The organism is Novosphingobium clariflavum (assembly GCF_026420865.1).
GTDB lineage: Bacteria > Pseudomonadota > Alphaproteobacteria > Sphingomonadales > Sphingomonadaceae > Novosphingobium > Novosphingobium clariflavum.
The window spans coordinates 169,110-226,780 of record NZ_JAPCWC010000007.1; the positions used below are offsets into that span (position 1 = coordinate 169,110).

A 57,671-nucleotide genomic window follows, 5' to 3' on the forward strand; every position below is an offset into this window, starting at 1 on the left:
CCGCGTTTTTCATAATTTCTGGAAGGATTTAAAACATGGCAGCCAAGGACGTAAAGTTCGGCCGCGACGCGCGTGAACGCATTCTCGCCGGCGTCGACACCCTCGCCAATGCCGTCAAGGTGACCCTGGGCCCCAAGGGCCGCAACGTCGTGATCGAGAAGAGCTTCGGCGCTCCCCGCATCACCAAGGACGGTGTTTCGGTCGCCAAGGAAATCGAACTCAAGGACAAGTTCGAGAACATGGGCGCCCAGATGCTGCGCGAAGTGGCCTCGAAGGCCAACGACGCAGCCGGTGACGGCACCACCACCGCGACCGTTCTCGCCCAGGCGATCGTGCGCGAAGGCATGAAGTCGGTTGCCGCCGGCATGAACCCGATGGACCTCAAGCGCGGCATCGACCTCGCTGTCAGCAAGGTCATCGAGAACATCAAGGGCCGCTCGAAGGCCGTTGCCGGTTCCTCGGAAATCGCTCAGGTCGGCGTGATCTCGGCCAACGGTGACACCGAAGTCGGCGAAAAGATCGCCGAGGCCATGGAAAAGGTCGGCAAGGAAGGCGTCATCACCGTCGAGGAGGCCAAGGGTCTCGAATTCGAACTCGATGTCGTCGAAGGCATGCAGTTCGACCGCGGCTACCTCTCGCCCTACTTCGTCACCAACCCCGAGAAGATGACGGTCGAGCTCGAGAACCCGTACATCCTCATCCACGAGAAGAAGCTGTCGTCGCTCCAGGCGCTGCTGCCGATCCTCGAAGCCGTGGTGCAGTCGGGCCGTCCGCTCCTCATCATCGCCGAGGACATCGAGGGTGAAGCCCTTGCCACGCTCGTCGTCAACAAGCTGCGTGGCGGCCTGAAGATCGCAGCCGTCAAGGCTCCGGGCTTCGGCGATCGCCGCAAGGCCATGCTGGGCGACATCGCCACGCTGACCGCCGGCGAGATGATCTCGGAAGACCTCGGCATCAAGCTCGAGAGCGTCACGCTCGGCATGCTTGGCCAGGCCAAGAAGGTCACCATCGACAAGGACAACACCGTCATTGTCGACGGTTCGGGTGCCGCTGACGACATCAAGGGCCGCGTCGAACAGATCCGTGCCCAGATCGAAGTCACCACCAGCGACTACGACCGCGAGAAGCTCCAGGAGCGTCTCGCCAAGCTGGCCGGCGGCGTCGCCGTCATCAAGGTCGGCGGTGCGACCGAAGTCGAAGTGAAGGAACGCAAGGACCGCGTCGACGACGCTCTCCACGCGACCCGCGCTGCCGTCGAAGAAGGCATCGTCCCCGGTGGCGGCACCGCGCTGCTCTACGCAACGCGCGCCCTCGACGGCCTGATCGGCGCCAACGACGACCAGACCCGCGGCGTCGACATCGTCCGCAAGGCGATCACCGCCCCGCTGAAGCAGATCGCCGAGAACGCGGGCCACGACGGCGCCGTCGTCGCCGGCAAGCTGCTCGACGGTTCGGACGAATCGCTCGGCTTCAACGCCGCGACCGACGTTTATGAAAACCTCGTCGCCGCCGGCGTCATCGACCCGACCAAGGTCGTGCGCACCGCGCTGCAGGATGCGGCTTCGGTCGCCGGTCTGCTGATCACCACCGAAGCGGCGATCAGCGAAAAGGCCGACGACAAGCCCGCCATGCCGGCGATGCCCGACATGGGCGGCATGGGCGGCATGGGCGGCTTCTAAGCCGACCACGTCACCGACGCGAATTGGGGCCGGAGAGAGCGATCTCTCCGGCCCTTTTCGTTTGCCGCCCGCTTGACGATGCCTGGCAATGCCCGAGGAAGACTTGCAATCCTGCCCAAGCGAATCCGAATCCATCGCAAAACCGACAGGATCATGCCAGTTCCCGCAATTGCCCGCATGGACCATGCAGTTCGTCGCGTGGCTCTGGCGTTTTGCCGAATCCGTATTAACTCTTGGGGAACGGATAAAAAGCTAGGGTAGTTCTGCATGATCGGGGCAGACAAACTCGTTGCGCGGTGCCTTGCCGGCACGCAGCGCTTCTTGAAGGTCGCAACACTTGTCGCTGCCGGCGCGGTTTCGCTCGCGCCTGCCCATGCGGGCAACATCGACGAATTCCAGGAATCCTTTGATTCGGTGTTCGGCACCGAGCAACGCGCGCCGCGCACGTTCTCGAACGATTTCGAGCGGCGTCTGGCCGGCGTTGCCGAAGCCTCGCAGGGCCGCATCGGCGTGGCCGCGGTGGACCTCTCCACCGGCCGCACCGTCGATGTGCTGGGCAGCCAGCGCTTCCCGATGGCCAGCACCAGCAAGGTGGCCATCGCCGCCACTTTCCTGGACGGCGTGGACAAGGGCAAGTGGAGCCTGTCGAGCGAATATCCGCTGATGATCCCGGTCGCCTCGGCGCCGTTTTCCAGCGCGGTCGCCCCGGTCCGTCCCGGCGCCTACATGTCGGCCCGGCAACTCCTCGAACTGATGATCACCCGGTCGAACAACTATGCGACCGACGCCCTGCTCAAGGTCGTCGGCGGCCCCGCCGCCGTCAATGCCTGGGTCCGCCGCGCCGGGATCGAGGACTGGCACATCGACCATGACATCGCCACGCTGGTGCGCGACGACGGCGCCATCAATCCCGCCAAGGTCGTCGACAAGCGTGACAGCGCCACCCCGCTGGCCATGGTCGAACTCCTGACCGGCATCTACCAGGGCAAGTGGCTGACCCCAAGCAGCCGCAGTGTGCTGATGGGCGCGATGGGCCGCTGCGTCACCGGACGCAACCGCATCCGCGCCGGCCTGCCCAGCGGTGTCACCGTCTCCCACAAGACCGGCTCGCTCAACAACACCTCGAGCGACATCGGCTTCATCGAGACCGCGGACGGCCGCGCCTATGCTGTGGCCATCTACGTCACGGGCCAGGGCAGCCGCCCGGCCCGCGAAGCCCGCATCGCCAGCATCGCACGCACGCTTTACGAAGGTTACCTGGCCGACGCCGGCAGCTACCGCCGCACCGCCTCGGCGCGCTGAGCGCGCGAGCTTCCCAAACGAAAAGGCCCGCCGGAGCGATCCGGCGGGCCTTTTCGTTTGGGGCTGCCCGGACCGAAGCCCGGGCTTGTCAACTCAGTGCCTGAACCCTCAGTGCTGGGCCGAGGAATCATGCGGTTCGTTCTCCGCATTGGTGACATCGGCCGCAGCGGCGGCAGCATCGGCAGCGGTGTCGTCAAGGGTCTTCTCGGCAGACTTGGCGGCTTCGCTGGCGGCATCCTTGGTGTCGTCGGCAGCCTGCGCGGCCTTGTCACCCGCGGCGTCAACCGCATCGCCCATGTCATCAGCGGCCTGCGAGACGTCCTCGGCAGCCGAAGTCGCGGTGTCACTGGCGGCATCCTCGGTCTTCTGCGAGCAGGCGGCGAGCGAAAGCGCCGCGGCAGCGACAGTCACGGCGATCATGGTCTTGCGCATGTGTTCAGTCTTCCCTCTTTGCTGAAGTCGTCACCGGTGGCCGCACGCAGCGGCCTGGGGGGCCGGTTCCGCTTCCTGACAGGTCGCGCAAGGATTAGGCCTCGTGCGCGTGCGTTTCAAGCATGCGCTCCCAAACGGCGGACAGGCGATCCGGTTCCCGGTGGATAGCGAATTATGCCCGTTCCCTTTTTCGAGAGCGGTGCTGACGCGCCGCCCGGGCGCTGCTACGGATCGTGCCATGGATTCCAAGCAGCATCTCTATCTCGTCGACGGTTCGGCCTACATCTTCCGCGCCTATCACCGCCTGCCGCCGCTGACCAACCCGGAAGGAACGCCGGTGGGCGCGGTCTACGGCTATACGACGATGCTGTGGAAGCTGGCCGAAGACCTCAACAAGGCCGACGGCCCTACGCACCTTGCCGTGATCCTCGACGCCGGCAGCCACTCGTTCCGCAACGACATCTACGAGGACTACAAGGCGAACCGCCCGCCCCCGCCCGAAGACCTCGTCCCCCAGTTCCCGCTGATCCGCGACGCCACCCGCGCCTTCTCGCTACCCTGCATCGAGGAAGTGGGCTTCGAGGCGGACGACCTGATCGCCTCCTACGCCCGCGCCGCCAGCGCGCAGGGCTGGGACGTGACCATCGTCTCGTCCGACAAGGACCTCATGCAGCTGGTCGGCAAGTGCGGAATCGGCGGCGGCTGCGTCGACATGCTGGACACCATGAAGAACCAGCGCATCGACATTCCCGAAGTGATCGAGAAGTTCGGCGTCCCCCCCGAGAAGGTCGGCGACGTACTGGCGCTGATGGGCGACTCGGTCGATAACGTGCCGGGCGTCTTCGGCGTCGGCCCCAAGACCGCGACCAAGCTGATCCAGGACTACGGCGACCTCGAATCCGCGCTCGCCGCCGCGCCCGCGATGAAGAAGTCGAAGCTGCAGGAACGCCTGATCGAACAGGCCGAGCAGGCGCGCCTGTCGAAAGTGCTGGTCACGCTCAAGGAAGACTGCACGCTGCCGATGGCGCTGGAGGACTTCAAGCTCGACGCCATTCCGCCCGCCCCGCTGGCTGAATTCCTCGGCAGGCACGGTTTCACCAGCCTGCTGAAGCGCCTCGACGGCGGCCACGGCAGCCCGGAACGCGCAGTCCAGCTCAATCCCGCCAAGCCGGTGACCGCCGCCGGCGGCCCGACCGAAGGCGCCGCCCGCCAGCCGCTGCCCGAATGGCCAGCCATCGACCATGCCGCCTACGAATGCGTGCAGACCCCGCAAGCGCTGGAACGCTGGATCGCCAAGGCCACCGCCGCCCACGTCGTGGCCGTCGATACCGAGACCTCGATGCTCGATTCGATGCAGGCTGACCTTACCGGCGTCAGCCTCGCCATCGGCCCCAACCAGGCCTGCTACATCCCGCTCGGCCATGGCGGCTCGGACATGTTCGCCGAAAAGCCCGAACAGGTTCCGCTCGATACCGCGATCGCGCTGCTGAAGCCGCTGCTGGAAAGCGACGCCGTTCTGAAGATCGGCCAGAACATCAAGTACGACCTCAACGTGCTGGCGCGCTATGGTATCGCCGTCGCACCGATCGACGACACCATGATCGTCAGCTTCTGCCTCGATGCAGGCCGCTCGGTCGACAGCATCGGCGGCGGCCACGGCATGGACGAACTGTCCCAGCGCCACCTGCTGCACACGCCGATCGCGTTCAAGGACGTCTGCGGCACCGGCAAGAAGGCAATCCCCTTCGGCGAAGTGCCGCTTTCGCGCGCCACCGAATATGCCGCCGAGGATGCCGACGTCACCTGGCGCCTCCATGCCATGCTCAAGCCGCGCCTGTCCGATGAAGGCGGCACCCGCATCTACGAGCGGGTCGACCGCCCGCTGATCCCGGTCGTCGCGCAGATGGAGCGCCACGGCGTCAAGGTCGACCGCGAGAAGCTGGCTGGCCTCTCCAGCCAGTTCGCCGAGGCCATCGGCGCCCTGGAAGCCGAGATCCATGCCGCGGTCGGGCAGGAATTCACCATCGGCAGCCCCAAGCAGCTGGGCGAGATCCTGTTCGACAAGCTCGGCTACAAGGGCGGCAAGAAGGGCAAGAGCGGCCAGTATTCGACCGACCAGTCAGTGCTCGAAAAGCTGGCCGGCGAAGGCGCCGAGGTCGCCACCAAGGTGCTCGAATGGCGCCAGCTCTCCAAGCTGCGCTCGACCTATACCGAGGCGCTGCAGGCCGCGATCAATCCGAAGACCCAGCGCGTCCACACCAGCTACAGCCTCGTCGGCGCCCAGACCGGGCGCCTGTCCTCGACCGATCCGAACCTGCAGAACATCCCGATCCGCACCGAGATCGGCCGCCAGATCCGCGACTGCTTCGTGGCCGAGCCCGGCCATGTCCTGCTCGCCGCCGACTATTCGCAGATCGAACTGCGCCTTGCCGCGCACATGGCCGACGTGCCCAGCCTCAAGGACGCCTTCGCCAATGGCGAGGACATCCACGCCCGCACGGCGATGGAGATGTTCGGCCATGTCGACCGCGACACTCGCGGGCGGGCCAAGACCATCAACTTCGCGATCCTCTACGGCATCTCGCGCTGGGGCCTTGCCGGCCGTCTCGGCACCGAGGCGGACGAGGCGCAGGCGATGATCGACCGCTATTTCGAACGCTTCCCGGGCATCCAGCGCTATATCCACGAAACGCTCGAAACCGTGCGGGCCAAGGGCTATTCGGAAACCCTGTTCGGCCGCAAGACCTGGTTCCCCCGCATCAATTCCAAGAACGGCGCCGAGCGTCAGGGCAGCGAGCGCGCGGCGATCAACGCGCCGATCCAGGGCACCAGCGCCGACATCATCAAGCGCGCGATGGCCCGCATGAACCCGGCACTGGCCGAGGCCGGGCTCAGCCATGTCCGCATGCTGCTGCAGGTGCACGACGAACTCGTGTTCGAATTGCCCGAAGCCGACGTGGCGGCGGCCTCCGAAGTGATCCGCCGCGTCATGGCGACGGCGGCGGAACCGGCAGTGAAGCTCGACGTGCCGCTCGGCGTCGAGATCGGCCACGGGCTGAGCTGGGGCGCGGCGCACTAAGGCGGCCTGAACTGGTGCCCTGGAGCAGATGATCCGATGCCGCCGGATCATCTGCCCCGGCGCGCCCGTCACGCCATCAGTCGGGCCAAAACCTCGGCGAAGTGCATATGGTCAGGGAACTTGCTGCATCGCAGCATCGTTGCTTTGCCATGACCGATCTGATCGAACGCTACGTCGGCGTGTTGCCGGACTGGGCCGCGCAAGTCCTCGTCGCAGTGATTGCAGGCGCCCTTGGCGCCGCCATCGCCCTTGCCGCGCATCTGGTGCTGTTCCGCGTGCTGCGCCGCATCGTCACATCCAGTACCAGCCAGTCCGACGATATTCTCGTCACGCGCCTGACCCGCCCGACGCGCTGGGCCTTCATTGCCATGGGCATCGTGCTGGCCGCCCGGCAGACGCCCGCGCTCAGCGATTTCTGGGAACGCGTTGCCGGGTTCGTGATGCCGCTGCTGACCGGGTGGATCGCCATCGCCATCCTCCACGCACTGGTCGATGCCATGACCCTGCGCGCCGACATCTCGGTGGAGGACAACCGCAGCGCCCGCCGCCGCCGCACCCGCCTGGCCATCCTCAGCCGCATCGCGACTTTCATGATCGTGTTCCTGATGGTCTCGCTCATGCTGTTCTCGATTCCCGGCGTGATGAAGGTTGGCGCCACGCTGATGGCCTCGGCCGGTCTTGCCGCCCTTGCCGTCGGCGCGGCAGCCCAGCCTGCCCTGAAGGCGCTGATCGGCGGCTTCCAGATGGCATTGACCGAACCGATCTCGATCGACGACGTTGTCATCATCGACGGCGAATGGGGCCGGATCGAGGAAATCCGCACGACTTACGTCGTCGTCAATCTCTGGGACCAGCGCCGCCTCGTGGTGCCGACCACGCGGTTTCTGGAGGATACCTTCCAGAACTGGACCAAGACGACCTCGCAGCTGCTCGGCACGGTGATGATCTACCTCGATCCCGCCACCGACATCGCGCCGCTGCGAGAAGAATATACCCGCGCCGTCACCGCCCATCGGCTGTTCGATGGCCGCGCACAGGTGCTGCAGGTCACCGATCACAGCGCCCAGGCCATGGAAGTACGCCTGCTGATGAGCGCGCGCGACGGGCCGACGCTGTTCGACTTGCGCTGCGCGATGCGTGAACACATGCTTGACTGGATCCGCCGCGAGATGCCGGAAGCGCTGGTGCGGCGCCGCACGCTGCAAGTGGCGCCAGTCGAACTGGCCGCCGGGCCCTCGATCTCGGAAGCCGTCGCCGACCTCGGCGCGCGGCGCGCCTCCCGCTAAAGCCCTTGCGGCAGGCGCAGGACTGAGGCACTCGCAGGCGCATGATCCGTGCTTCCGCTGCCGTGCTCGCCCTCCTCCTCGCTCCTGCCGCAGCGGCTCCCGCCCATGCCGGGATCCCGGTCTGCAGCTACCGCGTCGAGGCAAGCTTCCCCCACGATCCCAGCGCCTTCACCGAGGGGCTCTTCTACGCGAACGGCCTGCTCTACGAGAGCACCGGCCGCGAAGGCGCCTCGCGCATCGTGGTGCGCAAGCTGGAAGATCCTGCCCCGCTGACCCAGGCCGAGATCGATCCCAGCCTGTTCGGGGAAGGCATCATCGACTGGAAGGAGCAGATCCTCAGTCTCACCTGGCGCGGCGGCCAGGGCTTTCGCTGGGACCGCAAGACGCTGAAGCCGATCGGCAGCTTCCACTACGAAGGCGAAGGCTGGGGCATGACGCGCAGCGGCGAGGTGATCTACCAGAGCGACGGCAGCGCCAGCCTGCGCCTGCGCGATCCGGCCACCATGCGCCAGACCGGCAGCCTCCCCGTCACCGCCGATGGCAAGCCGGTGGACAATCTCAACGAGCTGGAATGGATCGACGGCGAGATCTGGGCCAACGTCTGGCTCACCGACCGCATCGCCCGGATCGATCCGGCCAGCGGACAGGTGAAGGCCTGGGTCGATCTTTCGGGGCTGCGCCGGGGTGACGGGGCCTCGGGCATGGATGCAGTGCTGAACGGCATTGCCTGGGATGCCAAGGGCAAGCGCATCTTCGTGACCGGCAAGAACTGGTTCGGGATCTACCAGATCACCCCGGTCTGTCGGTGAAGCCGTGCCTGCCCCCTTTCCAGGGAGGGCAGGCACGGCTCTCAACCGTGATCACTCGCCGTGATTACTCGCCGTGCTTCTTCGGCCGGGTCGGTTCGACCATGCCCGGGGCAATGAAACCGAGCGGCGCGACTTCCATGGCGCGCTTCTTCAATTCGCCCTTCATCCGCGCATATTCGGATTCCATTTCCTCGGTCACCGTGGCGCGGCTGTCGTCCAGTGCTTCATCGAAGTCGGCCATGCGGACCGATTCCACATCGGCCCCGCGCTTGCGGATGGCGATGAGGCCGGCCCGGCGCACCACGTCTTCGAGATCGGCACCGGTGAAGCGCGCCGTCCGCGCCGCGATGTCCGCCAGCGACACGTCGTCCGCCAGCGGCATCTTCGCGGTATGGATGCCGAGGATATGCGCGCGCCCGCCCTCGTCCGGCGTGCCGACGTAGACCAGTTCATCGAACCGGCCGGGACGCAGCAGCGCCGGATCGACCAGCGTCGGCCGGTTGGTCGCGCCGACCAGCACCACCGACTGGAGTTCCTCCATGCCGTCCATCTCGGCAAGGATGGTGTTGACCACCCGCGCCGTCACTTGCGGTTCGCCCATCGCGCTGCCGCCGCGTGCGGGCACAAGGCTGTCGATCTCGTCGATAAAGATCACGCAGGGTGCCACCTGCCGCGCGCGGGCGAAGAGGCGGGCGATCTGCTGCTCGCTCTCGCCGTACCACTTGGACAGGAGATCGGACGACTTGATCGAGATGAAGTTCGCCTCCGCCTCCTTGGCCACGGCCTTGGCGAGCAGTGTCTTGCCGGTGCCCGGCGGCCCATAGAGCAGGAATCCCTTGGCCGGCCGGATGCCCAGCTTGCGGAACGCCTCGGGGTTCTTCAGCGGCAGTTCAATGCCTTCCTGCAGCTTCTGTTGCGCCTCGTCGAGCCCGCCGATGTCGGACCAGCCGATGTCGGGCACCTGGACCATGACCTCGCGCATGGCCGAAGGCTGGACGCGCCGCAGCGCCTCGACAAAGTCCTCACGGATCACCTGCAGGCTTTCGAGCACTTCGGCCGGGATCGTGCGCGCTTCCAGATCGAGCTGCGGCATGATCCGGCGCACCGCCTCGATCGCAGCCTCCCGCGCGAGCGCGGCAATATCGGCGCCGACAAAGCCATGCGTCGTGCGGGCGAGTTCCTTGAGGTCCACCTGGTCGCCCAGCGGCATACCGCGGGTGTGGATGCCGAGGATTTCGCGCCGGCCATTCTCGTCCGGCACCCCGATCACGATCTCGCGGTCGAACCGGCCGGGACGGCGCAGTGCCTCGTCGATCGCATCGGGCCGGTTGGTCGCGGCGATGACGACCACATGGGCGCGACTGTTGAGCCCGTCCATCAGCGTAAGCAGCTGCGCGACAAGGCGCTTTTCCGCCTCCCCGTGGACCTGGTCGCGCTTGGGGGCGATGGAATCGATCTCGTCGATGAAGATGATCGCGGGCGCCGCCTTGGCCGCTTCCTCGAACACTTCGCGCAGCGCCTTCTCGCTCTCCCCATAGCCGGAGCCCATGATCTCGGGTCCGTTGATCGAGAAGAAGCTCGCCTCGCTCTCGTTCGCGACGGCCTGGGCAAGACGCGTCTTGCCGGTGCCCGGCGGGCCATGCAGCAGCACGCCCTTGGGCGGCGCGACACCAAGACGGGTGAACAGTTCAGGATAGCGCAGCGGCAGTTCCACCATCTCGCGCAGCTGGCGGATGGTGTCGGCCATGCCGCCAACGTCGTCGTAGTTGACGTCACCGCGGGTGGTATCAGCTTCCTCGAACAGCTCGCGCAGTTCGACTTCGGTATTCTCGTCGATATGGACGATACCGCGCGGCGTCGTCGAGACGACATTGAGGCGGATCTGGGTCAGCGCGAAGGCTGGCGCATTGAACATGCGGCGCAGTTCGGGCGGAATATCGGCGACCTGCTGCTGGCCGGTGGTGGCGACGATATCGCCCTGCACCATCGGACGGCCGAAGAAGTTGCGCTTGAGCGCGCCGGACGGCCCTTGCAGGCGCATGTCCTTCTGCGCGGGTGCAAAGACCACCCGCTGCGCGGGGCGCGATTCCGCCTTGCGCACGCTGACATGATCGCCTGAGCCGACTTCGGCATTGACGCGCTGAAGACCATCGAGCCGGATCACCGAGAGCCCTTCGTCTTCCGGATAGGCCAGCACGGCACGGGCCACCGTCACGGTTTTTCCGGTCACTTCCAGCACGTCGCCTTCCATCGCACCGATCGCCGAAAGCGATGCGCGCGACAGGCGGGCAATGCCCTGTCCGCTTTCTTCCTGCCGGGCCGCCGCGACCTGCAGCTTGACCACCCGTTCGTCCACCTGGGTTGGGACTTCCGCCATGACTGTCCTTTCAAGTTCCCGATGCTGGTTCTGCGCTTCGGCCTCCCCGAACGGGCAAGGCAGAGACGATGGGAGCGTGCTCAAGGAACTAGGTATGCGCCTGAGGGATTTCAAACGGACGAAAGGCCGGATTGCTCCGAACGGGCTGCGCGCGCGATGCAAAGCACATCCATTTTGCCGGATTAGGGCGCGTCTCGCGGGCACAAAAAAAGGCCCGGACGTTACCGACCGGGCCGTGGAAGTTTTGGGAGAGGATGCCTGAAAGGCAGGTTCTGTATGCCTCCCGGCGGCCGATTGTGCAAGTGCGAAATAGCCATCGCTATGTTGCAATATATGCAATTTAAGTTGCGAAGTATCGAACTACACCGCGTAATTCGGCAAATATCATGCAAATCCAGCGCATTGGAAAGTGAATCACGTCTCATGATTGAACGCAGCGCAATCGGCAGGGCGATGGATCCGCGCCCGTTGACCAGCGTTGTCTGCTGCGACGCGAAATTTCCTCACCTTATTTAGCACTTTCCCACCCGACAGTGCCGCAAAAGAACGGGTCGCAACCGATTCGGCGGCAATGCCGCACCAGACGGGCTACCAATCGCCATCAACCGGAAACACCAAAGGCCGGGCTCGCGACTGCGAGCCCGGCCTTTCCCGCCATCCCCATGTGATCAATGCGCGAAGAGCAGTGCCGGCGCGGCCTTGTCGCTCAGGAAATAGGCCGTGACCCCGCCGAACAGGAATTCGCGCATGCGGCTCTTGCCGTAGGCCCCCATGACCAGCAGGTCTGCCTGGGCCTGGCGCACCCCGGCGGCCAATGTCTCCTCGGTCGATCCCCGACGCTCCAGTTCCTCGAACTCGGCGTGGATGCCGTTGCGCGACAGATAACGCAGTGCATCGGTCGCGGGGAAACCGCCCACTTTCTCGATGACCGAGACGACCTTGACCAGTTCACAGCTTCCCAGCAGCGGAATCGCAGCCTTGAGTGCGGCAGCGGACTGCTCTCCACCGTCCCAGGCGATCACTGCTCGGCGGATCGGCAGGTTGATCCGGCCATCATCGGGCAGCGCCAGCACCGGAGCGCGGGCAGACAGCGCTACCGGGCCCACCATTCCGCCCGACCGCGTGAGCACGACAAGATCCGCCAGCCGCGCGGCGGCCGCCAACGCAGGCACCGGATCGTCTTCGCTGCGAACCACTTCGAAAGGCACGTCGCCGCGGGCAAGGCGGGTCTCCACCGCATCCGCTGCGGCATCGTCGTCGGACCGGGCACGGTCGAGCGCCTCGCTGATCACATAGCTGCCGCCCATCGGGTCCATCGCGATGTAGCGCGACACCGGGGTATCGACGAGCACGGTGACGTGGCCATCAAGATGGCGCGCCAGTTCCAGCGCCGTGTCGAGGCGGGCGTCGCTGGCGGGCTTGCGGTCGGCGTTCACGAGTATCGAGCGCATGGCATTTCTCCGTTTTTCCGGTCCTGCATAGCCCATGGGTATGCCGCCGCCATGACCGAGATCAAAGCTCCGATTGGCGCGGGCACTTTCCGGCATGCTGCCGGCTTTCAGGCACCACCCTGGTCGATGGAGAGTTGCCCCGCGCGTTTAAACAGGTCGAGCACAACCGCCTCGCGCTCGCGCGTGCGGATCGCCGCCTCGAAATGAATGCGCCGGGATGGCCGGGGCAGGACTTCGACCAGCGCCCCTGACGCCAGTTCACCGCGCACCATCGTCTCGGGCAAGACGGCGGCCCCCTGCCCGCAGGCGACGATTTCGATCAGGGTCCGCACATTGTTGCAAGTGCCAAGCGAGCGTGCCGCAAGGGCGCCGTCCTCGAAGGCATCGAGCGTCACGGCATGCAGCGGCGAATGGTCCGGCAACGACCAGACCGGAAGCGGTCTCGCGAAGCCTCCGGCGGCGGCCACGGCAGGGCTGGCCGCCCAGACCAGTTCGACCGCGCCGATCGGCGCCGTGCGGATGCCCGGGCTCGCCACCGGCCCGGCCAGAAACACGATGTCGCAAGTCCCCGCCAGCAAGTTCTGGAGCAGCCGCGCGGTGAGGTCGATTTCGATCTCCAGCGTCACCCCCGGCCGCTCGCGCTCGATGGCGGCGATGTAGCCGGGCAGGCAGGTCGCCGCCGCGATCTCGCCCGAGCCGATGCGCACGTTGCCGGTGGCCCCGGCAAAGTCGCTGGCCTCCAACAGGACCTGCTCCAGGCCCTGCCGCAGGGGTTCCGCCGCCTCCACCAGCCGCCGCCCGCGCGCCGTCAACACCATGCGCCGTCCGTCGCGCTGGAACAGCGGCACGCCGAGTTGCTCCTCGATCTCGCGCACCCGGGCCGAGATCGCGGGCTGGGTGGTATTGAGTCTTTGTGCCGCAGCTGCGAACGTGCCGAGCCGGTCGATCCACATCAACGTTTCGAGGTGGAAAAGGGCAATGCGATTCATAATCTCGACTTATCGATTTCGATAAAAAACAATCGCTATTCGTAATGGGATTGGCTGTCTAGGTTCGCTCCAAACGGGAGAACAGCATGAACAAGATCTACCCCAGCGCTTCTGCCGCGCTGGACGGGCTGCTGAAGGATGGCCTGCTCATTGCCGCCGGGGGCTTCGGCCTTTGCGGCATCCCCGAGCGCCTGCTGGACGCGGTGCGCGATTCGGGCGTCAAGGGCCTGACGTTCGCTTCCAACAACGCCGGCATCGACAACGAAGGCATAGGCAAGCTGCTGCGCACCAAGCAAGTGGCCAAGATGATCTCGTCCTACGTGGGCGAGAACAAGGAGTTCGAACGCCAGTTCCTCTCGGGCGAACTCGAAGTCGAATTCTGCCCGCAAGGCACGCTGGCCGAACGCATGCGCGCCGGCGGCGCCGGCATCCCCGGCTTCTATACCAAGACCGGCGTCGGCACGCAGATCGCCGAGGGCAAGGAAGTGAAAGTCTTCCGGGGCGAGGAATACATCCTCGAGGAAGGCATTTTCGCCGACCTGTCGCTGGTGAAGGCATGGAAGGCGGACGAAAGCGGCAACGTCGTGTTCCGCAAGACCGCGCGCAACTTCAACGTGCCTGCCGCCACCTGCGGCAAGATCTGCGTCGTCGAAGTGGAAGAGATCGTCCCCACCGGCTCGCTCGACCCGGATGGCATCCACCTGCCAGGCGTCTTTGTCCAGCGCCTGGTGCTGGGCGCGCCTTACGACAAGAAGATCGAATTCACGACTACCCGCGAAAGGGAGACCGCCTGATGAGCTGGACTCGTGACGAAATGGCCGCCCGCGCCGCAAAGGAGCTTCAGGACGGGTTCTACGTGAACCTCGGCATCGGCATCCCGACGCTGGTCGCCAACCATGTGCCCGGCGGCATGACGGTGACGCTCCAGTCGGAAAACGGCATGCTCGGCATCGGGCCTTTCCCGTATCCTGACGAAGTCGACGCCGACCTCATCAACGCCGGCAAGCAGACCGTCAGCGAACTGCCGCAGTCGGCCTATTTCGACAGTGCCACCAGCTTCGGCATGATCCGTGGCGGCCACATCGACCTGGCCGTGCTGGGCGCCATGGAGATCGCCGAGAACGGCGACATCGCCAACTGGATGATCCCCGGCAAGATGATCAAGGGCATGGGCGGCGCGATGGACCTCGTGGCCGGCGTGAAGAAGATCATCGTGGTCATGGAGCACAATGCCAAGAACGGCGATCCCAAGTTCATCCCGGCCTGCACCCTGCCGCTCACCGGCAAGAACGTGGTCGACATGATCGTCACCGACCTCGCGGTGTTCCAGCGCCCCGACCACCACAGCCCGTTCAAGCTGATCGAACTGGCTCCGGGCGTGACGGCGGAGGAAGTCGCCGCTAAGACCACGGCGCATTATGTGACCTAATGCCCGCGAAGGAGAGTTCCGATGGCTTACACCTTGATCACCGCCAATCGGAACTACTCCAGCTGGTCGCTCAGGCCATGGGTACTGATGAAGGCGCTCGGCATCGATTTTGCCGATCGGATCGAGCCCTTCACCGCCCCTGCCAACTACGACGCCTTCCGCAGCTTCTCGCCCACCGGGCAAGTCCCCGCCCTGATCGACGGTGAGCGCACGGTGTGGGATTCGCTGGGCATCACGCTCTATCTGGCCGACCGTCACCCCGGCGTGTGGCCCAGCGACGAAGCCGCCCGTGCCTTTGCACAATGCGCGGTCACCGAAATGCATGGCGGCTTCTCCGCCTTGCGCAACGACTGCACGATGAACGTCGGCACGCGCGTACGACCAAGGGCCATGCGGCCTGCGCTGGTACGCGACGTTGCGCGTCTGAGGGAGATCTTCAGCGAAGGCCTCTCCCGCTTCGGCGGTCCCTGGCTGGCGGGCGCAAAGTTCACCGCGATCGACGCCTTCTTCGCCCCTGTCGCCTACCGTATCCGCACGTACGGCCTGGATATCGGCACCTCTCAGGTCTGGGTCGATACCGTGCTGGACCATCCCGCCATGAAGCAGTGGGAAGCCGAGGCCTTGGCCGAAACCTGGCGCGAGGAAGGCCACGAGGCGGACCTTGCCGCGTGCGGCGACGTGATCGCCGACTACCGCACGCAGGGCTGATCCGATGCGGGTGCTGCTGACCGGCTCCTCGGGCTGGCCCGGCCGCCATCTGGCTCCGCTGCTGGCCTCTAGCGGGTACGAAGTCACCGGACTCGATGTCGCGCCGGGTCCCCATACCCGCGTGATCGGCTCGGTGGCGGACCGCAGCCTCGTGTTCCAGACGGTTGCCCATTACGGCATCGAGGCGGTCATCCACGCCGGCGCGCTGCACAAGCCCGATATCGTCCGTAATCCGCGGCAAGCCTTCATCGACACCAACGTCACCGGCACGCTCAACCTGCTGGAAGCGGCAGTCGAGGCCGGCCACGCGCGTTTCCTGTTCACCTCCACCACTTCGCTGATGGTGCGCGCCGATGTGCGGGCCGGGGCAGGCGACAAGGGGGCGTGGTGGATGGACGAGGCGTTTGGCCCGCTGGAGCCGCGTAACGTCTACGGCGCCACCAAGCTCGCCGCCGAGAACCTCTGCCGCGTTGTCTCGCGGGACAGCGGCATGGCGGCGGCGATCCTGCGCACCGGCCGGTTCTTCCCGGAAGACGATGATAGCCATGCGGTGCCATCCGGTCCCAATCTCAAGGCCAACGAACTGCTCCATCGCCGCCTGACCGTGGAAGACGCCGCGCTTGCCCATCTCGCCGCGCTGGAACGGATCGAGGGCTGCGAGACTTTCGTGCTCTCCGCCCCGCCGCCCTTCACGCGCGAGGACGCAGCGGAACTGGCCCGCGATGCCCGCAGCGCGATCCTGCGCCATTTCCCTGACGCGGACGAACTCTATAGCCGGCAAGGCTGGGTGCTTCCCGAGCGGATCGAGCGCATCTACGATCCGGCCAAGGCCGAGCGCTTGCTGGGCTGGCGCGCCCGGAGCGACTTCGCGGCCGTTATCGCCGCCCTTCGCCGCGGCGATCCGCTGCCCTGTACCCATGATCCCGAATGGATTTCACCCGTTCTCGGGCAAGCCATCTGATCACGCCGCCTTGCCCGCACCGGCAAGCGGGGGCAGTCTCCGCCCCGATTCACAAGGAGACTGCTCCCGATGACCGATATCGCCGCCATTCCCCTCACCCGCATCGACGGCAGCGCCGACACGCTCGCCAATCACGCAGGCAAAGTGCTGCTCGTGGTCAACGTCGCCTCCAAGTGCGGGCTGACGCCGCAGTACGAAGGCCTCGAAAAGCTCTACGAAGACTACAAGGCCAGGGGTTTCGAAGTGCTGGGCTTCCCGGCCAACGACTTCGGCGCCCAGGAACCCGGCAGCGACGAGGAGATCGTCGCGTTCTGCCAGCTCAACTACGGCGTCTCGTTCCCGCTCTTCACCAAGGCCGACGTCACCGGCGAAGCCAAGCAGCCGCTCTACGCCGCACTGACCGAAGCGATCCCCACCAAGCAGGGCGACGTCGAGGGCATGAAGGAGCGCTTCAAGGGGTACGGCATGACGCCCAATGACGATCCCGAAGTGCTGTGGAACTTCGAGAAGTTCCTCATCGCGCGCGATGGCGCGGTCATTGGCCGGTTCGCGCCGGGCACCGCCCCGCAGGATCCGCTGCTGGTCGGTGCGATCGAGGCCGAACTGGCGAAATGACGCGGCGGAGGGGTTTTCGCGCCACCGACAAGGCAGCGCGTCCCCCCCTCAATCGCCCACCAGCACGAAGGGCGCCCAGATGGCGGGATGGGCCGAACCGGCCAGCGTGCGATCGGCAATGATCCTGAGCTGGGCGCGGCGCAAGGCCTCGGCCCGCCCGGAACCGTGACGAACCGCCCCGCCGCCGGCCGCCTTTACCGTGTACAGCGTTATACGCCCGGCCACTTCATCGCGCACCGGCCAGTGTGACAACAGCATGGCGCGCGCTCCGGCCGCTATGAAAGCCCGGGCCAATCCCGAATAAGTCGGCGCATTTTCGCTCTCACCCGCGCTGGTATCGCAGGCGGAGAGGATCACCCAGTCCGCATCCAGCCGCAGACGCGCGATTTCCGAAGCCGTCAGCAAGCCGTCATCACCCGTATCGCCAGGGCCCGGCGGTGCCAGCACCAGTGCGGGTTCGACGAGATTGCGCTGCGCCCCGCCGACCAGACCATGCGTCGCAAAGGCCAGGACCCGCATCCGGTCCAGCGGCGCAGCCTTCACCGCCGCCTCGCTCGCCGCGTCACCGGTCAGCAGGAGGCTGTCGCGGCCAAAGCGCCGAGCCATCGCCGTCAACTCCCCCTGCGCGCCGGGAAGGTCGGGAAGCGCGGCCAGTTGCACCAGCCGCGGATTCGCCTCGGCGGTCATTCCCTGCGCCGCCTGCCCCGCCAACGCCGCCTTCCAGGCGCCCGAACGCAGGGCGCCGATACCCGCGAACCCGGTCGCGGCATCCCCGCCGCGCGATGGCCGCCCCGATCGCCGAACGGGAGGTGCCATACTGACGATCATCGAGACGGCATGGCGGCGCACGAACCAGGCGGTGCGTCGCAGCGCTTCAGGATCGTCATCGTCCCCGCGTGGCGGCGCGGTCACCAGGGCGTCGAACGGCAAGGCTGCGAGCGTCCCCGCCGCCAGTACCCGCACCTTGCGAACGCCCTTCAGCGCACGCTCCACCGGTGCCGGAAACAGCAGCGAATAGAGCGCATGGGCCGATTGCCGGTCGAACGGCGCCAGGCCGCCAGCCAGCATGCCATCGTCGATCGAGGCGCGTATCTTGCGCTGCAGGTCCAGCAGATGACGCGGGACGACCGGCACGCTGGCCTGTGTCACCCCGCGGCCGGTGACGGCCATCACCACCAGCCCTTGCGTGTCCTGTCCGTAAAGCACCATGCCCTCGCCGCGGCGCAGTCCAGCGCGTGCATCGGCCAGGCTGGTCGGCGCGAATCCGGTCAGCGCCGCATAACCGGGAACCAGCGCCGCCAGCCGTCCATCGCGCCGGCGCACGTCCTCCTGTGCGGCCTCGACCTCCCGCTGCAAGGCCGGAAGCCCCGCGCTTTCGCCAAGGCCAATCGCCCTGTCGCGATTGCGGGCCACTTCGCGCAGACGCGCCTTGGCCGCACGGTAATCGCCGAGTGCCTGGCCGACCGGACCGCCTGCCGCATCCGCACCGAGGGCACCGAGCGAGAGCATCGAGGCCTGCAAGTCGCCCATGGTCGCCATCTGCAAGGCATCGAAAGCGGTCCCGCCATCACCTGCCGCCAGTGCCACGCGCGCTTCCTCGACAAAGACAGCGGCCACATCCAGGCGCAGGCGCGAGACCTCAGCCTGGGGATTGGCCCGGTCCAGCAGGTGGTCGCGCAGCGGCGCCACCGCCCGGCGCACCTCGTCCAGCGCCTGCTGCGGCGCGCCCTGCAGGCCCATCAGTGCCGCGCGCCAGACCGCTGCCGTCACCCGGTCCGGGTTGCCCGGCTGCGCCCGCAGCGCATAGCCTGCAAGCGCATGGTCAAGCAGCGCCTGCGCCGGCCCCAGTTCGCCGCGTCCGGCAAGCGCCGTCGCCAGATTCACTTCGGCCCAGAGCACCTCGAGGTCGTCCGGCGACGATGCGTTGCGCCGCGCGAGGGCCAGCGCCTTGCGAAACAGCTCCAGGGCTCGCTCGCTCTCGCCATTACGCGCGGCGATGCGGCCGATCTGCCCAAAGGTATTGGCACCCGACATCGGCTGCGATTCGCGCGGAAGCGCCTCGAACATCGCGGCCGAGCGCTCGTAGAAAGGCAGCGCCTCGTCGGGATAGCCTCCATGCTCCAGCGCAAACGCCAAGGCGTTGAGAGAATAGGCGATGTCAGGATGATCGCGCGGCAGTGTCTTCACGCGCAAGTCCAGCGTCCGGCGCAGGATCGGAGTCGCCTGCCCGTAGAGGCCGCCATCATTGAGCGCGGCGCCAAGCTGGTTAAGCGCGGCGAGGGTCAGCCGATGCTCGCTGCCGAGATGGGCTTCGGCCCAGAGCGCCGCACCGCGCGCCGCCGTGACGGCCGATGCGGAATCGCCCGCCTGCATCTCGATGGAGGCAAGGGTAATTCCGGCGACCGTCGGCAATTCGACATTGTGACCGGTGCGCTGCGCGGCGGGGCTGGCAATGGCGATGGCCTGCTCGATCCGTGGCACCGCCTCCAGCACCCTGCCCCGGCGATAATCGACCAGCGCCGCGCCATAAAGCGCGGCGGCATATTCGCTACTCTCGGTGCCCGTCAGCCGGGCGCTGAGTTCCAGCGCGCGCTGCTTGTACCGTGCCGCCTCGTCGAGTTCGCCAAGGCTGGAATGAACCGAGCCGATATTGTTGACCACTTCCGCCCAGCGCGGCGTCATCGGCCCGCCCAGCGCAGCCAGCCCCTGGTCGACATGCTCGAAGCTGGCCAGCGCCTCTCGGTAACGGGACAGCCAGAACAGCGCTTCGCCCCGGTTGGCCTCGGCCAGCAGTTCCGCCGTGCGGTCCCGCCGCGGGTCCTTGCGGGCCCGTTCAAGCCCGGCATCGATGCGGGCGAGCGCGGAGGCCGGGTCACCCGAGGTATCGAGCGCGGCCAGCACCTGCAGATCCGCGTCGACCGCAGTGCGCGCCCGCACCGGGGTTCCCTGGAATGCCAGCATCGCTCCGAGTACCGGCGCCAGAACGCCTGTCCGCAACCGCACCATAATCGCCCCTCATGCCGCCGCCGAACCCCACCTTACAGGGTCGCCACCGGCCATGGCACTCGCTTCGCCTGAAGGCAGTTTTGTCCGTCCGAAGCAAGACCGCAAGAAGTTGATATTTCAGCCGCTTGCAAGGCAGAATGCGAAAGTCAGCAGGCGCCGGTCTCCACCGGGTGAGCAGGATCGGCGATCCACTCGCTCCACGATCCGGGATAGAGCCGCGCCCCCGAAAGCCCGGCATGGGCCATGGCGAGGGCATTGTGGCAGGCGGTGACGCCGGAACCGCAGGACAGCACCGCAGGCTTGCCGCCGAGCAGTCGCAAAAACGCCTCGGCCAGTTCGGCGGCCGGACGGAAGCGCCCGTCCGGCCCGAGATTGTCGCGGAAAAAGCGGTTGCGCGCGCCCGGGATATGCCCGGCGACGGGATCGATCGGGTTGGGATCGCCCCGGAACCGCAAAGGATCCCGGGCATCTATCACTTGCGCGGCGGCACCCTCGATATTGGCCAGGACCTCGGCCGCGCTCACCGGCGCGGCGACCAGAGGCGGCTGCGCTGCGAAATCGCCCGGCCGTACCGGCCCGGCCGGCCCCGTCTCGACAGGAAGTCCTGCCTCCGTCCAGGCCTGCTTGCCCCCATCAAGCACGGCAACGGCGTCATGCCCGACCCAGTTGAGCAGCCACCAGGCCCGCGCGGCCCAGGCACCGCCGCTGGAATCGCAGGCCACCACCTGCTGCCCCTGCTTCAGTCCCTGCCGGCGCAGCCAGGCGGCAAAGGCCACCGGCGAAGGCAAGGGATGACGCCCATTCGTGCCATCCGAAGGCGCCGCCAGATCATCATCCAGGTGGGCATAACGCGCGCCCGGCAGGTGCCCGGCAAGATAGACCTCCCGTCCCTTGTCGGGCATCCCCAGTTCGAATTCGCAATCGAGGATCAGGATCTCCCCGCCCGCCGCCAGAAGCGCGTGCAGTTCGGCAACCGAGATCAGCGTCCGATAGGTCATCGCCTCAGGATCCTTGCATCATCCGCGCGAACAGGAATTCCTCGTCGCGCTGCTCACCGACCATGAAGTGGATGTCGGCGACCTTGGCGAAACCATAGCGCGCATAGAATTTCTGCGCCCCCTCATTGCCGCTCCAGACCGAGAGTTGCACTTCGTCGGCCTCGTGGCTGCCTGCCACCTCCAGCGCCCAGTCCATCAACCGGGCGCCGATGCCCTGTCCGGTCGCATCGGGATCGGTGTAGAGCTGCTTGAGTTCGATCACCCGGCCGCCGCGCGCATGTTCGGGCCAACCGCAAGTCATCACCAGCTTGCAGAAGCCCAGCAACCGGCCGTCCGCCTCGGCCAGCATCACCCGCATATCCGGATCGGCGATCTCCTTGCCGATCTTGGCGTCGCTGTGCGATTCGGCGAGGAAATTGGCGAGATCCTCCGCCCCGTACATGTGCCCGAACTTGACGACAAAACTGCGGCGGCCAAGGTCGGCCAGGGCAGCGGAATCGGCGGGAACGGCGGGACGCAGGTTCATCACAGGTCTTTCGTCATGCAGATCGAGAAATCGTCGGAAACATAGTCGCCGAACGGCGGGCATTCGGCAAAGCCGTGGGCGCGGTAGAGGCCGTGCGCGGGATGGAACGGCTCCGGCCTGCCGGTTTCCAGGCTGACGCGGACATAACCGCGCGCCCGCGCTTCCTCGAGCAGGCGCAGCAGGATCGCCTTGCCCACCCCCTTGCCGCGATAGGCGGGCGCCGCCCGCATCGACTTCAACTCCCCGTGCCCTTCGCCCAGGTGCTTGATCGCCCCGCAGCCGGCGAGAGTTTCACCATCCCAGGCCGAGAAGAAGGTGACGTCGCTCTGGCGCAGCCGCTCCGCCGGCATCGCGTGGACGCTCTCCGGCGGCGACCACTGGTGCATCTCGTCCAGATGGAACTGGAGCAGTTCAAGCACGGCAGGGGCCGCGAGGTCATCCTCGACAATGGTGAGTGCGAGCGTCAACGGGCATCCCCTGCAAACTTGTCGGCCTTGCGGCGGCCCATGCGCATGCCCGCTTCGAGCCGCGCGCGCAACTGGGTGTAATAGGCCTCGAGAAACGCGCGCTCGTCGTTCCAGCCATCGTTGCGGTCGATCTTGTGGGCAATCGTCTGATAGACGCTTTCCAGCGCCTGCAGACGGTTCTCGCGCAGCACCCGTTCCAGCGCCTGAAGCTCGTATTCGCCATAGACCGCCAGCTCCGCCTCGCTGAAGCGATACTCGCGCGCCGGGGCAGTGCCAAAGTCCTGGTCCTCGCTCCGGGGCTCCACCTCCAGCGACAGCGCCGCTTCCAGCTTCCGGCGGGGCCGCTCCAGCACCCAGGACCCCGCGATCACGTCACCGGCGCGCAAGTTGTCGCGGTTGAACAGGGGAAACAGCAGGAAGATCGCGAACCAGCCGCAGGCCGTCAGCCAGCCGAGGCCGCTATCCGCGCCCGCCTGGAGGATGAAGACGACCGGCAGGAACAGTTCGACATCACGCAGCAGATTGCGCGCAATCACCATCTCTGCGGTCAGTCGGCCACCGTCGCGCGCGGCGATGCGAATCCCGGCCAGTCGCTTGCCGGGCGTGGCACCGCGCGGACCGAGCTCGAAGAACAGGAAATAGGCGTTGCGGAACAGAAAGATCGCGATGAGCCACACGATCATCAGGAACTGCAGGGCGTGGCCGGCGGCGGAATTTTCCTCCAGCCTGCGATCGAACGTGGTGACCCCGCCGGCGATGTAGATCAGCGCCCAGGTGGTTGCCACGATGAGCACGATCATGACGATGAAGTCGATCGCGACGGCGCCGAAGCGGGCGCCTCGGCTGGCCACGGTAACCGGCACCGAGATGCCTTCCGGAGTGACCAGCAGGCGATCGCGCGACGAACGGCGATGTCGGTTGGGCATCGCGCTCATGCCTTGCGCCCCCGTTTGCCGATGCGCGGGTGATTGCCGCGAAAGGCGAAGAAGTAGGCGCACCATAGCGCCAGCATGAAGCCGCCAATCGCCAGCCGTCCAAACGTGTGATCGACCAACTGGCGGGCAAAACCTTCCAGCAGCGCGGCGAGAATCAGCATCAGCACCACCCCGGTCATCACCGTCGCCGCGCGGCGTCCAGCCTCGGCAGCCGCAACCAGCACCGAGCGCCGTCCGGGAAATGCCATGGACCGGCCGATATGCAGCCCCGCGGCCCCCGCCAGCAGGATCGCGAAGAGTTCGGTGGTGCCGTGAATCGCCAGCCAGCCGGTGAAGTCGAGCAGCAGCCCCTTGCCGCTGTAGAGCCATAACATCGCCCCCAGCAGCGCGGTGTTCTGCACCAGCAGCAGGAGTGTCGGCACGCCCAGCGCAAAACCGAGCGCGAAGGAGAGGATGCAGACCTGGGCATTGTTGCTGAACAGGCTGGCGGCAAACACGCTCATGCCCGAGCGGCCGGATTGGCCGAACAGCGTGGCGTGCAGCGCCTCGCGCGTGGCGCCGGGGACGCGCGATCCCGCCATTTCCGGCGAGACCAGCGCCGAATACCACTCGGTATCGTGGGCGACGAGCAACCAGCCGACCAATGTCCCTGCGACCATGACCGCCAGCGCCACCAGCACGTCCACCCACATGGCCCGCACCGCCGCGCTCCAGCCCCCGCCCAGGAAGCCGCGCAGCCAGCCCCACAGCGAGGAACGCGGGCCGTAGACCACGAACCAGGCCCGCTGCACCAGTGCCTCGAGATAGGCCAGCGTAGCCGCGTCGAGCGAGGTTTCGCGGGCGATCGAAAGGCTGGAGGCCACCGTGCGGTAGAGCCCCGGCAAGGCCAGCAGATCCTCGTCGGAAAGGCTGCGCAGCCGCCCCTTTTCCATGCGCGTGACGATCGCCTCGAGCCGCTGCCAGTCGCCCTCGCGCTCGAGCCGGAACCGGTCGGAGCGCAAGGCGACGCTGGCGATGGCGCTGGCCTGCCCTGCGGCCATATCCGTCCCTGTCGACATCGCGTTCATCCGATCGCTCCCGAACGCTTGATCGCCAGATAGGCATCGATCAGCCGCGTACCGATCGCCGCATAGGGTGCCTCGATCACTTCAACGCCCATCTGCCGCAATTCGCGCAGGACCAGCGCCCGCTGGCGCAGCAGCAGATCCGCGGAAACCGCCATCGACAGCGCCTCCATGTCATCGGGTGCCGCCGACGAGATGCCTTCCAGTTCCTCGTCGGCGATCGCCACGAACAGCACCAGATGGCGCGAGACCAGGCGTCCGATCGATTCGATCATCAGCTGGGCGCTGGTGGGATCGGCAAATTCGGAAAAGACCACGATCAGCGAGCGGCGCTGCAGCCGCGCCGCCAAAGTCGCCAGCGCCAGCGTGAAGTTCGGTTCTTCCGAGCGGTATTCGAGCCCGGCGGCAGCCCGCTGCAGGCGGTGGAAATCGCGCGAGGCACCGATGAACGGCGTCGAGACTTCCGGATGCGCGGCAAACCCGAACAGGGCCACCCGGTCGCCGCCCTTGAGCGCGACATACCCTGTCGACAGTGCGGCCGAGACCGCCCGGTCGAGCCGTGGCACGCCGTCGACCGGCTCGCACATCGACTGCCCGCAGTCGAAGGCGAAGACGATCTGGTTGTTGCGTTCGACCTCGTATTCCTTGGCGTAGAGATGGACGTGGCGGGCCGAGGACTTCCAGTCGATCCGGCGGCGATCCATGCCCGGTTCGTATTCGGCGAGCGATTCGAACTGCGTGCCTTCGCCGCGAATCCGGCGGGCGAGGACGCCGAACTGCGCGTCCTTGAGAAAGACCTGCAATGCCGGCGAACGCACCGCCGCGACATTGGGCCAGACCCGCACTTCTTCATCGAGATCGCCCGCCAGTTGCCGCGCGCCGAGCCCCAGCGGTCCGGTCCAGCGCAGCCAGGTGCGGCTGACTTTGCCGGTGCCCCGGCGCGAGGGTCGAAACGGCAGATTTCCGCGCCATTGCGCGCCATCACGGCGGAGCGGAAACTGCCCGCGCCCGCCTTCGAGCAGACGCGGATCGCCGCCCAGCGCGACCTCGATGCACGATGCCCGCCCGCCGCGCAGCGCCGCTTCGACCGCGATGGCCGCCTCGGCGCCCACTTCCACATCGCCCGGCACGGTGACCCGGAACCGCTCCAGCCGCCCGGCGAGCAAGGCGTCACAGAACACCAGCACAAAGACCGCAAGACCGACCAGAGGCGCCGCGATCCACGCCTGCGGCCGGGCCGCGCCGATCACCAGCGCGACCGGCGCGGCCATCGCCAGCAATGCCGCCGCGCGGGCGGTGGGAACCAGGGGGGCGAAACGCAGGCTCATCGCGTCAGCGCGGCGCCTCGGTCTGCTCCACGAGGTAGGCGACCAGCGCTTCCACCTGCTTGCCCTCGATCTCGGCCGCCGGGCTCAGCAGCAGGCGGTGGCGCAGCACGCTGGGCGCCAGCGCCTTCACATCGTCGGGCACCACGTAGTCACGCCCGTCGAGCGCGGCGCGCGCACGGGCAGCGCCCGCCAGCAGCACCGCCGCGCGCGGCGAGGCGCCGCCGGCAAGATCGGGGCTCTCGCGGGTGGCGCGGACCAGTCGCACGATATAGTCGGCCACGCTTTGCGCCAGCGTCACCGCCGAGACCGCGCGGGTTGCCGCCTCCAGCAGCGCCCGGCTCGCCACCGGTACGATGCCGCAGTCCGCCGGGCTCGGCGCGCCGCGGTTCTCGCCGAAGCGGGTGACGATGCGCAGTTCCTCCTCGAGGCTGGGATAGGCGATGTCGAGCTTGAACAGGAAACGGTCGAGCTGGGCCTCGGGCAGCGGATAGACGCCCTGGCTCTCGATCGGGTTCTGGGTCGCCACCACCATGAACTGGTCGGGCAGCGGATGGGCGGTGCCATCCAGCGTCACCCGCCGCTCCTGCATCGCTTCGAGCAGCGCCGCCTGGGTCTTGGGCGGGGTGCGGTTGATCTCGTCCGCCAGCAGCAGGTCGCAGAAGATCGGACCGTGGGTCAGGGTGAACTGGCTGGTCTGGAAGTTGAACAGGTTGGAGCCCAGAATGTCGCCCGGCATGAGGTCCGGGGTGAACTGGATGCGCCCGAACTCAAGCCCGATCGCTGCCGCGAACGACTGCGCGAGGAAGGTCTTGGCGGTTCCCGGAGGGCCTTCGAGCAGGACATGGCCGCGCGCCATCAGCGCGATCAGCATGTGTTCCACCGCCGCGTGCTGGCCGACCACCGCCTTGGCGATCTGCTCGCGGATGTCCGCGGCCAGCGCGGCGACTTGCGCGAGGTCGAGGGTCTGGGCGTCGGTCATCGAATGAGCTTCCTTTCGAGCGCGTGGAGATCGCGCGCAGCCTTGACGAGTTCCTGCGAACGCCGCGCCAGCCTCAGGCGCGCGGCGATCCGTGAAAAGGGTTCGGCGCCGGGATCGCGCGCGGCAAGGGCGCGGTCGATGGCGGCATCGGCATCGGCGCCGTCGAGCGTGCGCGGCAGGCCGAGCGCGCGCACCAGCCGTTCGCGCGCGTGATCGGCATAGGGCCGGGAAATGAGATGGAGCCGCCCGGTCCGGCGCACCAGCCCTGCGGCATTGGCCACCAGCGCGCGCTTGCCGAAGGCGATCGCCCGCCCCGACACCGCCGGGGGACCGAAACGCAGGAACGCCCGCCAGCCGAGCACCAGCGCCGCCATCATCAGGCACAGCGTGGCCGCCAGGAACGGCGGGGTGAAGGCCAGTGTCAGCAGGTTCTGCGCGCGCCCGAAGCCGTTGAGGGTGAGATCGAAGGTGATGTCCTCGCCCGGCCTGACCGCGCTGGCCGCGACCAGTGCATCGATGAGCTGCGCCGAGCGGCGGTCCGCCATGCCCCAGTTGTCAACGAGGTCGGGCTCGAACACCACGACGAGCGGATAGAGGCCATCCTCGTCCTCGCCGGTTTCCAGCGTCACGCCCGCCGCCCTGGCCAGTTCGGGATAGTCGCCGCCATCGGCGATGAACCCGGCGAGGATCTGCCCTTGTTCGTCCTGCACCAGCGGCACGAGGTTTATGCCCCTGCCCCATTGCACCGCCTTGCGGCTGGGCAAGGCGCCATCGACCCCCAGCCCGTGCCAGGCCAGCGCCCCGGCGCGGCCCCGGGCGGGTGCGCGGCCCACCGTGACATCGTCCAGGAAACCGGGCCATTCGAGCGAACCGACGTCCTCGATGTTGACCCAGCCCTTCTGCGCGCCCTTCTTCTCCTGCTCGCGCGAGGCGGGGAAGGGCAGCCACTTGGGCGAGAGCACCAGCGTCGGGCCGATATAGCGGCGCTTGGCGACGATCTTGTCGATCGCCTTGCCGTCGGCAAAGGCGGGCGGCGTCAGCACCAGCAGCCCGGGCTTGTCGAGCGCGCCGACATTGCGGGTCTTGTGGACGGGATGGCCACGCTTTTCGAGATACTGCGCCATCGCCGCATAGCCGTTGAGGCCGCGCCCCTCGGCATGGGCCTGTCCGTCGTTGGTCTCGCTGAACCCGGTGCCGGTGCCGATCATCCACAGCAGCGCCATGAACAGCGCGGCGCCCAGCAGGACGATCGCCAGCACCGCCCACCGCGAGAACGGGTTGGCGCCGACTTCGACGGTATCGGGATGAAGGCCGCTGCCGTTCATGCCGCCAGCCGCACTTGCGCGAACGCGGCGTAGGCCTCGCGCGCGGCGGCCCAGTCCGGTGCGCCGAGATCGCGCAGGGCAAAGCGGCTGCGCTCCACCCGCTGGGCGATCACCGCAAAGGCGTGGCGTCCGGCTTCGGGCAGCGCCGCCAGCACGGAAATCTCGCGCGCGGTGCTGGCCGGGTGAATCCAGTCCGGACGGCTGGCGCGGATCTGCTGCACGCTGCGGCGCAGGAGAAGATGGGTGGCCTCGGCAAACCGGCCCTCGGCAGCCAGCCGGTCGGCATCCTCGATCAGGGCGGCGGCCTCGGCCCGGTCGGGCACCCATGCCGCCACGGCGTCATCCGCGTCCTTCGGCCGGCGATCGAGCAGCAGCGGCCCGAGCACGCGCCAGAGCACGAACAGCACCAGCACCGCGGCCAGCGCGATCAACACATACTGGAAGATCGGCCAGGACATGCCCAGCGCCCGCCCGATCGGCGCCAGCAGCCATTCGAGCCAGCGGCCGAGTTCGCGCAGCCATTCGGGCGTATGGGCCGGCGGCGTCCGGACTTGCGGCAAGGGCGCATACTGGATCTCGGACGCACCGCGCACGGCCGCCCAGTCCTCCGCCGCTCGTTGTGCTGCCCCCGCCACTCAAACCCTATCTGCTACCACCGCAGCGATGATTGGCACGGGGTGGACAGACAGGCAAGCCGGTGTCGATTAACGATCTGTCCGAACAGCGCTTTTCATGATTTCACGGGGGCCTTTCAGCCCCGCGCGCGGGCCTTTCAGCCGCGTGCGCGGGCCTGCCGGTAGGTGCCGAGCGGGCGCACGTACTTGCAGTGGAAGGCCAGTTCCTGCAGCGCCGAATCCACGCGCGGATCGCCCGGCGCGCCCTCGATGTCGGCATAGAACGTCGTCGCCGCGAAACTGGCGCCGATCTGGTAGCTTTCCAGCTTGGTCATGTTGACGCCGTTGGTCGCGAACCCGCCCAGCGCCTTGTAGAGCGCGGCGGCAATGTTCTTCACCTCGAAGATGAAGGTGGTCATCGCCTTCTCGCCCTTGAGCGCGAAGGGATCGAGCGGCTCGCGCGCCAGCACCACGAAGCGGGTGGTGTTGTTCGCCGCGTCCTCGACGTTTTCCTCGACGATCTGGAGGTCGTAGAGTTCGGCCGCCAGCCTGGGGGCGATGGCGCAGGCGCCGGTATCGCCCAGTTCGCGCACCAGCGCCGCCGCGCCGGCGGTATCGGCATAGGCCATCGGCACGATGCCCCGCTCGCGCAGGTAATGGCGCGACTGGCCGAGGCCCTGCGGATGGCTGTAGGCGGCCGAGAACGGACCGGTGCTGCCATCGGCATGGGGCAGCGCCATCAGCGCATGGTGGATCGCCATGAAATGCTCGCCCACGATCGACAGCCCGCTTTCGGGCAGCAGGAAGTGGATGTCGGCCACGCGCCCGTGCTGCGAGTTCTCGATCGGGATGATCGCCCGCTCGGCGCGCCCTTCCTTCACCGCGTCGAGCGCGTCCTCGAACGAGAAGCACGGCAGCGGCAGGGCATGGGAATCGTATTCCAGCGCGGCGCGGTGCGAATTGCATCCGGGCGCGCCCTGAAACGCCATCGCCCGGGCGGGATCTGCCGCGGCCGCGTCAGCCATGCGCGAAACGAGTTCGAGTGCGGGTTTGGGATAGGAGTTCATAGCGTCCGCGCGATTAGGCGGCATTGCCCGCGACCGCAATGGCTCTTGCGCTAACTTGCGGGCAACATTACGACCTCGAAGCCAAGAGGATCATCATAACAATACCCGGGGCAGACAGGACATGGACGATCGTTTCAATACAATTGCCGGGTGGACTCTGTTCGCCGGGGTCGTAGGTCTCGGTCTTTCGATTGCCAGTGGCATGTATTTTCGCGCCGACAAGCATGACCGTCCGGCGCAGATGGGCTATGCGATCGAAGGCGTGGAACAGACCGCCGAGGGCGGCGCCGAGCCGCCGATCGCCACGCTGCTCGCCAGCGCCGACGTCGCCAAGGGCCAGGCCACGTTCGCCAAGTGCCAGTCGTGCCACACGGTCAACCAGGGCGGCGCCAACGGCATCGGCCCCAACCTCTACGGCGTCGTCGGCGAGGACGTGGGCAAGGGCGTGGGCGGCTTCGCCTTCTCCGACGCGCTCAAGGGCGTGGGCGGCAAGTGGGACTTCGACAAGCTGAACCAGTGGCTCAAGAGCCCGAAGGCGATGGCGCCCGGCACCAAGATGACGTTCGCGGGGCTTCCCAAGCCGGAAGACCGCGCCAACGTGATCGCCTATCTCAACGCCCAGGGCTCCAACCTGCCGCTGCCTGCTGCGGCTCCCGCTGCGGCTGCGGCTCCGGCGGCAGCACCGGTCGCCGATGCGTCCGCGGCCCCGGCCGGCGAAGCGAGCGCCGCGCCCGCCCGGTAACCTTTCCAGGATCCGGCTCCGGCCGGCAGAAAACGGTCCGCAGGCTTCACCGAGTCGCCTGTCGGGCCGTTTTCGTCATTCGGGGGGGGCGTGATTCGGGGGGGCGAGCCGGGAACCCGGCCCGCGCATCCCGGCAGGACGATGCAGGCGCTTACGCCTCCTCGCGCCCCTTGAAGCCCTTGGCGATCACGTACCACTCGGACGAATCCTTGCGGCTCGCCGGCGGCTTGGCATGCTTGACGCTGGAAAAGCGGCGCTTGAGCAGGTTCAGCAGTTCGGTATCGGTGCCGCCGGCAAAGACCTTGGCCACGAAAGTACCGCCCGGCGCCAGGGTCTGGATCGCGAAGTCGGCCGCCGTCTCGACCAGGCCCATCGTGCGCAAGTGGTCGGTCTGCTTGTGGCCCACGGTGTTCGCCGCCATGTCCGACAGCACGAGGTCGGGCGGGCCGTCGAGCGCGCCTTCGAGCGCGGCGGGCGCCTCGTCGGCCATGAAGTCCATCTCGAAGATCGTCACCCCCTCGATCGGGTCGGTGGGCAGCAGGTCGATGCCCACGATCTTCGCCTGCGGGCGCTTGAGGCGCAGCACCTGGCTCCAGCCGCCCGGCGCGATGCCGAGGTCGACCGCCCGCTCGACCCCCTTGAACAGGTCGAACTTCTCGTCGAGCTCGACCAGCTTGTAGGCGGCGCGGCTGCGATAGCCGTCGGCCTTGGCCTTCTTCACGTAAGGGTCGTTGAGCTGGCGGGTCAGCCAGCGCGCCGAACTGGTCGTGCGCTTCTTGGCGGTACGAAGCCGCTCCTTGGGATCGCGTCCGGATCGGCTCACGGCCGGGCCTCCAATGCTTGTGCGCCCGCGGTGGCGAGCATGGTCTTGTTCGATGAATGCGAAGCGATCAGGCTGCGCAGGATGCCTTCGCGAATGCCGCGGTCGGCAACGCCGAGGCGGGCGGCCGGCCAGAGATCGAGAATCGCCTCGAGGATAGCACATCCGGCCACCACGAGATCGGCCCTCTCCCGCCCGATGCAGTTGAGTTCGCGGCGCTCCTCGATCGACATCGAGGACAGCCTTGCGCTGATCCCGCGCATCGATTCGGCGGGCACGATCAGGCCGTCCACCATGCGGCGGTCGTACTGCGGCAGTTCGAGATGCAGGCTGGCCAGCGTCGTCACCGTGCCGCTGGTCCCCAGCAGGCGCAGCGGCCCGGTCTGCGCGGCGCTTTCGCGGGCCCCGGAAACGCGCTTGGAAAATGCGGCGAAGCTGTCCGCGACGATGCCGTGCATGTGGCGATAGCGCGCCAGCCGCTCTTCCAGCGTCGTCCCTTCCGGCGGGCAGCTCTCGGTGAGCGAGACCACGCCCCAGGGCACCGACTGCCAGTCGAGGATGCGCGGCACCGTGCCCGTGCTCTCGATCAGCACGAGTTCGGTGGACCCGCCGCCGATGTCGAAGATCATCGCCGGACCCAGCCCCGATTCGAGCAGGACATGGCAGCCCAGCACCGCCAGCCGCGCTTCCTCGCGGGCGCTGATGATGTCGAGCGCGATGCCGGTTTCCGCGCGCACGCGCTCGATGAACTCGGGCCCGTTGACCGCACGGCGGCAGGCCTCGGTCGCCACCGAGCGGGCGAGGTAGACGTTGCGCCGCATCAGCTTGTCCGCGCAGACGCGCAGCGCGCCGAGCGTGCGCTCCATCGCCGCATCGGAAAGTCGCCCGGACTGCGCCAGCCCCTCGCCCAGCCGGACGACGCGGCTGAACGCATCGATCACCGTGAAGTTCTCGCCCGAAGGACGGGCGATCAGCAGGCGGCAATTGTTGGTGCCAAGGTCGATCGCGGCATAGGACTGCCGCCCGGACGGACGCCCGGCGGGATTGGCCAGCAGCGAATCGCGGATCAGCGGCAGACCGCCGGTCCCGCGCACTTCGAGAATGCGCGATTCGGCGGCAGCCGGCTGGGCGGCCTCGGGAGCGCGCGCTTCGGCCGAGCGAGCCTGCGCGCCCTCGACCTTCTTGCCGGGTTTGCGCGACTTGCCCGATTTGCGGGCCGTACGCGACTTCGCCCGGCGCGGCGGTGCCGACGCCCGGTTTGCTGATTCTTCGCGCGGCGCTCCGCCTGCCGCGACGGCGCCGGCATCCTTTGCCTGCCCCTTCGCCTTGGCCGTGCCCGGGCCGGACGGGCGCGATTTGCCCCTCCTCGCCTTGCGCCGCCTGGTTGGGCGGCCTGGCACGTCGACTCTTGCTGCCGGCGGATCGTGCTCCGCCATATTTCAAAATCTCTTCAAAAAATCTGCCGCCATGCGTGGCGGATACCTGCGCCGATGCTAACGCCCAGACGAGAAAGGAGCAAGGGCGGTAAAAAAGGGTGTTGACCCGAATCACGACCGCTACTAGAGGGGCGCCTCCCGATGCCCCGTCGTCTAATGGTAAGTTTTCGGGCAATCCCCTAAAATCAAACACTTACGGCGCAAATGTTGTGCGAGTTGTGGCGTTTTTGCGTCAAACGTCGCACCGGCTATTTTGCCAATTTGGCGTCCCTGTCCTCCACAAATTGCACGACGCTTTTGCAGCCGATCCAAGCCCCGCGAAATGCCAGAGCGCCTTTCGTGAGCATGTTCTCGCGCGAGTCCGCCTGATCCACCGGCACAGCCCAGCTGCCATCAGACAACTGGACAGGCACTCGCGCCGGCAGCGCCCCCGGTGATTCGACGCGACGCGGACAAGCCTCAAGAACAGCAGGATCGGTCGCGGCCGAGTTTATCGGAGGATTAATCCCACAACCCACTATTCCACACGTCATCAGCAGCAGAGCCGCCATGCTTGCTAGCTTCATCGACTCGAACCTCCATCTTGTTTTGACGCGCAGCCTCTTCGCGATCGCGGTGCGCCTTCGCGGCAGACGCATTACGCTCCGCTGCAATTTGCCTTGCTTGGAATTCGGCGCCGGCCTTCGCCTGAGCGGCTTCAATCGCCCGCCGGTCATCGGCAGCGTCCCACAGTTGGAAAACGCCCCACAGAGCCGCACAGGCGACCAGGACGGCAAGAACGATCGAAACTGGCGCCAAATACTTCGCTCGGCTCTCTCCTACGCCCAGACGAACGAGCAGCGTAATCAATGCCCCCATTACGGCGTCTCCAAGTTGTCGAGGCGGTCCCGAATATCGTTAATCGACGTGTTGATGCCGTCCACGTCCAGGCCGATGGTAAGATCCATAACCGCCTGCGTCTGCTCGGCCACCTTGGCCGTTTCCGCGGCGAGCTTCTGCGCCGCCGCGTAGACAATTTGCTGGCTATTCCGCGCCGCTTGCGACGCTGTTAAAGCGATTCGTGGCATTGATCTTCCCTCACCGCGTTAAGCGGCGGTCAGGTACTGGTCATTCACCCAGCCCTGCCTGCCCTGGTACATGATCCGTACCCATTCGCCGGTGTCCTGAAGCACGGTGACCGGCGCGCCGCGAGCCAGCAGGCCCAGCTTGTCCGACGAGGCACTCGCGCGGCTGCGGACATTGAGGCCGGACCGGGCATTGACGACGCGGACGTCGGCCCGCGCGATCGGCATCGGCTGCTTGGCCGCCACGGGAACGGCGCTGGCGTAGAGCGCCGCCTCGTCCGCCCGGCGGCTCTTGAGGCCTTCCAGCGGCTTGCCGTCGTTGTAGATCCAGCGCGCGAACTGGTCGGCCGCATCTTCGAAGCGCCCCGCCACGTGCATCCGGGTGAGCGTGGCGGAAGCGATGGCCCCGGTGTTGTAGTGGAAGGACACCAGCGCATCGAACTGCGCCTGCGTGGTCGGCGCCGATCCGATGGCCCTGGCCACCTCGTTGACGAAACGCGCGATATCGCGGTCGAACCGGGCATCGCACTGCGCCTGCGTCCAGATCGTGCCCTTGGCGATGTCCGGCCCGGTGGAGCCCCAACCGATGGTCCAGGGCTTGCCGTCCTTGCTGCCGGGATCGGGATAGGCATCGAAGCGGCCATCGGCGCGCTTCTTGCCGCAGCCTTCCCATTTGTGGATCAGCGCGGCACCTGCGGGGCTGAGCGTGCGGGCGTCAGTCATGACGGGTTTCCTTTCGGTGGGAGAAGTAATCGAGCGGATGGGTGGCCGGGCAGCGCGCCTGCGGGTCGATGTCGACGATGCGGCGGTGCAGGCGGGACGCGCGCCAGTAGGCAAAGCCCGAGATGCCAGCGAACAGCATCACCAGAGCAATGAGCCCCCCGGTCACGGCGCTTCGTCCGCCAGGGGAGCCTCTGCCATGCCCATCCGCTTGCGCACCAGCGTTTGCAGGGCGTCGAGGAAGAAGGCGAAGCCCAGCGCGCCCAGCACCATGGAGAGCAGCACCACGCCCTCCACCGGCCATTCGCGCAGCCGGCCGATCAGGACCGAGATCAGCGCGAAGGCCGGCAGCGCCGCGAATTCCGAGATCATGAGCCACCGGCGCTTGCGCTCCCACAGGACCAGCGCGGCGCCGTCGTCCGGCGGCGTGCTGGCGACCCCGAAGAGCAGCCAGGCGATGCGCGCGCCGCACATCGCCGCCGCGCCGAACAGCGACAGCAGGAACAGGAGCAGGTCTTCCAGCTTCATTCCGCCACCTCGCCGCCCTCAAGGTCACTGGGCGCGGCGTCGGCAGGGGTATCGACCGCGTAGCCAAGATCGGCGGCAAGCTGGCCGGGCGTGATGCCCAACGCCGTCGCCACGCTTTCATCGCAGCCGAGGCGTTCGGCGACGAACGGCAGCAGGGTGTGATAGTCCTCCACCAGCACGCGCGCCTCGGCGACCACGGCCAGGAGCGCCGCCGTTTCGCCGGGCCCCGCGTCCCAGCTGCGGACGACTTCCCCGACCGCCAGCCTGTCCCGGAATTGCAGGCTTCCTTCGGGCAACAGCACCACGTCGAACCCGTTTTCACTTACGGCCATTGGCTGGCTCCTTGCGATCTCTGGAAAATGGAAGGGGCCATCAGCCGACCCCGATGACTTGCATGCGCGCGTTGAGCGCGCCGACGGGGGTGAAGGTGATCGTGACCCGGTTGGTGTCGGCGTCGTAGCTGATCGACCGCGCGGCGACATTGGCCGCGTTGAGCGTGCCGCTGACATCGGTCAGGCGGTAGTACGAGCTGCCGACCGCCACGTAATCGACACCGGCCGTGCCGGCGGGCAGCGAATAGGTGACGTCGCCCGAGATCGTGATGTCTGCCCGCTTGGAATAGTCCGATTGCCGCGTGGCCAGCCAGGTGCAGCGAAGGACGCGGCTCGGCTTGAAGATGACGGCCAGCGTTTCGTCCGCCGCGATCACGGTGGATTCGCTCCCCGAGATGCCCGCTGCGCCTTCGGCATAGGCGCCCCCTTCGAGGTCCATCTGGTAGGTCTTGCCGGACAGGACGAGCGTCGGCGGCTCGGCCGCCTTCACGCCGTCCAGCAGGTTGTTTCGGATGCGGCGCTGGGCGGCGGTCAGCTTGGTGTAGTTGAACGGCGCGGTGATCGCGGCGCCGCGCTTCCACATGTGGACGCCTTCGACCTCGGCAATATCGAGGTTCGGAGCGGCGTCGTTGAACAGGAAGACGTTCTTCGCGTCCGGCGCATCGGCGCAGACACCCTCGATCGTGAGGTCGCGCACCCTGAGGTAACCCGCCAGCGAGCCCACGGTGGTTATGAACTGGCCGCCGATGTTGGCGAAGCGGCCGCCCCGGATCTGGATGTTCTTGCCGCCCAGCGCAAAGGCGCGCGGGTGATAGCTGGAACTGACACGAAGATCCTTCATGTCGATGTTCATGGCATCGAGCCCGATGGCGTAATCGTCGAACGTCACGCCCGCGCGGATGCCGCCGCCGCAACCGCGGATCTTGGGCGCCATCAGCACGATGTCCTCGACCGTGTTGGTCAGCACTTCGCCGCTGGGGGTGGTGAGCGAGCCCGCGCGGCCGTTGCAGTGGATCGCGCCCTGGGAGATGCCCGCGCGCGACACCGCGTTCTTGATGGTGCCGCCGATCACGCCGCAATTGCGCACGCCAAAGGTGCCGTAGGAGCTTTCGGACGAGAAGTAGATGCCCGCGCACTCGGTCTCGTCGATGTCCGGCTGCATGAACCAGACGTCGCGGCCGCCCACCACGGTCATGCCGCGCTGATTGCCCTGGCGAATGCGGGCGCCGTAGACGCGGATATTCTCGCACAGTTCGCTGCCGCCATAGGTGACGACCGCAAAGCCATCGTCCCCGGGGCGGATGGCGGTGTGGCCGTAGACCGATCCGTCGCGCGTGCCGTTGGTGCAGTGGAAGGCGTCGGCCTTGGTGTCCATCACCAGCGTGCCGCGCGATTCGAAGCGCTGCACGTTGTCGAGCGCGATCCCGGCATTGGCGCCGCTGTCGATGATGATGTTTTCCAGCAGCAGGTCGGTGGCGTCGCGGGCAAGCACGCCGATGGCGTCATAGGCCGAGGTGCGCGCGGTGACGCCCAGCGACGACTTGCGCAGGTTGCGCAGGATCGGCCGCGCCCCGGTCAGCTGGATGCGGGAACGGGTCGGATCGAGTGCCTGGAAGTTGCAGCCCTGACCGTCGAACTCGACCCCGTCGAGCGCCAGCATGTCACCGTGCTTGTAGATCGCATGCGGCTCGGCCACGAGGTTCAGCATGTCCTCGCTGGCGATGGTCAGCGCGTTCATCAGCGCGGTCTGTTGGTCGGCCGTGCTGGCGTAGTTCACGCCCATCTGCTTCAAGGTGTAGCGCCTGCGCGGGATGGCATCCTGCACGCTGCTGCCACCCGGCAGGCCGATCAGCATGGCGCCGCGCATTCCGTCAGTCGCAGCTAGGTCTTGACGAAGCGCCCCGTCGGCGCCCGTCCCCTCCGAAGGAGTTAACGCACCGCCAACGCCACCGGCGTAGAACTTGCCCGCGAACGGCTCGCGATCAAAGCGGCGGAGCCTCCCTTCCCGGAATTCGAGAAGGTCGCCATCGATCATGGCCGACAGATCGCCGAAATCCACCACATCGACGCCCGGCGGGAACGAGGGGCGCCGCGACAGCTCACGATTCTGTTCCTGGGCATGCAGCGCAAGCCGGTCCGCCATGCGCTCTACATCGCGCGATGGCAGCGGCTCATGGGGAGGCAAAACCTGTGGCTGCACCGCAGGCGTCTTGCGATAGATGCGCCACTTGTCTTCATCAGGCCAATCACCAAGCGCCTGGATGGTTCCACTGGCGCTCGGTCCGTCGCCGGCGATTATGTAATCGCGATCTTGAGCGAGCCGGATGCCAGCTTCCGCGCCGGGCAACCAGTGCTCAACGACCAAATCCCCCGCATCCAGAAAGTAAACGTCCGAAAGGGCCTCTACAGCCCGCGCAGAGGCTGGGCTGTAGACCTTTTCTGTGACTTCGCTTTCAACTGCCATCGCCGCCTCGCGCATCGCGGCCACGATTCATCGGGCCGCAGGCGGACAGGGAGTGGAGCCAGCGTCGAAGTCGGGTTAGTCCAACTGGCGAATTTGGTCAATCAATAGGGCGCAGGCTCCGCTGTCGCGGATTGCTGACCTAGCGTATTTGACCAATCCGGCGCACGCATATCGCCAAGACCACCGCCAGGAGGCGCGAAATATTGGGTGCCGCGGTCCTCAGCCGATTGGTCAAGCCGGCGATAATGGGCCTCCACGTCGTCGCCGTAGGCCCATTGCGTCACCATGTCGCCAAACGAGCGCTCAAGCACGAGCCGGGCATACCAGAGCGAGATCCCCGGCGTCTCCGAAAGAAGCAGGCGCGCAGCGTCCTTCTTCCATTGGGTCTTGGTTTCCGGATCATCGTCAAGCGCCGCCGTAGTATTGCGCACCAGCGAACCTACCGTGTTATCGAGCGTTTGTGCGCCAGGCCCTGCAAGACTTCGCGCAATGCCACCGCCAAACCGATCCTGCATCGAATAGAGGAAGTCGCCAACGATGCCGAGGCCGCCACCCTGGGCGAGCGCCGCCCCCCAAAACTTGAGCGTGTTCATAGGCATCGGATCGCGCCCTTTGGCCACCTCTTTCGCCTGCACGGATAATGCTCCGCCCACGGTTGTCATAGCCAACAGCGGCATACCAAAGCGCCATGCCGCCGCAGCCGCGAGCCCTCCGATACCGCCGCCGCCCTCGTCCAGCATCCGACGACCATGCATGTTGAGCATAGTCAGCGGAAAGCCTTTGAAGAGGAACCCGGAGCGGACGATTTCACCGATCCACGTCCCCTTGCGCATACCGGAATTGATCGCGGCGCGCGTGCGCAGATCAGGGACCGGCACGGCATAATCTGCCTCGGTAACGATCATCCGCATGAGATTGTCGGCAAGATCCTGTTCGCCGGCATTCGCTACTGTTTCGGGGTAAAGCCAGTCGGTCCCCTTGTAGCTTTCCGGCTGCATTCCGCGCAGCCGTTCCCAATGCGTCTCGCCAATCCCGTAGCGCTGGAGCATCCGGCGAAAGCCGTTATCCAGATTGTCGAAACTGCGCTCTCGCATGTGGGTCAGATGGGAAACGAGTTCCATGCCGAATGCCTGCCGAGCGATATCGGTATGGGCAGACAGGCCCGAAACGCGCAGCACACCACTGGACAGCCTGCGCATGCCCTCATGCGCGATCTCTTCCCCCGTCGTACGCCACATCGCCGCATGGCCTTCTGCCCATTGGTCAGCCATGAGCACGTGCCGCGCGGCCTGCGCCCGGTCGGCGGCGTTCGCAGGGTTGAGCATCGAGACGTATCGAGCCATGACCTTCGTTGCGGGTATCTTGTTGAACCGCGAGGTATGGAACATCGTGCCATAATCTCCGCCGATCGCCAGCGTCGCACCGCCCAGCTTGGCGGCGACTTGCTGCGCACGGAAGATCGAGAAGCCCAGGGCAAGCCGCCTACGCACCGGTCGGTTATTGGCCCCGGTGTATTCATCGAACAGCTTCTGCATTGTATCCATGCCCGCAGAGGCTTCGTCGGACGCACGCTTGCCAGCCTTGCCAGGCAGCAACTTCTGCTCTGTGCTCTTCTTGAGCCAATCCTTCTGCCAGAGCAGCGTTGCCGAAGGGTTCGGCCCCATACGCTCCATCGCCGCGATATCGCGCGACATGCCCTCGACGTGGCTGAGCATGGCATCGAACGGCGTTCCGCCACCGCCGAACCGCTGCGCATAAGCCGTCCAAGCCTCGGGGCCATCGAAGTGCAGAAATCGAGGATCGGCACGGCGATTCGCCATCGCGCCCTTGCCCACGGCGCCGGGATTGTTCCGGCTCCAGCCATCGGTTGCGATCGCCTCCCACGTATCGCGCAGAACGGTTTCCAGCTTCGCATCCGTGAACAATTCGCCCGTGTCACGATCGACCATCCGGGAACGGTCCAACAAGCCATGCCCTTCCGGACCGCCATGCAACAGGAAGTCGCGCCAAGCGTCGAACCCGCCATCACGGATCGCCCACATGTCATGCGTCTGTGGCAGGTTCCAACTGTCCAGCTTGGCAATTCGGCCGCCCGCAGCATTGAAGCGGCTGCGCAGCCACTCCGATGTTTGCCGCCATGCGTCGGCCAGCTCGCGCGCGTTGAGGTTTCCCGTGTCGCGTCCGAATACCTCGGCCAGCGTGTCCGCCAGTTCCTCGGGCGCGCGCACCCTACCGGCAAGATTCCGGCGATGCTTGGCAAGAAGGCCATCCATCATGCCCAGCGCCTGCTGACGGATCGCGCGGCGATGGTTATCCATATCGACGATCTTGTCTTCGGCCACTCGGCGCGAAAGCGGCCCGTCGCCGCTCTGCCTGCGAACGTCGGCAAGCCACTCGCCCTGCTTGTTGGCCTGCAAGAGTACCTGCCGCTTGCGCTCCATGGCCTCGCCCTCGGCCCATTGCAGAGCCTTTTCGGTCGCCATGGATTCGGCCGCTGCGCGCCCATACCGGCCTTCATACTGCCGCACGAGATCCTCGTAGACGGGCCTCAGCTGCTCAAAGCGGGCATCGCTGATAGCGCCGCGCGCATGGAGGTCGGTAAGGCAAGTTCCAAGCGCCATTACAAGCAATCCCTGATATTCTTGAGTTCGTTGGCCTCGGCGTCGATTTCGCCAAGGATATCGTCGAGCGTGCGCTCTCCCTCCGCCTCATCCAGCTTGAAGGTCGGTTGGTCTGCGGCATCGAACAGACCCAGCCCCATCGTGCCGTCCTGCGCCTGGCCGGTGACGTTCTCGCCGCGCATAGGAGCATCGGCGCGCAGCTGCGTTTCTTGCGCTTGCCGGGCAACCTCCGCGCGCGCGTCATGCACAAGGCTGTCAGCCTGTGCTCGCGTCGCCGCGCCATCGGGATCGAGATAGGGCGCCCGATCTTCGGGCGACAGATCGACTAGCTGTTCGCCTGCCGGTCGCGCGTCTTCTGGAAGAAGTTTGCCACGAACGCCGCCTTGTTCCGTACTTCCGGCGAAAGGCTCTGATCCTCGGCCATGCGGCGCTGCTGCGAAATCTTCGCTTCCAACGTCGGATCGAGGCTCGGGGTTGGCGTCATAGTCGAACCAGTCATAGTCCATATCCTGACTGTGTGCAAAGGCATTGGCCTGCACGTCCTCGGCCATCATGTTGACCGCTCGCATCATGCGCTCGGGCATGGGAAGGGACGCATCGGTGAACGAAAGGTTGTGCAGCACATCACCTATCGCGTCGGGGTCCATCGCCGCTTCGTCGAAGCCAAGCTCCACCAGATGGGCACGTGCCTCGTCGCGTTCTCGGGTAAGGCGCGCGATAGCCTCGGGGGTTCGTTCGAACCCGAAAGCATCATGAGTCGAAATCGTCCATGGGTTCGGTTCACCCTCGAAATCAGAGCGCGGTGCCGGCGCCTCTCCCATGGGATAAGCCGGTTCGCCGCCGTTGATCCGATTGTCGAGGTATTCCAGCACCTCACGAGTCGTCGGGCGCTCGCTGTCCCGTCCGCGCAGATAACCAGCTTCCCAAAGGCTTTCACCTACAGCATCGATCGAGCGCCCCTCATGCCGCAGCAGGCGACCGTTGCGCCTGGTCATACGCTGCCAGTCGCGCTTGCCGCCTGCCTCGCGCCTACGCTTCACATTCTTGATCGCCGCCGAGTGCAACTCGCGCCGCTCACGTTCGGAAATGCCGCGCAGGCCCAGGGCGTGGCCTTCATCATCGCGAATGCCGCCGTTGCGCGCAACGAAGTCGAGCACGTCCTCAGGGCCATCGGGCGCGCGCGGCTTGCGCATGTAATTGCCCGACTTCCGGTTGACCGTAATGCGCCCTTCCCGGATCATTTCCCCGAGACCGGCCCGCAAGTCATCCTCTGAAACGCCCAGATCGCGCGCCAACGGTTCAAGCCTGTTAAGGCTCTGGCGACCGGCAACCACCTCGCGCAGCTGCGGCAAGATCGAAAGCACCTCAGGCCGCGGCGCATCGGGTGCCGCCGCATGCGGCTCAGTCGGTGCCGCACCGTCAAGCACGTCCGACAGGTCCGTGCGCTCGGCCGGCACGGCAGCAACATCGAGGGCGTCAGCAAGAGGATCGCTCTCACCCATGCGGGCGCGGCGCTGCTCCTCCGCAAGATTGGCCGCGCGGCCCATAGCTTCGTCCAGGGCGGATTGAATGCGGCCAGCTTCCCCAGCATCGCCACCGATATCCCCGCGAACACGCAAGCCGGCACTGTCCGGTGTGGTTCCCATCTTCCGGTGCGCCCAAGCGATAACCTCGCCCGCGCTCATGTCCTTCAGGAAGGGATTGGCCTTGATCGCAGCGGGCTCCAACACGCGGCTTGCTGCCGTGACCGGATCCGCATCGAGCAGCTTGCGCGCACCGTCCGGCCCCGCGAAATGCGCAAGGTAGAGGTTGCCCTCATTGGTAGCATGGCCAGCTTGAGCCAGCAGCGCAGCATTGTGGTCCGTCAGGTCCCCCATAAGGGTTTCCTGCAAGTTTGCGCTGCCCTTCTTCGCCACAATCTCGGCGTCGGTCAGCCCACCAGAGCCGTAGCGTTTCTTGTAATAATGCAGCCAAGTGCCATTGGTGAACTGATAGCGCCCTCGCGCACTCGATCGCGGATTGGCTGCGGCATCGTCGCCGTTCGATTCGGCCCCCCGCACCTTCTGCATGAACCGCGATCGCGCATCACCCGACGCGACTTCTCGGCCTGCCGTTCGCAGCGTCGCGGCAATGGCAGTTCGGCTTGTCGCCATCGGGTTCGCATTCAGTGCCGCCCGGAACGCTTCGGACATGAGCGCATCGTGCATGTCGGCGCCGGCGCCGTTGGCAATGAAGGGGTTCGCAGCATCGTCCTGCGCATCCCGCCGCAGTGCGACCAGGGCGGAGCGTTCGAGTTCCGAGATATTGGCATCGCCAATAACCGCCTCAGCCACATCGGACAGAAGCATGGGATCATCCAGCGGATCGGCTTTGCGTAGCAAATGCGCGTCCCAGCGGTCGCGCAAGGGTTCAGGCAAGGCGGCGCGGTGAGCGGTCACGGTGTCCACGAACCGGCTCTTGAGCACCGGGGCGACCTCGATACCGCCACGGATAACTCCGCCAAACAGGGCAGCACCGGTAATGTTGTAGCCCATTTGCTCGCCGGTCAGGCCCTTGCGACCCTGTGCCTTGCGCTCGATATTGATAAGGGGTTGTTGCGCCGCCTCGATCACGCCGTTTGCAAGCGCTTCGGTGGCGACCCTCATCACCGCCGTCTTGCCCACACCGCCTACCGGCATCGTGGCAAGGTTGATCGGATCAGTCATCGCGCCGGCAAAGCCGCCCGCCAAGCGTGGCACCCACCCGGCCCTCCCGGCGGTCTGCTCTGTGCGCTCCGCTCGTTCTTGGAATTGCGCGCGCCATTTGGTTTCAAAGTCCGCCTGCGTCGCAGGAAGATCCCCAAGAGCCCCCGGATTACGACGGCGCGCCTCCTGCACCAGCGACCATACCCCCGCATAGTTGACCTGCGCGCCGGAACGGACCGGCAGAATGTACTGCGACCCGTCGAGCCCCATATCATCCAGCGCGGAAATCACGGGTGCATAGGCTTCAACCTGCGCGTCCTGGATGCGTCCCATCTGGTCATCCCGCGCCGCCGTGAAATTGGCGCCCAGCCCTTCCAGAAAGGTCGGGTCAGGTGGTGGCGGCGCTTCTGCCGGCGCAACGCGCCCCATGCTGCGCGCAGTGTTGTCGATCGGCGCGGGCATCAATTTCCTCCGGGCGGGGTGCGGTTGAAGATCACGCGGTAAGTCTGGCCGTCATCGCGGCGCAGGGCGCGCCCCCGCCCATCTTCAAGACGGTATTGGACATGGCCGTCATCGGCCACTTTCTCGACGACAAGGCGATAGTTCGCCAGAATGTCCGCCTTGCTCGCCGCGGAGCCATCGGCGTAGATCGCGCGCGGGAAATTGAGCCGGGAAAACGTGCGGTCGAATTCCGCCCCGTTCCATCCTGAAGGCAGTTCGACCATGCGCCCCCGCACAGATGCAAGGCCGCCTTGCTTCGACCCATCGCGGCGAAGTGTCTGGCCGAACACGATGCGGATCGCGTCGCGGAATTCGCCTTCGTTCCATGCGGACCGGTCGCCATTGTCGGCCTTGCTACCGACATAGAGGTCCAGGGCGGTGTTGAGAATCTTGTCGTAATCGCCGCCCATCGCGTTGATAACGCCTTGGCCGAGGAACCGATTGAACGCATCGCGCGCCATGTCCGGTTTCGGCTTGTCGCCGTCCAGCGGCATGAAGGCTTCGGGCCGATCACGGCGGATCGCCCCACCGCGCAGCGCCGTCTGCGCGTTCTTCGCAGGAAGACTGGCAAGCACGCCGATGGTTCCGCCCACCCGCGAGGCAACCCGCATCCGCTCGCTCAGGGGCATTCCGTGCAGCTGCTGGACTGCAACCTGTCTCTCACCGTCGTTACCCTTCCAAAGCGTCGATACCGCCTGAGCGCCCTTGTCGGCGCGATCATCTAGTTCGCGGTTCAACGCATCAAGCGTCCGCAGGTCGTTATCGGTCGCCTTGCCAGCGCTGCGCTTGGTTTCCAGCGCGCTCGCCTGCCCTTCCAGTTCACGGGTCTGCAAACCGCGCGCATAGGCGGATCGCGTCGAACGGTCGCCAGCGGTGGCGAACTTGATAAGCCGCGCCTGGTCAACACCTGCCGCCTTGCCGACATCGAGCGCCCGCTCGATGTCGGCCTGCGGAACAGTCTCACCGGACTGGATGCGCGCATCGATGGCGTCCATTGCATCGACGGCCGACTGGCGCGCCTCGTTGGCGGTAGCCTCGGCCTGCCTCGCCACAACGTCACGGCCAGCGCCGATCCGCGAAAGCCAGCGGGACTTGCCATCGGCACCGCCGATCCACTGGTCAAACTGCCCGCTCTTGACTGCCTGTTCCACCGCGTCGAAGTGGCCTCCGGCAAGCGTCCCCTCAAACATCGCCGGGACCAGTTTCTGCCGAACCTGATCGCGCATGACCTGTTTGACGCTACCGTCCACCAGTTGCATGTCGATCGCGCCGTCAAAGTCCTTCAGCATCGCCTCAAGGTTTTCGACCGTGGGTTCCGAATAGAGCGCGCCCGACTGCATATCGAGCGACTTTTGGAACTGATCGCCCAGCTGCTGCACGCGCTGCTGGCGCTCATAGTCGCGCCCCTGCTGGATACCACGGCCCAGCCACCGCGCCCCGATCGACGCAAAATGCTGCTGGACTTCGGGATCGTTACCCAGCGTCGCCTGAAAGTCGGTCCAGTTCTGGCGATAGATTTCCTCCGCCTTCGTCGCATACTCCGGGGCGCCTGCCGGCATCGTGTCCCGCAATTCCTGCAACTGCTGGGTAGTGCGCAATTCCACATCGGCCATGCGGCCCATGCCATCCGCCACCGTAGCCGCACGATTCCGCTGCTGATCGAGCAGAGCAATACGGTGCTGGCTCTGCGCGATCCTCTCTTCGGTCTCTGCATTAGACTGGCTCACATTTGCCAGCGCCCCGCCCAGCTGCGCGATGCCAGAGGTAATGGCCTCGCCAACGCCGGGCTGGCGCTGGACCATCTTGCGGACGACGCTTCCCGGCAACTGTGCACGATAACCTAGCGACGCCATCAGCCTGCCGCCCCCAGCGTCGAACTGCGCTCGGCACGCGCCTGCGCCATGACCTTGCCCTGATTTTGCAAGCCCGATGCACCCTGGACCGTGCTGGCTACCGCGTTAAAGATGCCCCCGAGGATCGCGTTCTTGGCCCCCTTTCTCTTCTGCGCGGCGCTTGCGTAATAGTTATTGGCCTCGCCTGCAGCTTTTTCGCGGATGCGGTCGATATCCAGTTCCGCGGAACGGGCACTGTCCGCAAGCACCGTGCTCACCGATCCACCGAACAACAGGCCTGAACTCGCCATCTGTGCGGCAGCGCCGCCCTGCTGAAAGCGTGCTTCGCGCAGTGTATCCATGGCTTCCTGCTCACCGGATTTCAGGGAGAGCCTACCGTTCTCCGCGTCCTGCTTAGCCTCGGCACGCAGATTCCCGGCCTGCTGTATCCCACCCATGATCGAACTTGCCGCAGTCATCGCGATCGCCGCGATTGGCAGAGCCGCGCCCATCAGTTCGTCCCTTTCTTGATGAAAATCACCATATCGCTGCCATCCGGCATCGCACCAGCAAGCCGCGTCTCTTCCTGCAATCCGATCAGCCGCACCCACCCGCAGGCAGCGCGATTGTCAGCGGAAGCCTGCGCCTCGATGCGACGTTCGCGAAGCCGTGAAACGAAGTTTCGCGTGCAGCGGGTCAGATGCGCCGGCACCCGGGGGCGGTGTACGGAGAATAACCCCCACAACAGCGCATAATGGGGATAGCGGCGCAGGGCACCGCCGCAGAACACGGGCCGCAGGCCATCAGGCGTTTCGTCCCAAATGGTGAAGGCACTACCACCCTCGGACAGTTCCCACCCATATTCGAGCCGCTTGGCCTCAGGGATATCCAGCAGCTGCGACGACTGCGGCGCCAGCAGCAACAAATCCTCGGGCGCGAAGATCCGCGCATCCATTCAGTGCTTCTCCATGTTGAGTTCGCCACCCCACGCGGACACGGTGGCTTGCATCGGCGCGCGGCGCTCCAGGCGCAGGCGCGGGTGGCGGGTGTGATCACCCATCCCGTCAAGGAACTTGAGCCCGGAATAGGGGGCGAACCCCCGGTCAGTGACGCTATCGCCTTCAAGTTCCTCAAGCGGCTGCAAACTTCCAGGCACCCCGAACGCCAATCCCCGCGCGTCCAACACTTCGACCCAACCCTTGCCGAAACGCGCCTTCCGAGCCCGCGCAGGGCCGTTGTCTCCGCCGATCTCGAAATCCAGCGACTCTAGCCATGCCTCGAAAGGCAGCCCCGCCCATACCTTGGCGGCAGGCTGCGCGATTTCGAACCGCCCATCGCCGTCCGAAGTGCGCGCGTAGAATGCACCGTCGGCCGCAATGTGTAGATTCGAGTTCGGAAGGATCGGGTGCGTAAGAGAGGAAAGCGGGTCGCCTTCATACAAAGCCGCCATATCGACCATGCATGCGGTCGCCTCGCTTTCGCCGTCCATGCGCCAAGGCGCCATGCGCAGCACATGCCACTCGCCAGCATATTCCACCCCGATCCAAACCTGATCGAACTTCCCGTCCGGATCGGTGATCGAGCAAATCGTGCGTGCGGCAACCCCGGCGGCCATAGGTCGGCGGGCAAAGCCCAAAACCTGTTCCTCAGGCAGATAACCGGCAAGCGCCAGCGAGCCGTCGCCCCGCACCACCCACAGGTGATTGAACGGATGTTGCTGCGCGGCCAGTTCGACCAGCCCAGGATTGCCGATATGGCGAGCGTAGCGGGTAAGGTCGAGTTCCTGCTCGACGTTTCGTGCCGGGTCCAGTTCCGTCTCGTAAATCCGGTTCCCGGAACGGTCGATATAGAGCGTGCGCGAATTCAACTCGACCAACCCGGCCGTACCGCTGCCCACGTTGTGCTGCTTACGGGACTTGATGTTGCCCGGCGCAACCCCTTTTGCCGCGCTGGCCGCCGAGATACCGTGAACGGCGGCAGCAGTGAATGCCAGCAGCTGTTCGTCAGCCACGATATGGCGGACCGGGTTTGCATCCTCCAATACCGCGATGAACGCCATGTCGTCGCTCGCTTCGCCGAGTTCGTTCAACTCTGCAAAGCTTTCAAGATCGCCGGAAACGCCGCCGTAGACCGAGGAATCGAGGCCGAGACACAGACGCTCTGCCCATATGCCGCCGCAAGCAGGCCACCCGCGCGTGTTGCTGAAAGAGCCGAAGCTCCAACGATAGCTACCATAAGAATAATCGGCGGAAACCGCAGGCATTTCGTATTCGACGTAAGTGTTTTTCCAATAGCCACCGACGTAACTGTAGCTTCCACCGGATGCCCCGGTTGAAAAGGGAAGATGCCGCAATACCGTACCGGAAACTTTGGTTGCGCTAGTGTACGCAGTGATGCGAACGACGCCCCAGCGATCGTGAATGAACTCCAGTTGGACACCACCCGCCGGCTTGTCGTTCACATCGACACCGCTCGCGATGCCGTCCCACTCAACGCCTTCCGTATGCACCGGGGTCAGCGTCCCCGTGCGGATCTTGTTGTCCTTATCCGGGTTGCCACCCACTACGCGATAAACCCGGTCATTGGCCGAAAGGTACTGGCCCAGCACAACAGTCGTGTACGGCTCCCACGCCGTAATATCACCCAAGTCCTCGGATTCGATGCGGAACAGGCTTCCTACGTCGGTAGGCGCAAACAGCGCCGACGAGGACTCCATGTCGATATTGCCGGAAATGCCGGAAACACTGACCGTTTTGCTTTCGTCCTTGTTCCGCTTTTCGAACGGACCATCAGTGAAGACATACTCTTCGAAGCCGAAAACATCGGCCCCGTCGCGATAGAACTTCTGCGGCGCGTGCTCCCGGTGGAAGCAATAGAGAACATCGAAGGATTGATGAAAAGTCAGCCCTTGTACCTGCGCCCAGGTATATGGCGTGTCGATCGTCGTCAGCAGCGCATCGTTGGTGAAGATCGCCACTTTGCCCGCCGAGAAAGCCAGTACATGCCCCTGCGTAGTCGAGAACTCGAACCGCACGAACCGGAAGGGGCCGGGAATGGTCTGGACATGGATGGTCCCCGGCATGGCCTCGGCCACGCCCTCGACCATCGGAGCAAAACCCACCATTTCGGCCAAAGCGATCGAATAGATATTCTGGTCGGTGCGGGCCTGCAGGCGCTTGGACAGTTCGCCACCGTTAAAGCTGACTTGCGCCGGCGTAACTCTGGACATGGGATCAATCCGCGTGGGGGTTGAACGGGCCGCGCATGCTCTGCAACCAGCGACTGCGCCTGGTGACCGGGCCGCGATTGCCCCGCTGCGATTCCAGACCATCAACGCGCTTGGCACGCTTGATCCAGTAGTCGGCCTTCTGAGATTGCTTTTCGGAAAGGCCCGACGCACCAGTCAGGTCCTCGGCCATATCATCCGCAAGCACATAGGTTGCAGCTTTGGCGAAGGTCGCCGGCCATGCCTGCACGTTGTCGATGGTCGCGACCGATATGTAGCGGATGGCAAGCGGTGCCTTGGCATCCGAAAGGATCGACTTCCCCTCGACCTCCCCGTCATAGTAGAATTCCCGGCCGTCGATGATGCGCGACGGCAGCAGCCGGACGCAATCGGCAGGCAGCGCGAATGTCCGTTCATAGCCCCATGCCGGGGCAGGCCCCGCGTTCAGCAGAGCGCGCTCAATGCCGAAGTTCCACGGGTGGTCTGCCAGCAATGCCCGGATCGAAAGCGACCAGAACGCGCGCGCGCAGATCGCCAACTTGTTTTCACCCTGAATGTCCGTAATCCGCTGGCTTGACCCCAGCAGGGCCGCAGCCGCGTTGACGATTCCCGTTTTGGTCAGCTGCCCGGACATTCCTGTGCTTTCGAAAGAGGCGGCGCGCCGGGTGTTTCTCCAATCCCTGTCCGTCGAAACTATTCCCTGCCGGGGCCCGACACGCCGCAGTTGAAGGCGGCCCAAAGGCCGCCCCCGGAGAGTTCTCGTCAGCGCTTGCTGGCGAACACAGCCACAACGATCGATCCCGCCGCCGGCAACGCCGCGGACGGGAAGAACTTGATGCGCTCGGGATTGGTCAGCGGGTCCGCCGCCAGCTGCGCCACTGGAATGGTGAACACCTTGGTCACCCCGGCGGCAGGCCCTGCCTGGGCAATGCCATACTTGGTCGGAGCGGCATCGGTGCCGATCGTGAAGTTGATTGCCGAAAGGTCCACGCTCGATGCCATGCGCGCTTCGAACACGGATACGCCCTCGCGCACATCGGCGGCGATGATGTTATTCGCCGCGCCCCCGCCATCGGTCGCCAGATTGACGACATTGCGGAAACGACGAACGCCGGCATCGACGACGATGCCGGACGGACGGTGAAGCGGATCGGTGCCGCTGTAAGCAGAGCCGTAGATATCGGCCATGTCGGGTACTCCCAAAGTGCGGAGCGGGCCTCACGCACCGCGCCCGCGATTGCGGATGGGCGGAGGCCAAAGCCCCCGCCCGCATGCGTCACTGCGTTTCGATGATGAAGCAGAGGTCTTCGTCGGTACGGACAGCCGCCGAACGGGCCGAGCCCCAGTACTGCCAGGCGAAATCCTTATCGTCGCGCTGGGTGATCTTGCCCATAAATTCGACCCACTTGCCGCGGTGCATGCCGCTCGGGAAGATCATGGGCAGACGGCGAGTTGCGCCGCCATTGGTGAAGAAGTTCGACCAGCTTTTCGGCAGGCTTTCCGCGTCCGCCGTGAACGGAAGGAAGCGGAAGCCCATGAACGGCTTGATTTCCGCGCCGACCAGCGGAGTGGTGCCGCTGTAGCGGGAATTCTTGTATTCCTCGACCTTGAGCAGCGCCGACTCGTCCTCAGGCTGAAGCAGGACGATCGGCGGTTCCTTCGAGAACGGCGCATGACGCTTGCGCGCCAGCTCACGCGCAGCGATCAGCTTGTTCAGCACAAGCCCGGCGCCACCGTGCGGAATGATGTTCGCGGCCTTGAAAGGCACCACGTCGTCGCCGCCTTCACCCTCATAGCCGTTGCCGAAGAAGCCGGTGAAGAACATGTCGTCGTGATAGGTGCGCCCCGCGTCAGCAACTTCCTTGACCAGCGGCGATCCGAGATCGACCATGGTTTCCTGGAAGTCTTCGAGATCGGCCAGCGGCGCCACGGTGTTGAGGCGGCCCGGCTTGATCCAGCGCGTGGTGCTGCTGATATCGGTGTTGTTGGTATCGCCGTTGCGCGAGCCCTTGTCCTGCATCTTGAGCCGACCGAAACGGTTGGTGATGCGCGACTTGGAGTTACCGGTGTAATCGTCACTCGTTCCAGCAAGCATCCCGTAGATGCCCGGTTCTTCACGCAGGGTCGCGGTGACGTTGTTGCTGAACGAAGTATTGCGGTGCTGTTCCGCGAAATTATCGGACACTTTTTCCTCCATGTCCAAAACAAACGGGTGTCGGTTGCTTCGGACGGGGAGGCGCGACCTAGATCGCGGGCCGGCCTGCCGGATATCGTACCGGGTAGACGGAGCGGCTTTTGCTCAATGCATCCGGGGCCTGACAACAGGGAAGTCCGGAATGAGAAAGCGGGCGAGAACCGAAGTCCCCGCCCGCTCATTCCCAGCGAGGTACGCCCCGCTGATTTCTCCTAATTGGATAAATCTGTCAACCCTTTGACGCGGCGACCTGCAAATCCTTCCAGCGCTTGCTTTCCATCGTCCCGGACTGCTTGGCTTTCGCCATAAAGTCGCGGTCGCCCATGAGCCGGTCGATTTCCTTCTGAGCCGCAGGACCGACCAATGTACCCGTCGCAAGATCGACAGCGCCGCCATCGACCTTTTCGAGTTCGCCAGTTTTCGCGGCGACCCAGCGCAGGAAATCCCACGTCTGACCGGCTCCCCAAGCGCTTTCCAGGCCTTGCATCACCTTGTCGGCGTCGAACCCGTCCAGCCCTTCAACCTGGTTCAACATGGACGCAATCGCCGTATTTGCGCGCTGGTACGCCGCAGGGCCGAGATTGATTTCGCGCGTGGTCAGTTCGTCACGGTTCCCCTGCGTCATCCGCGATGCGGCATCGCCTTCGTAAGCGTTGCTCCAGTCCGCCAATTCCTTGGCCTGCCAAGGCAAAAGTCCCAGCTGGTGAGCCTTCTGCTTGAACGCGTCGGAGCGTTCGGCGCTCGATCCTTCAGGAACGGCAACCTCGTAGTTTTCCCACTTCTCCGGGCGCGCCTTGCCGATGAAGTCTTCACGCGCCTTGGCATCATCAGCCGCAGGCAGCGGTACGCGGCCACGCGCCCAGGCCATCGTCTCGATATGGCCGCGCGCCAGATCATCCACGGACTTGTAGCGCGAAAGCGTCTCGTTGGCGCGCAAGCCTTCATCGCCCAGCGACCCCATCCATTCTGGCGCGCTCGGCGTCGGTGCGGGGGCCTGAGGGGCTGCGGGCGTAGGTTCAGGCGTCAGGGTCGTCATGGGTGGTAGCCTCCCTTATGAGTTGAGCAAGTCGGTCGAGGGTTTGCGCATCGAGGCGCGCGAAGAGGTGCAGCACAATGGCGCGCCGCCCCTCCCGAAAGTTGAGTTCTTCGGCGCTGGCGCCAGGGCGAACCTTGCCCATGCCCGCCGCAAGGCCGAGGTCCTGCAAAACGATTGCCGCCTCTGGCGTCAGCTGACCGTCGCGCAGGAACACCTTGCGATAGGCGCGAATGGTTTTGGCACGGAGCAACAACGCGGTCGCCGCCCGTGAACGGCCTGCCATCGATCGGCGGTGGGCCGCTACCGCCTGGACTTCGCGATCAAGCGACACTGCCGGCCGCCATCGAAACATTCTTCACGGTGTCGCTGACGGCAGGCAGCGCGGCCAGCAATGCCTGCTGCTGTGCTTCCTGCTGTTTCTGCGCGTCGAAAGCCTGCTTGTCTTCGTCGGTTGCGCGCATCGATGCCGGAACACCAGCATTCTTGCCCAACACGTCCAGAACGCGCGCCATCGGGTACTCACGGCGGAAATCGTCCACCACGGTCTTGTCGAACTGCGCCAGCAATCCAACCTGCTGCGCAAGCGACAGAAATGCCGTCGTGTCCTGAGCCTGCATCATGCGCGTCAGCTCATTGTCGTAGACCCAACTGAACTCGCCCTCGGCCTCGAAGTATTCCAGCACCTCGCCCGGCGCGTCGTTGAACTCGCCCATTTCAGCCATAAGCGCCAATTCCCGCACCGTCATGGGCGCCAGCCATTCGGATTCTTGCCGCGCCAACGGCGCAAGCAAGACACCCTTTTCGGCCCGCTCCTCTTCGGTGCGGGTGGCCGTGATATGGGTTTTCTGCTCGCGCGCGATTTGCAGAAGGTCGCGCCCATAACCCTTGTCGATAATCGCGCGGGCCTCCTGCGACAGCAGTTGGCCTTCCGTGGAGTCGGACGCATCGAAAAACGTTTTGAGCTTGGGATTGCCCCGCTCGTCGAGGCCGCCATAGGTTACGCCCAAGGCCTTGAGTTCGAGGATCGCTCCGTCAAGTTCATCGTCGCCGGCAAGTAGCGGTGGGAGCATCTTCAATTCCGCACTGAACACACGGTTATGCGTGATTTCCTGCAACAGCCGAATCTGCGGCAAGATCCGCATGGTAGGGCTGAACCCCCAGCTATTGCGCAAACCGCGCGTGAAGGTTGAAAAGATCCTCGGCTTGGAATGATAGCCGCCGCGCAGGAATACCTGATGATCCCCGCCGCAGAGGTAATAGGCGGATGACCACGGCTTGCCGTGATGGTCGATACGCTCAGGATCGAACTCAAGGTTCGGTTCGATCACATGGATGAACTCGAATTCCTGCGTCTTCCGCTTATCGTCCCCGATGGCCTTCACCACAGGTTCAGGGGTATCGCGGCCCCACTTGCCAAGCGCCTGCTCGGCGGTCAGCGCAAACTTGCGGTGCATGCGGAAGGGATTGCCGGATGCATCCCACTCCACGAACTGCTCGCCCACGAACTCGCTCTCGTAGGACAGGCCCAGCCTTCTGCCGCTGACCGGGCTATAGCGAATGTCGATCCACATGGATTGCGCGGCGAAGGCGTAGAGGCTCATGGCGCTTTCATGCACCGCACCCACGAATCCGCTCTCCGGATCATGGCGCAGGGCAAACAGGCGCATTTCTTTCTGCTCTACCCATTGCTGGACCCGAACCGATTTCATCAGATCGGCATCCAAAGCCAGCTTCTGCCAGCGCTGCCCGCGCGGCATGACGAAGCCCTCGAACAGCGAGACACCATCCTCCATCGCCTGCGCGGCATAAGGTTCGTGCATCTGCGCGTCCTTCCGGCCGCCCATGGCGTACCAACCCGCCATCGCGCCGCCGTAGAACTGGTTCATTTCAGGGTAGACCAGGCGGGCGATTTCGCTCCACAGAGGGTCATAGTTGGAGCGCAGCATCTCCATGCGCGCCTGATTGGCCTTTACGCCCTCAGCAGTAATCATCCGCCCGGCCCCTAATCGTCAGTCGTCGTCGTCGCCGCCGTCAGCGGCAGCTGCGGCGGAGGTTTCGGTTTCCGGTTGATGGAATGCGAGATGGCCCGCAGGAATGCGGGCATTGGCGCCGCCGCCGATTGCGATCGGGTTGACAAAATTCACGACCGAGACCGGATCGCCATCGGCCCCGAGAAGCCATGCCTTCGTGACCTCCGACCGCTTCGCGCCGATGGGGAACACGATGGGCTGTTCCAGCGATATGGTGCGGCGCGAATGATCGAGCTTGAACGCGCCCGCCTGGAATTCGAGGTCATCCAGATCGGCCAGCGTCATATCGTCGCTGCCGGTAAAGGCGATGCGGTGGAAGGGCCCGACCGCCATGCCGACGATTGCCAGCTTGCGAACCGTGCTGGGTACGGCCTGGGCTACTGTGCCGGCCTCGGCATCGCGCAGCTTGGCCTCCATCGCGCTGAACCGCTCATCGTATTCAACCCGCAGCGCATCGATATCGGACGCGGTGAAGATCGTGACCCCCTGCTCTGCGGCCAGTTCCTTGATGCTCTGTTCCCGCGCCAGCAGTGCGCGCGCAGCCTGCTCCACGTCGATCGCCTTGAGCATCCCGGTCCGATTGGCCGCCGCAATTTCCGCCTCCCGCAGCGCTGCCAGTTCGGCGTCATCCAGCGTTGGGAAGGCCGCAACGATGTCATCGATCGTCGATTTGATTAGTTTCGCAATTTTCTCGGTCATCCGATGTTCCCTTCGTGTCCACGCCCGGCGATCAGCCGCCCAGCGAAGTCTTCTTGCCGCCCGAAACCTCAGCCCCGAGGGAGCCCGTGCGCTTGTTCGCCAGCGACCCGCGCCGCGCCGCGACGGCATCCATGACCACGGTGTTGGACCGGTCGATCGCCTGCGGCTGCGCCACCGGCGCCGTGACCTTCGGCTTGTCCAAGAGCCCCGCCATCGCCGCGACCGGCGAAATCAACATCTTCCCCACTGCACCCATGCTCAGCCTCCTGCTGGTCGGCGCGGCGCAAAGGCGCTGCTGCCATAATTGACTTTCGCACCCCCACTGGAGCGCCGCTTGGCAGGTTTGGATTTAGTCTGGCCGTCGTCATCGACAGCACCCACGCGCGTCAGGCCGAGGTTGAGGTACTGGCCCGCGTCATGGACGTGCGAAAAGTCGTTCTTGAGGGGCTTATCGGTCCAGCGCCCGCCACCCTCAGACAGCTGCACACGCACGATCACGTAGCCGTTGTTGAAACCCCGCCGCGTGATCTTGCAGGACGGTGACAGCTGGAACGCAGGCTGGCCGCCGATCATCTGCTTGAGAGGATCGCGCACGGCCTTCAATCGTTCAGGCAACCTGTTCTCGTGCACCATCGGCGCAGGCTTGAGCTTCCACCGATTGGCTGCCCGTCCCACCTCCTTCTTGAACGCGGTCCAGAAGAGCGTAACCCAGCTGTGCTTGTCTTCAGCCCCATACCACGCCGCAGGATCACCCCAGGCACCCGCGAAATCGCAATTTCCGAAATGCTCTTTCCAGAATTTGCCGCACAGTTCGCCAAAGGACTCCGCGTCCATCTGTTCGAGCGTGTGCTCTTTGCCGGGTGCGAATACGACGACTTCCGCCAGCCACCGGATACGGCCCATATCGTCACGCTGACCGAACAGCGCCGCCGGCGTCGAGCCGCCATCCACAGCCATGCCCACCGGGACACCAGCAAGCGGCTTCAACGGGTCTTTCGCCGTATGGATTTCGTCGTTGAACTCTTCATAAACGGGCTGGCCGTTGCGGACCGCGCCGAAATCGTTGTGAACGAAGCGCCGGATCCAGTTGGTGGTCTTACCCACCATCAAGCGCTCGTAATAACCCTCCGGCAGGTTCATCAGGTTTTCGGCCGCAGGATCGAGGCCGCCGGGCTGACGGTGGAAGGCGATCCGGAAATTCGGCCCAAGCTTCTCCCGAAGCGCCGTCTCAACCTCAGGCGGCAGGCCCATGTTCTTGTTGACGAGCAGGTCGTAGGTGTAATTGTCCACGTCCGGCGCGTTCATGTCCGCGAACATGCCGTACCATGCACAGCCGCCCTTTGCCGGGGGCGGATAGCGACCCAGACGCGGCAATCCGAATTCGAGAATGCTGGGGTCTTGCGTGTCGATTTCGTTCGGCCACAGCCATGTCAGCTGCATACCCTTGAAAATCTGCTCCGCTTTTTCGCGATCTTCGCAGGCCCGGAATAGCACGTTGATGTTCAGCTTCGCGATGCCGGGAATATCCAGCACCACCGTGTGCTCCAGACGGTCTCCCTTCCAGTTGTCCCGCGTCTTCGGGAACCAAGCAAACCAGTCCTTCATCACGGTATCTTCAAGCTGCCCGTAAGTCGGGCGCGTGATGCAACCGCGCGAATACTTCACCCCATCCGGGGCCGCATTCTGCCACAGACCTGCCATGATAATGGCCTGAAACGTCGTCGTCGTCTTGGCAGAGCCGAATGGCCCCATGATCGTCTTCATGTACGACTGATCGTGCACGAAACCATGGGCCACCGGCCCAACGGGAACCATGGTCAACGCCTGGGCTTCGCCAGTGCGCTCCAGTTCGTCGATAGCGCCGAAGTCAATCATCCTCGCCGCCCTGGTCATCGTCCTCGAACGATGCAGGAGCGGAAATCAGCCTGCCGTCGTCCAGGCGAATACCCGCGGCCTCGATAGCCTCCACGCCTAGCTTTTCAGTCGCATCGCGCAGCTGGTCATGCGTAAAGCCAGCAGGCGCGTTCAGGCCCGGGATGAAGATCACCGCGTCAGCCTTGCCATTGAAATCAACGGCGATCGGCTGCTTGCCGTGAATGTACGGCAGCACGTCGAGAATGGCCGACTTGCGGAATTCCATGGCATCGCGCCCGGTAACGCGCTTGCCCTTCTGCTCCCCGCCTTGGGCAAGGATCATCTGCTCATAAAGCACGTCCACGGGCGTATTCATGATCTCGCCCAGCGCGACCAGCGGGTCGCCGTACTGCGCGATGAACCACTTCGCGATTTTCTCGTTGCGCTTGTTCCGGGCGCCGCGCGGGCGTCCCCGGCCTTGCTGAGCACGCAGTTGGCGCAGCGCGTCAGGCGGGAGCCGTCCGGCATCGTCGCGCAGCAGGTCCAGCTGCGTTGCGTCGGGAAAGAACTGGTTCCCGGCCTCGCTCTCGCCGGCCTCCTGCATCACCTGCATCATCGCAGACGGCTTGCTTGACATCAGCCCAGTGCCCCGCCTAGCGTTGCCGTCCCGCCAAGATCGAAACATGGGCGCGCGCCCTTGCGCCCCCTGACCCCCTCGATTCCAGACTTGGCGCTCGAACCAGAGCCACAGACCGCATTTGCGCGCCGAACGGGCACTGCCACCCCGGACCCCGGATTGCCCGCGCGAAGCTTTCGCGCCCCGGCCAAGGCCGCGCCTATGCGTCCAGAGGGCGAAGGGGCCGAACGGCCGGGTTTTTTGAAAACCGAGGTCTGGTCTACGCGACCCCCATCGGGGATTCGCGCGTCGATCGAAAGGGGGGCCACCCCCCCGGCTCGCCGCGCCGACGACGGCACCGGGCGGGCCGCGCCGCGCTGATCGGTGGCCCCGGTCTGAAAACTGGCGATTAGACGACAGGCACCCTCAAACGCGCGGAAATCTGCCGATCCGCAATCGCGGTGCGACGGCGACGGTGCGACGACAGCGAGGCGTGAGGCGCTAAGTGCTTGATTTTGCAGGATCGAAGCGGGGAGGCTCGAAGCACTCCCCGCCTGGACGACAACGGCAGTACGCCTGCCAAGATCGCCGCCGCGCCGCCCGACCGTGGCTCCCCAGCCCGGCCCGATTTTCCCCAGCCCAGCGAACTCGCGCCCCCGGAACACCCATTGGACCGCATATCCGGTCCCTAGAATATTCGAGTGAGGCACGACCGCTTCGAGCATGGTCGAAATCCTTATCCGATTGGACTAAATCAGCGCAACCCCCCGCCTGCTACGTTCCGATTGTTCTGCGATAGAACAGAGAACAGAACGCCAAAAACCGCAGAAAACCTTACCTTTTTAG

At 65.5% G+C, this 57,671-nt stretch carries 51 protein-coding genes; 11 read left to right on the plus strand and 40 right to left on the minus strand.

What is annotated here, in order from left to right; all coding sequences use genetic code 11:
• Positions 1-35: 35 nt before the first annotated feature.
• Both groL and bla read left to right on the plus strand, forming a co-directional pair.
• On the plus strand, positions 36-1,679 hold the full coding sequence (groL, locus tag OKA11_RS12040) for a chaperonin GroEL (protein ID WP_267220506.1): 1,644 nt from the start codon (positions 36-38) through the stop codon (positions 1,677-1,679).
• Positions 1,680-1,946: 267 nt separating this feature from the next.
• Positions 1,947-2,981: a class A beta-lactamase gene (gene bla / locus OKA11_RS12045; protein ID WP_267220508.1), complete on the plus strand. Its 1,035-nt coding sequence runs from the start codon at positions 1,947-1,949 to the stop codon at positions 2,979-2,981.
• A gap of 108 nt (positions 2,982-3,089) precedes the next feature.
• Here bla and OKA11_RS12050 read toward each other — a convergent pair whose 3' ends face one another.
• Positions 3,090-3,413: a hypothetical protein gene (locus OKA11_RS12050; RefSeq protein ID WP_142637029.1), complete on the minus strand. Its 324-nt coding sequence runs from the start codon at positions 3,411-3,413 to the stop codon at positions 3,090-3,092.
• A gap of 238 nt (positions 3,414-3,651) precedes the next feature.
• On the opposite strand from OKA11_RS12050, the gene polA reads away from it, so the two are divergent.
• The 3 genes from polA to OKA11_RS12065 all read left to right on the plus strand — a co-directional run bounded on the left by polA (position 3,652) and on the right by OKA11_RS12065 (position 8,587).
• A complete protein-coding gene (polA, locus tag OKA11_RS12055; protein WP_267220511.1) occupies positions 3,652-6,492 on the plus strand; it encodes a DNA polymerase I in 2,841 nt (946 codons plus the stop codon).
• A 149-nt stretch (positions 6,493-6,641) separates the two neighbouring features.
• On the plus strand, positions 6,642-7,778 hold the full coding sequence (locus OKA11_RS12060; protein WP_267220513.1) for a mechanosensitive ion channel family protein: 1,137 nt from the start codon (positions 6,642-6,644) through the stop codon (positions 7,776-7,778).
• A gap of 41 nt (positions 7,779-7,819) precedes the next feature.
• Positions 7,820-8,587: a glutaminyl-peptide cyclotransferase gene (locus tag OKA11_RS12065; RefSeq protein ID WP_267220515.1), complete on the plus strand. Its 768-nt coding sequence runs from the start codon at positions 7,820-7,822 to the stop codon at positions 8,585-8,587.
• Positions 8,588-8,651: 64 nt separating this feature from the next.
• Here OKA11_RS12065 and OKA11_RS12070 read toward each other — a convergent pair whose 3' ends face one another.
• The 3 genes from OKA11_RS12070 to OKA11_RS12080 form a co-directional block, all read right to left on the minus strand.
• Positions 8,652-10,964 carry a CDC48 family AAA ATPase gene (locus OKA11_RS12070; protein ID WP_267220517.1) on the minus strand — a complete coding sequence of 771 codons (2,313 nt, stop codon included), beginning with the start codon at positions 10,962-10,964 and terminating at the stop codon, positions 8,652-8,654.
• 668 nt (positions 10,965-11,632) lie between these two features.
• Positions 11,633-12,415 (minus strand): universal stress protein, encoded by a 783-nt coding sequence (locus OKA11_RS12075; protein WP_267220519.1) that lies wholly within the window; start codon positions 12,413-12,415, stop codon positions 11,633-11,635.
• Positions 12,416-12,522: 107 nt separating this feature from the next.
• Entirely contained in the window at positions 12,523-13,404 is an 882-nt protein-coding gene (locus tag OKA11_RS12080) for a LysR family transcriptional regulator (RefSeq protein ID WP_267220521.1), read from the minus strand.
• Between the two features lie 86 nt (positions 13,405-13,490).
• Here OKA11_RS12080 and OKA11_RS12085 point away from each other — a divergent pair, with 86 nt between their 5' ends.
• The 5 genes from OKA11_RS12085 to OKA11_RS12105 all read left to right on the plus strand — a co-directional run bounded on the left by OKA11_RS12085 (position 13,491) and on the right by OKA11_RS12105 (position 17,117).
• Positions 13,491-14,198, plus strand: a complete 708-nt coding sequence (locus OKA11_RS12085) for a CoA transferase subunit A (RefSeq protein ID WP_142637022.1) — start codon at positions 13,491-13,493, stop codon at positions 14,196-14,198.
• Positions 14,198-14,833 (plus strand): CoA transferase subunit B, encoded by a 636-nt coding sequence (locus OKA11_RS12090; RefSeq protein WP_267220524.1) that lies wholly within the window; start codon positions 14,198-14,200, stop codon positions 14,831-14,833. Before OKA11_RS12085 ends, OKA11_RS12090 begins: the two co-directional genes overlap by 1 nt.
• A gap of 21 nt (positions 14,834-14,854) precedes the next feature.
• The gene (locus OKA11_RS12095) at positions 14,855-15,541 is read left to right on the plus strand and encodes a glutathione S-transferase family protein (protein ID WP_267220525.1); all 687 of its coding nucleotides are present in this window, start codon (positions 14,855-14,857) and stop codon (positions 15,539-15,541) included.
• Positions 15,542-15,545: 4 nt separating this feature from the next.
• On the plus strand, positions 15,546-16,502 hold the full coding sequence (locus tag OKA11_RS12100) for an NAD-dependent epimerase/dehydratase family protein (protein ID WP_267220527.1): 957 nt from the start codon (positions 15,546-15,548) through the stop codon (positions 16,500-16,502).
• Between the two features lie 69 nt (positions 16,503-16,571).
• The gene (locus tag OKA11_RS12105; RefSeq protein ID WP_267220529.1) at positions 16,572-17,117 is read left to right on the plus strand and encodes a glutathione peroxidase; all 546 of its coding nucleotides are present in this window, start codon (positions 16,572-16,574) and stop codon (positions 17,115-17,117) included.
• 48 nt (positions 17,118-17,165) lie between these two features.
• Here the strand turns inward: OKA11_RS12105 and OKA11_RS12110 are convergent, their stop codons facing one another.
• The 11 genes from OKA11_RS12110 to OKA11_RS12160 all read right to left on the minus strand — a co-directional run bounded on the left by OKA11_RS12110 (position 17,166) and on the right by OKA11_RS12160 (position 29,426).
• On the minus strand, positions 17,166-20,054 hold the full coding sequence (locus tag OKA11_RS12110; protein WP_267220531.1) for a CHAT domain-containing tetratricopeptide repeat protein: 2,889 nt from the start codon (positions 20,052-20,054) through the stop codon (positions 17,166-17,168).
• A 215-nt stretch (positions 20,055-20,269) separates the two neighbouring features.
• Positions 20,270-21,121, minus strand: a complete 852-nt coding sequence (locus OKA11_RS12115) for a sulfurtransferase (protein ID WP_267220533.1) — start codon at positions 21,119-21,121, stop codon at positions 20,270-20,272.
• Positions 21,122-21,125: 4 nt separating this feature from the next.
• The gene (locus OKA11_RS12120) at positions 21,126-21,647 is read right to left on the minus strand and encodes a GNAT family N-acetyltransferase (protein WP_267220535.1); all 522 of its coding nucleotides are present in this window, start codon (positions 21,645-21,647) and stop codon (positions 21,126-21,128) included.
• The gene (locus OKA11_RS12125) at positions 21,647-22,114 is read right to left on the minus strand and encodes a GNAT family N-acetyltransferase (protein ID WP_142637006.1); all 468 of its coding nucleotides are present in this window, start codon (positions 22,112-22,114) and stop codon (positions 21,647-21,649) included. The genes OKA11_RS12120 and OKA11_RS12125 overlap by 1 nt, the downstream gene beginning before the upstream one ends.
• Positions 22,111-23,049: an RDD family protein gene (locus tag OKA11_RS12130; RefSeq protein ID WP_267220537.1), complete on the minus strand. Its 939-nt coding sequence runs from the start codon at positions 23,047-23,049 to the stop codon at positions 22,111-22,113. The genes OKA11_RS12125 and OKA11_RS12130 overlap by 4 nt, the downstream gene beginning before the upstream one ends.
• Positions 23,046-24,116 (minus strand): stage II sporulation protein M, encoded by a 1,071-nt coding sequence (locus OKA11_RS12135; protein WP_379489268.1) that lies wholly within the window; start codon positions 24,114-24,116, stop codon positions 23,046-23,048. Before OKA11_RS12135 ends, OKA11_RS12130 begins: the two co-directional genes overlap by 4 nt.
• Positions 24,113-25,441 (minus strand): DUF58 domain-containing protein, encoded by a 1,329-nt coding sequence (locus OKA11_RS12140; RefSeq protein ID WP_267220541.1) that lies wholly within the window; start codon positions 25,439-25,441, stop codon positions 24,113-24,115. Before OKA11_RS12140 ends, OKA11_RS12135 begins: the two co-directional genes overlap by 4 nt.
• Positions 25,442-25,445: 4 nt before the next feature.
• The gene (locus OKA11_RS12145; RefSeq protein WP_267220544.1) at positions 25,446-26,420 is read right to left on the minus strand and encodes an AAA family ATPase; all 975 of its coding nucleotides are present in this window, start codon (positions 26,418-26,420) and stop codon (positions 25,446-25,448) included.
• Positions 26,417-27,745, minus strand: coding sequence for a DUF4350 domain-containing protein (locus OKA11_RS12150; RefSeq protein WP_267220546.1), 1,329 nt, complete (start codon positions 27,743-27,745; stop codon positions 26,417-26,419). The genes OKA11_RS12145 and OKA11_RS12150 overlap by 4 nt, the downstream gene beginning before the upstream one ends.
• Positions 27,742-28,338 (minus strand): hypothetical protein, encoded by a 597-nt coding sequence (locus OKA11_RS12155; protein ID WP_267220548.1) that lies wholly within the window; start codon positions 28,336-28,338, stop codon positions 27,742-27,744. Before OKA11_RS12155 ends, OKA11_RS12150 begins: the two co-directional genes overlap by 4 nt.
• Before the next feature lie 179 nt (positions 28,339-28,517).
• Positions 28,518-29,426 (minus strand): prephenate dehydratase, encoded by a 909-nt coding sequence (locus tag OKA11_RS12160; RefSeq protein ID WP_267220551.1) that lies wholly within the window; start codon positions 29,424-29,426, stop codon positions 28,518-28,520.
• A gap of 121 nt (positions 29,427-29,547) precedes the next feature.
• Here OKA11_RS12160 and OKA11_RS12165 point away from each other — a divergent pair, with 121 nt between their 5' ends.
• Positions 29,548-30,168, plus strand: coding sequence for a c-type cytochrome (locus OKA11_RS12165; RefSeq protein ID WP_267220553.1), 621 nt, complete (start codon positions 29,548-29,550; stop codon positions 30,166-30,168).
• A 151-nt stretch (positions 30,169-30,319) separates the two neighbouring features.
• Here the strand turns inward: OKA11_RS12165 and OKA11_RS12170 are convergent, their stop codons facing one another.
• The 25 genes from OKA11_RS12170 to OKA11_RS12295 all read right to left on the minus strand — a co-directional run bounded on the left by OKA11_RS12170 (position 30,320) and on the right by OKA11_RS12295 (position 56,825).
• Positions 30,320-30,991, minus strand: coding sequence for an RlmE family RNA methyltransferase (locus OKA11_RS12170; protein ID WP_142636990.1), 672 nt, complete (start codon positions 30,989-30,991; stop codon positions 30,320-30,322).
• Entirely contained in the window at positions 30,988-32,424 is a 1,437-nt protein-coding gene (locus tag OKA11_RS12175; protein WP_267220555.1) for a Ppx/GppA phosphatase family protein, read from the minus strand. The genes OKA11_RS12170 and OKA11_RS12175 overlap by 4 nt, the downstream gene beginning before the upstream one ends.
• Positions 32,425-32,925: 501 nt before the next feature.
• A complete protein-coding gene (locus OKA11_RS12180) occupies positions 32,926-33,282 on the minus strand; it encodes a hypothetical protein (RefSeq protein WP_267220557.1) in 357 nt (118 codons plus the stop codon).
• Positions 33,282-33,491, minus strand: a complete 210-nt coding sequence (locus tag OKA11_RS12185; protein ID WP_267220559.1) for a hypothetical protein — start codon at positions 33,489-33,491, stop codon at positions 33,282-33,284. Before OKA11_RS12185 ends, OKA11_RS12180 begins: the two co-directional genes overlap by 1 nt.
• Before the next feature lie 18 nt (positions 33,492-33,509).
• On the minus strand, positions 33,510-34,211 hold the full coding sequence (locus OKA11_RS12195) for a glycoside hydrolase family protein (protein ID WP_323748321.1): 702 nt from the start codon (positions 34,209-34,211) through the stop codon (positions 33,510-33,512).
• Positions 34,204-34,377, minus strand: coding sequence for a hypothetical protein (locus OKA11_RS12200; RefSeq protein WP_267220561.1), 174 nt, complete (start codon positions 34,375-34,377; stop codon positions 34,204-34,206). Before OKA11_RS12200 ends, OKA11_RS12195 begins: the two co-directional genes overlap by 8 nt.
• Positions 34,374-34,736, minus strand: a complete 363-nt coding sequence (locus OKA11_RS12205) for a hypothetical protein (protein WP_267220563.1) — start codon at positions 34,734-34,736, stop codon at positions 34,374-34,376. Before OKA11_RS12205 ends, OKA11_RS12200 begins: the two co-directional genes overlap by 4 nt.
• Positions 34,733-35,068 (minus strand): hypothetical protein, encoded by a 336-nt coding sequence (locus OKA11_RS12210; RefSeq protein WP_267220565.1) that lies wholly within the window; start codon positions 35,066-35,068, stop codon positions 34,733-34,735. Before OKA11_RS12210 ends, OKA11_RS12205 begins: the two co-directional genes overlap by 4 nt.
• 40 nt (positions 35,069-35,108) lie before the next feature.
• On the minus strand, positions 35,109-37,211 hold the full coding sequence (locus tag OKA11_RS12215) for a hypothetical protein (RefSeq protein ID WP_267220567.1): 2,103 nt from the start codon (positions 37,209-37,211) through the stop codon (positions 35,109-35,111).
• Between the two features lie 422 nt (positions 37,212-37,633).
• The gene (locus OKA11_RS12220) at positions 37,634-40,153 is read right to left on the minus strand and encodes a hypothetical protein (RefSeq protein WP_267220569.1); all 2,520 of its coding nucleotides are present in this window, start codon (positions 40,151-40,153) and stop codon (positions 37,634-37,636) included.
• On the minus strand, positions 40,153-43,299 hold the full coding sequence (locus OKA11_RS12225) for a lysozyme family protein (RefSeq protein ID WP_267220571.1): 3,147 nt from the start codon (positions 43,297-43,299) through the stop codon (positions 40,153-40,155). Before OKA11_RS12225 ends, OKA11_RS12220 begins: the two co-directional genes overlap by 1 nt.
• On the minus strand, positions 43,299-45,191 hold the full coding sequence (locus OKA11_RS12230; RefSeq protein WP_267220577.1) for a hypothetical protein: 1,893 nt from the start codon (positions 45,189-45,191) through the stop codon (positions 43,299-43,301). The genes OKA11_RS12225 and OKA11_RS12230 overlap by 1 nt, the downstream gene beginning before the upstream one ends.
• A complete protein-coding gene (locus OKA11_RS12235) occupies positions 45,191-45,682 on the minus strand; it encodes a hypothetical protein (RefSeq protein ID WP_267220579.1) in 492 nt (163 codons plus the stop codon). The genes OKA11_RS12230 and OKA11_RS12235 overlap by 1 nt, the downstream gene beginning before the upstream one ends.
• Positions 45,682-46,125 (minus strand): hypothetical protein, encoded by a 444-nt coding sequence (locus tag OKA11_RS12240; protein WP_267220581.1) that lies wholly within the window; start codon positions 46,123-46,125, stop codon positions 45,682-45,684. Before OKA11_RS12240 ends, OKA11_RS12235 begins: the two co-directional genes overlap by 1 nt.
• Entirely contained in the window at positions 46,126-48,399 is a 2,274-nt protein-coding gene (locus OKA11_RS12245; protein ID WP_267220583.1) for a hypothetical protein, read from the minus strand.
• 4 nt (positions 48,400-48,403) lie between these two features.
• Positions 48,404-49,030, minus strand: coding sequence for a hypothetical protein (locus OKA11_RS12250; protein WP_267220585.1), 627 nt, complete (start codon positions 49,028-49,030; stop codon positions 48,404-48,406).
• Positions 49,031-49,158: 128 nt separating this feature from the next.
• On the minus strand, positions 49,159-49,584 hold the full coding sequence (locus OKA11_RS12255; RefSeq protein ID WP_267220587.1) for a hypothetical protein: 426 nt from the start codon (positions 49,582-49,584) through the stop codon (positions 49,159-49,161).
• A gap of 88 nt (positions 49,585-49,672) precedes the next feature.
• Positions 49,673-50,581, minus strand: coding sequence for a phage capsid protein (locus OKA11_RS12260; protein ID WP_267220589.1), 909 nt, complete (start codon positions 50,579-50,581; stop codon positions 49,673-49,675).
• Between the two features lie 238 nt (positions 50,582-50,819).
• A complete protein-coding gene (locus tag OKA11_RS12265) occupies positions 50,820-51,626 on the minus strand; it encodes a hypothetical protein (RefSeq protein WP_267220591.1) in 807 nt (268 codons plus the stop codon).
• Positions 51,607-51,957 carry a Bbp19 family protein gene (locus OKA11_RS12270; protein WP_267220593.1) on the minus strand — a complete coding sequence of 117 codons (351 nt, stop codon included), beginning with the start codon at positions 51,955-51,957 and terminating at the stop codon, positions 51,607-51,609. The genes OKA11_RS12265 and OKA11_RS12270 overlap by 20 nt, the downstream gene beginning before the upstream one ends.
• Positions 51,947-53,617 carry a portal protein gene (locus OKA11_RS12275; RefSeq protein WP_267220595.1) on the minus strand — a complete coding sequence of 557 codons (1,671 nt, stop codon included), beginning with the start codon at positions 53,615-53,617 and terminating at the stop codon, positions 51,947-51,949. The genes OKA11_RS12270 and OKA11_RS12275 overlap by 11 nt, the downstream gene beginning before the upstream one ends.
• Before the next feature lie 18 nt (positions 53,618-53,635).
• On the minus strand, positions 53,636-54,355 hold the full coding sequence (locus tag OKA11_RS12280; protein ID WP_267220597.1) for a hypothetical protein: 720 nt from the start codon (positions 54,353-54,355) through the stop codon (positions 53,636-53,638).
• A 31-nt stretch (positions 54,356-54,386) separates the two neighbouring features.
• The gene (locus OKA11_RS12285; protein ID WP_267220599.1) at positions 54,387-54,611 is read right to left on the minus strand and encodes a hypothetical protein; all 225 of its coding nucleotides are present in this window, start codon (positions 54,609-54,611) and stop codon (positions 54,387-54,389) included.
• A 2-nt stretch (positions 54,612-54,613) separates the two neighbouring features.
• On the minus strand, positions 54,614-56,230 hold the full coding sequence (locus OKA11_RS12290; protein ID WP_267220601.1) for a hypothetical protein: 1,617 nt from the start codon (positions 56,228-56,230) through the stop codon (positions 54,614-54,616).
• On the minus strand, positions 56,223-56,825 hold the full coding sequence (locus tag OKA11_RS12295; RefSeq protein ID WP_267220602.1) for a hypothetical protein: 603 nt from the start codon (positions 56,823-56,825) through the stop codon (positions 56,223-56,225). The genes OKA11_RS12290 and OKA11_RS12295 overlap by 8 nt, the downstream gene beginning before the upstream one ends.
• Positions 56,826-57,671 lie beyond the last annotated feature (846 nt).

Coding starts and splice junctions, on each gene's coding strand:
- groL (WP_267220506.1), top strand. CDS start 36: ATGGCAGCCAAGGACGTAAAGTTCGGCCGCGACGCGCGTGAACGCATT.
- bla (WP_267220508.1), top strand. CDS start 1,947: ATGATCGGGGCAGACAAACTCGTTGCGCGGTGCCTTGCCGGCACGCAG.
- OKA11_RS12050 (WP_142637029.1), bottom strand. CDS start 3,413: ATGCGCAAGACCATGATCGCCGTGACTGTCGCTGCCGCGGCGCTTTCG.
- polA (WP_267220511.1), top strand. CDS start 3,652: ATGGATTCCAAGCAGCATCTCTATCTCGTCGACGGTTCGGCCTACATC.
- OKA11_RS12060 (WP_267220513.1), top strand. CDS start 6,642: ATGACCGATCTGATCGAACGCTACGTCGGCGTGTTGCCGGACTGGGCC.
- OKA11_RS12065 (WP_267220515.1), top strand. CDS start 7,820: ATGATCCGTGCTTCCGCTGCCGTGCTCGCCCTCCTCCTCGCTCCTGCC.
- OKA11_RS12070 (WP_267220517.1), bottom strand. CDS start 10,964: ATGGCGGAAGTCCCAACCCAGGTGGACGAACGGGTGGTCAAGCTGCAG.
- OKA11_RS12075 (WP_267220519.1), bottom strand. CDS start 12,415: ATGCGCTCGATACTCGTGAACGCCGACCGCAAGCCCGCCAGCGACGCC.
- OKA11_RS12080 (WP_267220521.1), bottom strand. CDS start 13,404: ATGAATCGCATTGCCCTTTTCCACCTCGAAACGTTGATGTGGATCGAC.
- OKA11_RS12085 (WP_142637022.1), top strand. CDS start 13,491: ATGAACAAGATCTACCCCAGCGCTTCTGCCGCGCTGGACGGGCTGCTG.
- OKA11_RS12090 (WP_267220524.1), top strand. CDS start 14,198: ATGAGCTGGACTCGTGACGAAATGGCCGCCCGCGCCGCAAAGGAGCTT.
- OKA11_RS12095 (WP_267220525.1), top strand. CDS start 14,855: ATGGCTTACACCTTGATCACCGCCAATCGGAACTACTCCAGCTGGTCG.
- OKA11_RS12100 (WP_267220527.1), top strand. CDS start 15,546: ATGCGGGTGCTGCTGACCGGCTCCTCGGGCTGGCCCGGCCGCCATCTG.
- OKA11_RS12105 (WP_267220529.1), top strand. CDS start 16,572: ATGACCGATATCGCCGCCATTCCCCTCACCCGCATCGACGGCAGCGCC.
- OKA11_RS12115 (WP_267220533.1), bottom strand. CDS start 21,121: ATGACCTATCGGACGCTGATCTCGGTTGCCGAACTGCACGCGCTTCTG.
- OKA11_RS12120 (WP_267220535.1), bottom strand. CDS start 21,647: ATGAACCTGCGTCCCGCCGTTCCCGCCGATTCCGCTGCCCTGGCCGAC.
- OKA11_RS12130 (WP_267220537.1), bottom strand. CDS start 23,049: ATGAGCGCGATGCCCAACCGACATCGCCGTTCGTCGCGCGATCGCCTG.
- OKA11_RS12135 (WP_379489268.1), bottom strand. CDS start 24,116: ATGAACGCGATGTCGACAGGGACGGATATGGCCGCAGGGCAGGCCAGC.
- OKA11_RS12140 (WP_267220541.1), bottom strand. CDS start 25,441: ATGAGCCTGCGTTTCGCCCCCCTGGTTCCCACCGCCCGCGCGGCGGCA.
- OKA11_RS12145 (WP_267220544.1), bottom strand. CDS start 26,420: ATGACCGACGCCCAGACCCTCGACCTCGCGCAAGTCGCCGCGCTGGCC.
- OKA11_RS12150 (WP_267220546.1), bottom strand. CDS start 27,745: ATGAACGGCAGCGGCCTTCATCCCGATACCGTCGAAGTCGGCGCCAAC.
- OKA11_RS12160 (WP_267220551.1), bottom strand. CDS start 29,426: ATGAACTCCTATCCCAAACCCGCACTCGAACTCGTTTCGCGCATGGCT.
- OKA11_RS12165 (WP_267220553.1), top strand. CDS start 29,548: ATGGACGATCGTTTCAATACAATTGCCGGGTGGACTCTGTTCGCCGGG.
- OKA11_RS12175 (WP_267220555.1), bottom strand. CDS start 32,424: ATGGCGGAGCACGATCCGCCGGCAGCAAGAGTCGACGTGCCAGGCCGC.
- OKA11_RS12180 (WP_267220557.1), bottom strand. CDS start 33,282: ATGGGGGCATTGATTACGCTGCTCGTTCGTCTGGGCGTAGGAGAGAGC.
- OKA11_RS12185 (WP_267220559.1), bottom strand. CDS start 33,491: ATGCCACGAATCGCTTTAACAGCGTCGCAAGCGGCGCGGAATAGCCAG.
- OKA11_RS12195 (WP_323748321.1), bottom strand. CDS start 34,211: ATGACTGACGCCCGCACGCTCAGCCCCGCAGGTGCCGCGCTGATCCAC.
- OKA11_RS12205 (WP_267220563.1), bottom strand. CDS start 34,736: ATGAAGCTGGAAGACCTGCTCCTGTTCCTGCTGTCGCTGTTCGGCGCG.
- OKA11_RS12210 (WP_267220565.1), bottom strand. CDS start 35,068: ATGGCCGTAAGTGAAAACGGGTTCGACGTGGTGCTGTTGCCCGAAGGA.
- OKA11_RS12215 (WP_267220567.1), bottom strand. CDS start 37,211: ATGGCGGACCGGCTTGCGCTGCATGCCCAGGAACAGAATCGTGAGCTG.
- OKA11_RS12220 (WP_267220569.1), bottom strand. CDS start 40,153: ATGGCGCTTGGAACTTGCCTTACCGACCTCCATGCGCGCGGCGCTATC.
- OKA11_RS12225 (WP_267220571.1), bottom strand. CDS start 43,299: ATGCCCGCGCCGATCGACAACACTGCGCGCAGCATGGGGCGCGTTGCG.
- OKA11_RS12230 (WP_267220577.1), bottom strand. CDS start 45,191: ATGGCGTCGCTAGGTTATCGTGCACAGTTGCCGGGAAGCGTCGTCCGC.
- OKA11_RS12235 (WP_267220579.1), bottom strand. CDS start 45,682: ATGGGCGCGGCTCTGCCAATCGCGGCGATCGCGATGACTGCGGCAAGT.
- OKA11_RS12240 (WP_267220581.1), bottom strand. CDS start 46,125: ATGGATGCGCGGATCTTCGCGCCCGAGGATTTGTTGCTGCTGGCGCCG.
- OKA11_RS12245 (WP_267220583.1), bottom strand. CDS start 48,399: ATGTCCAGAGTTACGCCGGCGCAAGTCAGCTTTAACGGTGGCGAACTG.
- OKA11_RS12250 (WP_267220585.1), bottom strand. CDS start 49,030: ATGTCCGGGCAGCTGACCAAAACGGGAATCGTCAACGCGGCTGCGGCC.
- OKA11_RS12255 (WP_267220587.1), bottom strand. CDS start 49,584: ATGGCCGATATCTACGGCTCTGCTTACAGCGGCACCGATCCGCTTCAC.
- OKA11_RS12265 (WP_267220591.1), bottom strand. CDS start 51,626: ATGACGACCCTGACGCCTGAACCTACGCCCGCAGCCCCTCAGGCCCCC.
- OKA11_RS12275 (WP_267220595.1), bottom strand. CDS start 53,617: ATGATTACTGCTGAGGGCGTAAAGGCCAATCAGGCGCGCATGGAGATG.
- OKA11_RS12280 (WP_267220597.1), bottom strand. CDS start 54,355: ATGACCGAGAAAATTGCGAAACTAATCAAATCGACGATCGATGACATC.
- OKA11_RS12285 (WP_267220599.1), bottom strand. CDS start 54,611: ATGGGTGCAGTGGGGAAGATGTTGATTTCGCCGGTCGCGGCGATGGCG.
- OKA11_RS12290 (WP_267220601.1), bottom strand. CDS start 56,230: ATGATTGACTTCGGCGCTATCGACGAACTGGAGCGCACTGGCGAAGCC.
- OKA11_RS12295 (WP_267220602.1), bottom strand. CDS start 56,825: ATGATGCAGGTGATGCAGGAGGCCGGCGAGAGCGAGGCCGGGAACCAG.